The organism is Streptomyces sp. NPDC104307, from assembly GCF_055584045.1.
In genome coordinates, this window is record NZ_JBVJMU010000007.1 from 57,672 (window position 1) to 114,154 (window position 56,483).

Consider the following 56,483-nt stretch of genomic DNA (forward strand, 5'->3'; position numbering starts at 1 on the left):
CCGCACGTCGGGGCGACTACACCGTGGACGAACTCGTCGACTTCCCTGGTGCGAGCTACGAGGAGATCTCCGGAGAAGCGGAGGTCTGGCCAGGAGTGTGGATCATCCCCACCCCTGGCCACACCGACGGCCATCAGTCACTGGTGGTCCGGCAGGATGACGGCACCGTCATCCTCGCCGGACAGGCACACGATTTCGCGTCCCACTTCGCAGCCGACCAGCTGGCTCACCTCGCTGGGCTCCAGGGCCTGGAGCAGCCGCTTCCCAACTGCCGGCCGTGGCTGGGGCGGCTCCTGGAGTTCGACCCGCGACGCGTGCTGTTCGCGCACGACTGCTCGGTCTGGGAACCGCCCCGCTGAGCAGCCGGGGGTACGGGGCTCAATCGATGACGGCGGCGACGGCTTCGATCTCGACGAGCTGGTCCTTGTAGCCGAGCACGGTGACACCCATCAAGGTGCTGGGGACGTCATGGTCCGCGAACGAGTCGCGGACTACCTGCCACGCGGTCACCAGGTCCTCCTGGCGGGCCGACGCGACGAGCACCCGGGTGCTGATCACGTCCTGGAGTGACGCGCCCGCGGCGGCGAGAGCGGTCCGCATGTTCTCGATCGCTTTCGCCGCCTGGCCCGCGTAGTCCCCGATCGCCGCCGTGGAGCCGTCATCGTTCAGCGGACACGACCCGGCGAGGAAGATCAGGCGGGCCTCGGCGGGTGCCGTCGCCGCGTAGGCGTACTCGGCGACGTCGGAGAGGGAGTCGGAGCGGATCAGGGTGATGGCACGAGCCATGGTTGCGGGGTCCTTTCCCGGTCGGTGTGTCGGGGCGGGCGCCCCGTCTGCCGTGTCATGCCGCCGGCCGTCCCGCCGCCGTGGCCGGCTCCCCCAGCGGCAGGCATTCGGCGAGCAGGTCGAGGACGTCGCGCCAGGCTCGCCCCGCGTGCAGCGGATGGTGGCCGACGCCGGGGAGCACGGTGTGGGCGACCGTCGGATGGTGGAACGCGTGCAGGGCTCCGCCATAGACGACGAAGCGCCAGTCGGCGCCCGCCGCCTGCATCTCGGCGGTGAACGCGTCGCGTTGGGCAGACGACATGATGGGGTCCTCCGAACCGACGCCGGCCCATACCGGGCAGTGAATGCGTGCCGCCTCGCCCGGCCGGCCCGTGTTCAGTCCGTTGACCGTCCCGATCGCGCGGAGGTCGACTCCGTCGCGTCCGAGTTCCAGCGCGATGATGCCTCCGGTGCCGTAGCCGACGGCGGCGATCCGGTCGGGATCGGTCCGTGGTTCGGCGCGCAGCACATCCAGCGCCGCGTGCCCGATGTCCCGCATCCTGTCGGGGGCGGCGAGCAGTGGGGTCACGTGCGCCAGCATCTGCTGGGGGTCCTCGAAACAGCGCCCGCCGTTGATGTCGAAGGCCAGCGCCACGTAACCCAGCTCGGCCAGGGCGTCGGCCCGGCGGCGCTCGATGTCGGTCAGGCCGAGCCCCTCGGGCCCGAGCAGGACCGCGGGCGCGCGGTCGGTGCCGGTCGGGAGTGCGAGGTATCCGATCATCGTCAGTCCGTCGGCCGGGTACTCGACCGTGCGCGTGGTAACCGTCGTCATATGGCTGGACTGTAGTGATCCCCGGGCCCGGCCGGGCGGGACTTCACCCTCGGCGGAACACCGCCGGACGCCCTGTCGTAGAAGGCTCCAACGGCTGTCGGGGGCCCTCCGGGCCCGGGAATGCGGTGGCCCCGGGGCGGGCCGGGGCGGTAGTTGTTGACGATGACCACTCCTGCTGAACAGTTGCTCCCGGCTACGCAGCGCGCTCTGCTGCACCGCATCGCCACCGCCCAGTCCGACGGGCGTTCACCTTCCGTCGTCGCCGCTGTCCGGCGGCAGGGGCAGACCGTCTGGAACGGCGCCCGCACCTGTGTCGACGGCCATGCCCCCGATGACGACACGCAGTTCAGAATCGGATCCCTCACCAAGACGTTCACCGCGGTGCTGGTCCTGCGGCTGCGTGACGAGGGGCTGGTGGACCTGGCCGATCCGCTGGAGAAGTACCTGCCCGGAACGGGGGTGGGCGAGGTCACCATTCACCAGCTGCTGGGTCACAGCGCGGGGCTCGGCGCGGAGGCGCCCGCTCCGTGGTGGGAACGGACGCCGGGCAGTCTGCGGCCCGAACTCGCGGATGTGCTCGGTGAGCAGACCCGGATGCACACACCCGGTCGTCGTCACCACTACTCCAACCCCGGATACACCTTGCTCGGAGCGCTGATCGAGGCCGTACGCGGGGCGTCCTGGGCGCAGGTCCTGAAGCGTGAGCTGCTGGAGCCGCTGGGTATGCGCCGTACGAGTCCCGGGCCGGAGGCACCCCATGCCGGTGGCTGGGCCGTCCACCCGTGGGCGGACGCGATGCTGCCCGAGCCGGCCGAGGATCTCGGGCTGATGGCACCGGCCGGGCAGCTCTGGTCCACCACCGCCGATCTTCTCCGGTTCGCCGCCTTCCTTGCTGAGGGAGACGACCGGGTGCTCTGCGCCGCCTCCGTGGCGGAGATGAAGACGCCGTCCGCACCCCCCGAGCCGGGGGACTGGGAAGGGGGTTACGGTCTGGGGCTCCAGTTGATCCGCAGCAAGGGCCGCACGCTCGTCGGGCACACCGGCTCGCTCCCCGGGTTCCTGGCCACCCTGTGGTTCTGCGCAGAGGAGGACGTGGCGGCGGTGGTGTTCGCCAACGCCACCTCCGGGCCGCTGGTCGGTGAGGTGGCCGCTGACCTCGTGAACATCGTCGCGGAGGCCGAGCCCCGCATCCCGGAGCCCTGGCGCCCGCTGCCCGAGGCGGACGTGGACGCGGAGCTGCTCGCGCTGACCGGTCCCTGGTACTGGGGTACGCGTACCAACATCCTGCGCTTGAACGCCGATCGCGGACTGGAACTCCGAGGCCTGCGCGGCGACGGCCGCGGCGCCCGGTTCACCGCCCGGCCGGACGGCACCTGGATCGGGCTGGACGGCTATTACGCGGGGGAGACGCTGCGGATCGTCCGGAACGACGACGGCAGCGTGAACCACCTGGACCTGGGCTCGTTCGTCTTCACTCGCGAACCGTACGATCCCACAGCGTCCGTTCCGGGCGGAGTCGACGAGAACGGGTGGCGTGGCCTGGGAAGTTGAGCGTCCTGTTTCACGTGAAACATGGCAGCGGGCGGACGGCTCAGGCGGTCAACTCCCGCTCCAGCGGGGTGCGGAAGCGCGGTGTGATCCGCGCTTCCCCCACCCAGCCCGCCAGCCGGGATGCCTCTTCCTCGATCGCCGAGGCGGCATCCCGGCCGGTGTCGGTCAGGAGCCGCCACACGGGTTCGCCATCGGCGCGCTGTGCCCAGCCTCCGACGATGCGGCCGTCCCACCACACCGTGGGGCCGATGTTGCCGGAGCGGTCGAAGAGGGCTGCCCGGTGTTCGGCGTGGAGATGGAAGCCGCGGTCGGCCCAGCCCATCGCGCTCGGGTCGAGCGCGGGAAGCAGCGCCGCCCAGGGCTCCGGCGCCGGTTCGGGCGCGGTGTCTCCGGGCGCGACCCAGGCGGCTGAGCCGTCGTCGAGCCGCACCTCCTCGGCTCCGACGGCTGCCAGCGCCTTGCGGACCTGGCCGAGTCCCCAGCCCGTCCACCACTTGAGGTCGGCCTCGGAAGCGGGTCCGTAGGAGCGGAGCCAGTGCAGGGCCAGCTCCGCCTGCGCCTCTGCGGGCGCCGGAACCGGTCGCGGCTCGGCCGCCGTCCAGCGGAACTGGCTGGACGTCCAGGACCCGCGGGGCCGGTCCCGGCGGATCCGGCCTTCGGCGGCCATGATGCGGATGACCCGGGTCGTCACGCCCTGCACCGCTTCGTATTTCTTGCCGGGGAAGACCGTGATCTTCGTGCGCAGGGCAGGTACGGCTGCGGAGAGTTCGCTGCCCGTGGCTGTCCCGCGGGCGGTCAGGGCCGCCAGGGTGGCCTGCTCCGTGGCGTCGAGCCAGCGCTCGTCCAGGCCCTGGCCGTCCTCCGCCAGGTGCTTCAGGAGGGTCCGGCGCTCCTTGGCCGCGACCGCGCGGGCGTTCGTCGCCTCGATCCGCGGGGCCAGCGCTTCCGGCACGACGAAGAGCGTGTTGCGCATGGAGAGGAGCCGGACCAGCGAGACGTCCTCGTACAGGGCTTTTTCCACCGCGGCGACGTCCGGAGTGCGGAGCCGGGCGCACACGGACAGGAAGACGGTGGCCGCGTCGGTGGCGTGCAGCGCCACCAGGGCGTCGGCCACGGCCACCGGGGAACCGGTCCGCGTGGCGGGTGCCAGGAGATGGCGCCCGGCCAGCCTGATGCGGCGTTGTTCGTCGCTGATGTGGTGCATCGTCGGCCCCCTCGGCTGCCGGGTGCGGTCAGAGAGCGAGCTTGAAGCCCACATGGCTGGCGACGAAGCCGAGCCGTTCGTAGAAGCGGTGCGCGTCGGTCCGGCTCGCATCCGATGTCAGCTGGACCAGCCGGCACCCCTGGCGCCGGGATTCGTCCACCGCCCACCGCATCAGCAGGGTGCCGAGTCCGCTGCCGCGTTCGTCCTTGTGGACGCGGACGCCCTCGACGACGGAGCGCGTGGAGCCGCGCCGGGACAGGCCGGGGATCACCGTCAGCTGGAGTGTGCCGACGATCCGGTCCGCGCGCACGGCGACCATCAGGTGCTGGTTCGGGTCCCCGGCCAGCTGCCGGAAGGCCGTCAGGTAAGGCGTGAGGTCGTCCGGCGACTCGCGTTCGGCGCCCAGCGGATCGTCGGCCAGCATGGCGACGATCTCGGAGAGGTCGTCGATGGCCGCCGCACGTATGTCCAGATCGCTCATGATCAGCAGCCTACGCAGTGGCCTCGGGCCGTGCGGCGGCATCGGCCTACACGGGGACCTTCAGCTCCTCGACCGCCCGCACGAGCGGCACCAGCTCGGGGTCCTTGGCGGCCTCGTCGAGTGCGGCGCGCAGGGCGGTGTCATTGGTCGGCCTCGCCTCGGCGAGCAGGGTGAGACCGGCCTCGGTCACATCGGTGTAGATGCCCCTGCGGTCGGTGTCGCAGAGGTACCGGGTCAGCAGACCGCGGTCCTCCAGGCGGGTGACCAGGCGAGTGGTGGCGCTCTGGCTCAGCACGACGGCGTCGGCCACCTGCTTCATCTGCAGATGCCCGCCCGGACCGCTGTGCTGCCGGCTCAACACGTCCAGCAGCGAGTACTCCCGCACGCTGAGGTCGTGCCGGCTCTGCAGAGCACGCTCGATATGGGCCTCGATCTTCCCGTGGAGCAGGGAGAGCGCGCACCAGCCCTGGGAGAGGGCGGTCAGTGCCGGGTCCGTCGCGGTCATGGGTGTCTCTCCTCCGGTGCTGGAGCTGCTTACCTACAGGATAGGCGACCCACGCAATAGCCCGCGCTTGCAATTAATCAGCGCCTGCAATTATTGTGAACGCTCGTAAGGCGCATACGCAATCTCCAGGGAAGGGGTCACCCATGCCGCTCGCGCTCCTCGCTCTCGCCATCGGGGCATTCGGTATCGGAACCACCGAGTTCGTGATCATGGGGCTGCTCCCCGAGGTGGCTGCGGACTTCCAGGTCTCCATCCCGACCGCCGGATACCTCGTCTCGGGCTACGCGCTGGGGGTCGTCCTCGGCGCCCCGCTGATGTCCGTGCTCGGTACCCGGGTCACCCGCAAACGCATGCTGATGCTCCTCATGGGGCTGTTCGTCATCGGCAACGTGGTCTCCGCGACCGCTCCCGTCTTCGGTGTCATGCTCGCCGGCCGCGTGATCGCCTCGCTCGCCCACGGAGCTTTCTTCGGCATCGGATCGGTCGTGGCGGCCGATCTGGTCGCCCCGCACAAGAAGGCCGGTGCCATCGCCATGATGTTCACCGGACTCACCGTCGCCAACGTTGTCGGCGTCCCGCTGGGCACCTACATCGGGCAGAGCGCCGGCTGGCGCACCACGTTCTTCCTCGTCGCTGCCCTCGGAGTCATCGGCCTGCTCGGCGTCGCCAAGCTCGTTCCCGAGCAGCCCAGAACCGAAGGCGTCCGGCTGCGCCACGAGCTCGCCGCCTTCCGCAACGTGCAGGTACTCCTCGCCATGGCGATGACGGTGCTGGGCTTCGGCGGCGTCTTCGCCGCGATCACCTACATCACGCCGATGATGACCGACATTGCCGGCTACTCGGCCTCGTCCGTCACCTGGCTGCTGGTCCTGTTCGGCCTCGGCATGGTCGGCGGCAACCTGCTCGGCGGCAAATTCGCCGACCGCCACCTGATGCCCCTGCTGTACGTGTCGCTGAGCGCTCTCACCGTGGTCCTGGCCCTGTTCACCCTGACCGCCCACAACAAGATCGCGGCAGCCGTCACCCTCGTCCTGATCGGCGGCCTCGGTTTCGCGACCGTGCCCCCGCTCCAGAAGAGGGTGCTCGACCAGGCGGCCGGTGCTCCCACCCTCGCCTCCGCCGTGAACATCGGTGCCTTCAACCTCGGCAACGCGTTGTCGTCGTGGATCGGCGGCATCGTCATCGCCGCCGGTCTCGGCTACACCGCGCCCAACTGGGTCGGCGCGGTCCTGGCCGCCTCCGCGCTGGTCCTGGCCTTCGTCTCCAGCACCTTGGAGCGCCGTACGGCGACCCGGGGCCGGACCGTCACCGCCCACCTCCCGGAACCGGCCGCTGCACCCGCGGCCCGGCGCTGACCTCGCCCCCCGCGTCATGCAAGTCCTCATCTGCCCTGAGGGCCACCGTAATTCAGTGGTGCCGGCTCCCCTGCGTCCGGAGAATCTCCGCACATGGGAGCTGACATTCACGGGTTCATCGAGTGCCGGTCCCGGTGGTCGGATCCGGAAGACGTGTGGTCCGGGGCCGTCGATCTCGACCTGCTGTACCTGGGCCGGGACTACGACGCGTTCGGCTGCCTGTTCGGGGTGCGCAACCACGCGGGCTTCGCTCCGCTCGCGGCGGAACGCGGACTGCCGGAGCTGGTGTCAGAGGCGGTACGCACGGAATTCGACGCGTGGGGCGACACGGCGCACAGCCCCAGCTGGATCGGCTGGGACGAGCTGAAGTCCGTCGACTGGGCCGAACCGGCCGAGACGACGGACCGCCGTATCCACGAGTACGAAGAGGTGGACGGTGCCTGGGTGCTCGTCTCCAAGGCGGCCTGGAGCCCACGGTTCGCCGCGGTGGCCGGGCTGCCGGTCGATCCCGCGGTGGGTGCGGCGGGCGGCTACGGCGGCGCGGAGTGGCCGCAGGGCACGGAGTGGCGGGACGGCGAACGCCGCTACCGGGTGGAGCGGATGCTCCGGCGTGACGCGGTGCCGGCGGAGGGCGAGTGGAAGCCGGTGTGGTCCGTGATGGAAGCCCTCGCCGCCGTGCACGGCGGCGAGAACGTCCGGCTCACCGTCTGGTTCGACAACTGACTCGCTGCGAATGCTGCCCCGGCGTCAGCCGGTCGCCACGCTCAGCGGTGCGAAGCACTGCGTCCAGTCCCCCGGCTGCCGGTCCCCGAGGCTCATCACCGTGGTCTCGGAACCAGGCTGAAGGCCGCGTTCGCCGAGCCAGCCCAGGAGCTCCTGGTGACGGGCGTCGATGTCGGCACGGAGCGGCCGCTCGGTCGCCCCCGCCAGCGAGGCCACGAGCAGCTTCGCCGCCGCTGTGTCCCGTGCGACCAGCGGGCCGACGACATGGCTGCCCGCGCTCGGCCAGAGCGCCGCGTAGCCGATCAGCTCACCGTCGTCCTCGGCCACCCGCAGATGGTCGGCGAAGGCGGGGAGGCGGGTCAGGAGGTGTGTCCGGTCGAGCCCGAAGGCGTCCGCGTCCAGCCTGAGCATGGACTGGAGATCCCCGGCCGAGGCGGGACGGACCGTTCGCCCCGGCCGAGCCGTCGCGTCCGGGCCGCCGGAGCCGGCAGCCGGCCGGAAATGCCCGCTCACGCGCTGAGCGCTGCCCACCGCGGTGAATCCGAGCTTCTCGTAGAGCGGCCGGCCCGCAGCCGTCGCGTAGAGGCTGAGCGGGACGCCGCCGGTCGTCCCGATCGTCTCGTGCATGAGGTGCCGGGCGACCCCCTGCCCGGCGTACCGTTCGGCGACCAGCATCATGCCGATGGCGGCCATGCGGGGACCGTAGGAGGTCACCACACAGGTGGCCATCAGGCCCTTGCCGTCCGGATCGTCGATACCGAGTGCGGTTCCCGCCGCCAGGAGCAGCCCCCAGCGGTGTTCGTCACGCGGCCAGCCGCGGTCCTCGCTGAGGTCGGCGCAGGGGACCAGATCGTCCCGGGTGAGGCGCCGGACGGGCAGACCGGCGAGCGGGCGGGGCAGTGAGCTGGGCATGAGGGTCAGGCTGTCCGACGCGATGATCGCGCGTCCACCGCTTTAACGGAACTGGCCGAGATCCGCAGCCTCCGGCCGCGCCGGGTCGGGCCCCACGGCTTCAGTACCGAGACGGCCGTGATGAAGAGATAGGTCGCCGTGGCCACCGACGGGGCGACGACCAGGTTGATATCGGCTCTGCCGAGCTCCGCTGCCTCGTTGATGGCGGGGCGCAAGGACAGGACGGAAAGCGCCGTCGTCATCAGGGTGAGCCAGAACTTCGTCCAGACCCAGCGGTGCCGCGCCAGCCCCCATGGGGTGCGGAGCGACAGGACCAGGCCGCTGATGAGGGAGAGCAGCGCGACCGGTACGACGAGCCAGTCGCTGAAGATCTTCATGGCGCGGGTGGCGGCCTGAGCGGTGGCCGGGTCCCCGGTCGAGAATGCGGCGACGGCCAGCGTCAGCAGACCAACGGTGAGTCCGAGCCAGCTGACGGAGACCGCGACGTGTGCGACAAGGAGGCTTCTGCGGGGGCGGCGCTTGAGTGGTTTCACGTGAAACACGGTGCCGGGGGCCCCCGGCCGGTCATCTGCCCAGGGGAGTATCCGTCCGTACCCGCCTCGGCGTAGCCGGCCGCTTGGGGCCCCGATCAGCCCAGGTCAGTCGCGTGCATCGCCCGGACGCCCTCGATGTTGCCGTCCAGGTAATGCCGCAGCGACAGGGGTACGAGGTGTACGGCGGCGATGCCGACCCGGCTGAACGGCACCCGGACGACGTCGTACTCCCCGCAGGGGGCGTCGATCTCGGGTCCGTGACGCAGGGAGAGGTCCATCGAGTCGAGCCGGCAGACGAAGAAGTGCTGGACCTTGACGCCCTTCACCCCGCTGCCCTCGATGTGTTCCACGGTGTCGACGAAACAGGGGACCACATCGGTGATCTTGGCGCCGAGCTCCTCGTCCACCTCGCGGTGCAGGGCGTCTACTACGGTCGCGTCCTCGGGCTCGACCCCGCCGCCCGGCGTGACCCAGTAGGGGTCGACCCCCGGCTTGGTGCGCTTGATCAGGATGAGGTCGTTGCCGTCGAGCAGGATGGCGCGTGCGGTGCGCTTGACCACGGGGCGTTCGGTCATGGCAAGAGAGTGGCCCGCTGGACCCCTTCTGAAACACCTGAGGGCTGCCGGACCGCTCTGCGGTCACCAGTCGGCTGCGGCGCGCAGCAGCCACTCGTGCGCGCGAGCGAGATGCGGCAGCGCGAGCGTGCCGGTCCGGGCGGCGAGGAAGTAGGTGCGCAGCGGCGGTACCGGAGGGTCGAGGAGTGCCACCACCTCGCCCCGTTCCAGCGCGCCCTCGCAGAGATAGCGGGGCAGGACGGCCAGCCCGGCGCCCGCTGCCGTGCATTCCAGGACGGCGCGGAGATCCGGGACGATGACGGCCCCGGCGGCTGCGGGCCGGGTGTCGAAGACCGCGGCCCAGTAGCGGGAGACGAGCGGCAGGCTCTCGTGCACCTCCACGACCGGCAGCTGTTCCAGGACCACCGGGCCGTTTCGCCGCAAGGTCCCCGGACCGAGCCGCCCGGCCCAGCGGGGCGCGGCGATCAGCACGTGCTCCTCGTCGCAGAGCGGGGTCGCGGTGAGCAGTCCGCCGCGCGGGCGGGCCGTCACGATGGCCAGGTCGTGGTGTCCGGCGGCCAGGCCCTCCAGCGTCTCGTCGGTGTCTGCGGAGAACGAGCTGCGCAGGGCGAGGCCCTGGGTGATCAGCGGGGTGAGCGCGGGCAGCGCCCGTAGTGAGGTGAACTCCGGCGGACCCGCCAGATGAAGCGTCCGGACCCCCGACTCCTCGCCCAGCTCCGTCTCGGCGATCTCCACCAGCGCGTCCAGATGGGGAGCGGCCCGGTGCGCGAGCTCGTCCCCGATGGTGGTGGGGGTCACGCCGCGGGCCCGGCGCAGGAAGAGAGGGCGGCCCAACTGCCGCTCCAGCGTGCGTATCTGCGAGGTCACCGCGGGCTGGGAGAGGCCGAGCAGAGCGGCGGCCCGGGTGAACGAACCGGCCCGGTGCACGGTGACGAACGTGCGCAGCAGGGCCAGGTCCATGTCCTGTCCCCTCCCACCGCTGCGACGTGTCGGGCTCCGACAACCATAAATATGTCGATAGGCCGCTGCGGCTACTGTGATTGGACACTGACTCAGAGTCAACTAGCCTTGTCGTGACGGTGCTTCGCGTGGGAACGCGGAGGGCCGGGACGGTCCGAGCCACGAGGGGGGAGGCTCGGGCCGTCCGTACCGCACAGGCTGCCGCCGGTGCGGTCGCTCAGTTTCCGTCGACCGCCTCGGCCAGCGCCCGTTCCACGTCGGCCAGCAGGTCCGCCGGGTTCTCGACGCCCACCGAGAAGCGGATGAAGCCCTCCGGCACCGCGTCACCGCCCCAGCGGGCCCGCCGCTCGGCGGTGGAGCGCACCCCGCCGAAGCTGGTCGCGTCATCAACCAGCCGGAGCGCGGAGAGGAAGCGTTCGGCGGTCTCCCGGTCGGCCAGCACGAACGAGACCACGGAGCCGAAGCGCCGCATCTGCCGCGCGGCCTTCTGGTGCGAGGGGTCGGTGGGCAGTCCGGGGTAGCGCAGCCCGGTCACTTCCGGGTGCTCGGTGAGCGCCTCGGCCAGCGCGAGGGCGTTCGCGCACTGGCGCTCGATCCGCAGTTCCAGGGTGGCCAGCGAGCGGTGTGCGAGCCAGGCCTCCATCGGCCCCGGGATCGCGCCGGCCACCTTGCGCCAGCGCCGCACCCCGGCCGCCAGCTCGGGATCGAGGCAGGCCACGTGGCCGAACAGGATGTCGCCATGCCCGGTCAGGCCCTTGGTGTCGCTGGCAACAGAGAAGTCCGCGCCCAGCTCCAGCGGCCGCTGGCCGAGCGGGGTGGCGAGCGTGTTGTCCACGGCCACCAGCGTCCCGCCCGCGTGGGCGGCCTCCACGAGCCGCCGCACGTCACAGACGTCGAGCCCGGGGTTGGACGGGGTCTCGACCCACAGGAGCCTGGCGCCCTCCAGGGCGGCCAGCTGGGCATCGCCGCCGGTCGGAGCGGTCCGCACCTCGACCCCGTACGCCTCCAGCTGCGCCCGTGCCAGGGGGAGTGCCTGGTAACCGTCGTCGGGCAGCACGATCACGTCACCGCTGCGCGCCTGGGACAGCAGTACGGCCGAGATCGCCGCCATTCCGGAGGCGAAGACCGTGGTCTCGACGCTCTCCCCCGGCGCTTCGAGCTCACCTATGGCCCGTTCCAGATGGGTCCAGGTCGGGTTGGTGTCCCGGCCGTAGGTGTACGGGCCGGTCGGCTCGCCGGAGAGGTGGAAGTGCGCGGCGAAGACCGGACCGGGGAGAGCTGGTTCGTACTGCTGCGGTTCCGGCAGTCCTGCCCGTACCGCGCGGGTTCCGTCGCCCATGGTGCTCATGCTGCGTCCTCGTTTCTCTCCCCGGTCCGTCACCGGTACTGCCTGCACTGTTCCAGGTGTACGTGAATCAGTCCTCGTCGGGCAGGACCACGTTCAGCGCCCAGGACACGATCGAGATGATCAGTCCGCCGAGGACGGCGGTCCAGAAGCCGTGGACGTGGAAGCTCAGATCGAGCTGGCCGGCCAGCCAGGAGGTGAGCATCAGCATCAGTGCGTTCACCACCAGGGTGAACAGCCCCAGCGTGAGGAGGAAGAGCGGCAGGGTGAGCAGCTTCAGGACCGGCTTTACACAGAAGTTGACCAGGCCGAAGATCAGAGCGACCAAGATCAGGGTCAGGACCTTGCGGCCGGTGCTTCCGCCGGTCAGCGTGATGTCCTGGAGCAGCCAGATGGCCACTGCCAGCGCACCCGCGTTGGCGATCGTCTTGACTACGAAATTCTTCATGTGTCTGATCGTGGCAGACATGATCGGTGGCGGACACCGGCTGGGCAGAGGCAAGGGACGGGCAGGCCATGAAGGCATTCAGACTGGACGAACTGGAGGCGGAGCGGGCCGCCAACGACGGCGCGTATCTGCAGTTCGTCCGTGAACGGAACATGTCTGTCGGCCTGTACGCGCTGAACGCCGGTGAGCTCGATCCGCAGCAGCCGCACAAGCAGGACGAGGTCTACCTGGTCGTCAGCGGGCGCGCGTCGATCACCGTGGGCATGGAAACCACGCAGGTGGGCAGAGGAAGTGTCGTGTATGTACCTGCCGGCACGGCTCACAAGTTCCACCACATCACCGAGGACCTGCGGGTGATGGTGGTCTTCTCGCCGCCCGAGGGCTGAGGAGTCCGGGAGACGGAGCGGTCTCTCGGGGATCCCTAAGGGTTCGATCAGGGGAGTTCAAGGGATGCGAGGCCCCCGCCGGCCACCCCCGCCCCTCTAGCATCGGAGCAGGAACTCACAGAGACGAGGTAGGACAGATGGCCGTGCGGGAGATATTCGCGGGAATGCCCTGGTGGGTGAAGTGGATCGCGGTGCCCGTCATCGCGATCGTCGTGTTCGGTGGTCTGATCGCCAGCGTGGTCGGCTTCGTCGTCTGGCTGCTCTTCAAGATCCTGATCTTCGTGGTGCTGGTCGGCGGGATCGTCTTCCTCGTGCGGAAGTTCATGTCGTCCTCGTCCTCGCGCGGCGACTGGTAGGCGACCGGCGGACGACCGGTGGCCGCACCACCGGTCGCACGGTTAGCCCAGGTGAGCTAAGCGGAAGACGAAACCGCAACCCTTCCGGACGCTGCGGATACAGTGGAAATTCGCTGCCGCCGCCTGGGAGAGCACTGTCAGTCACCACCTGACCAGTGGTGGACAGGCATCCGGCCTCCGGACCCGAACCTGCGGCAGACATGTGGGGGCGGCCTCCACAGGCGGGCTGACTGCCCGTCACCATGCCTGGGGGTGACCGTTGACCACGGCATCGAGTACCGCTGTGCCGACGTTGATCGGATCGGTGCAGCGGGCGCTGAGACTGCTGGAGGCCGTGGGCGCCCATCGCGACGGGGCGCCGGCCAAACAGCTTGCGCGTGAGGCGGGACTCCCGCTGCCCACCGCCTACCACCTGCTGCGCACCCTCACCCACGAGGGATATCTGCGCCGGGAGAACGGCGTTTTCCTCTTCGGCGCGGCCGCCGAGCGGCTGGTGGGCGACGGCGCTCTGCAGAACCGGCGCAGCCGGATGACCCAGTCCCTGGACCGCTGGCGGGACATCATCGGGGCCCCGGTGTACTGCGCCGTCTACCGCGACGGCGAGATCGAGCTCGTCGCGGTCGCCGACACCCCGGCCACGCCCGCGGTCGACGAATGGGCAGCCTTCCAGGAGACCGGGCACGCCCACGCGATCGGCCAGTGCCTGCTGAGCCAGCTCGACGAGAAGGCCCGCGAGGACCACCTGGACCGGCATCCGGTGCGTCCGCTGACCCGGTACTCCGTACGCGACCGCGCGGCACTTCTTGAACGGCTGCGATCCCTGGAGCGAACGGAACCCGTCATCGAGCGGCAGGAATACGCCCTCGGGACGGTCTGCGCCGCCATCCCGATCGCGGCCGGTTTCACGGCTGCGGCGATGGCCATTTCGGTACCCCTCGACCAGGAAGATCGGTTGCTCCCCGCAGTCGAACGACTACGTGGCGAAGTGGCCAGCCTCTTGCGTTCGTTCGTGTTCTCTATCAGTATCTGAAAAATCACTCCTTGTGATCTGCTATCGCGTGCACCACGATGGCGTCAATAGGGCCATGGGGGATCATTCCTGGCCAGATTCATCTACTGCGGGGTTGAACGATGCGCGAGTCGGTTCAAGCTGAGGTCATGATGAGCTTCCTCGTCTCCGAGGAGCTCTCATTCCGTATCCCGGTGGAGCTCCGGTACGAAGTGTGCGATCCGTACGCGATCCGGATGACCTTCCATCTCCCCGGCGATGCCCCGGTCACCTGGGCTTTTGGCCGCGAGCTGCTGCTCGACGGCCTCAACAGCCCCAGTGGCGACGGGGACGTACACATCGGGCCGACCGAGCCCGAAGGACTGTGCGACGTCCACATCCGGCTCCAGGTGGGGGCGGACCGCGCTCTCTTCAGGGCGGGTACGGCACCCCTTGTGGCGTTTCTCGACCGGACGGACAAGCTCGTCCCGCTCGGCCAGGAGTGCACGCTGGGTGACTTCGAGGGCAATCTGGAAGAGGCATTGGGGCGAATTCTGGCCGAGGAACAGAACGCCGGCTGACGGGAGCCGCCTTATCGGGGCCAGGGTGCCGGTCGAACACCACACCTGCCGAACGGGTGAATCACTCTCCGTGTGTGACCGTTCAGGCCTTCGCCCGTCGCCGTCGTCCTCTGCCACTCCGTACGGGTGCCGAAGCCCCGGCTTCCGCGCCGACCCCCGTACGGTCCGCGGAGACGACCAGCGCCGCGAGCGCGGTGGTCACCGGCACCGAGGCGACCAGCCCGATCGAGCCGACCAGCGTCCGCACGATCTCCTCCGCCACCAGCTCGCTGTTGGCCACCGTGCCCACGCCGCTCTGGGCGATCGAGAACAGCAGCAGCAACGGCAGCGCCGCGCCCGCATAGGCGAGCACCAGGGTGTTGACCACTGAGGCGATGTGATCCCTTCCGATTCTGATACCTGCCCGGTAAAGCTGCTTCGCACTCATCACCGGGTCCGCCTGGTGCAGTTCCCAGACGGCCGACGTCTGGGTGACCGTCACATCGTCGAGCACCCCCAGGGAGCCGATGATGACGCCGGCCAGAAGCAGACCGCTCATGTCGATGTGCGGATACAGGCCGTGGATGAGGCCGGTGCTGTCGTCGGTGTTCCCGCTCAGGCTCGCCCAGCCGATGAAGAGCGAGCCGAGCAGCCCGATCAGCAGGAGCGAGACCAGGGTGCCGACGACGGCGACGGAGGTGCGGGCGGTCAGCCCGTGGCAGATGTAGAGGGCGATCAGCATGATGGCGCTGGCCCCGACCACCGCCACGAGCAGCGGATTCGAGCCCTGCAGGATGGCCGGAAGGATGAACAGGGTCAGCACGGCGAACGACAGGGCGAGCGCCACCAATGCCATGACCCCGCGCAGTCTCCCCACGACGACCACCGCGACGGCGAAGATCCCGGCCAGCAGCGCCATGGGGAACTTCCGGTTCACGTCCGTCACGGAGTACTGGAGGTCATGGGGCGCGTCGGGGGCGTACGCGACCACCACTTCCTGCCCCTCCCGCAGCTGTCGCGGTGCGCCGGGCTGCACCACCTCGATGAAGGTGCGCCCCTTGTCCTTGCCGCTCGTGACCTCGACCGTGGCTTTCTCACAGGGCACGGTCCCGCCGCCACCGGTCGCCGGGTCCTTCACCGGCGGGGTCTCGCCATCGACCGGCAGCTGGGCCGCGTTCACGTCCTTGCAGTCGACCTTGTCGACGTTCACCACCTTCGCCTGCTGGGTCTGCCGGTCGAAACCGACACCGGTTCGTTCGTGCGCCGGCGCACCACCGGGCCAGAGCACCACGAGCCCGACGGCGACCGCGGCCGCGAACGGGATCAGTACGGCGGCGATCACCTTGCGCAGGTGCTTGGACACGGGTGCGGCAGGGCCGTGCGCGTGGCTGTGGGTGTGCTGAGGGGACGGCTGCTCGGGAACGATATGGGGGGACGTCACCGGCCGATCATCGCAAGACGAGCGGGGCCCACTGTTCAGCACACCCGTGAGGGCGTTAGCGTGGTGGGACCTTTGCACACGCGGGAGCTCGGAGCACCGGGCTGAGAGGGCGCTGATCTCCGTACATCCGTACGGGACAAGCTGCGCCGACCGCCGAACCTGTTACCGGGTAATGCCGGCGTAGGGAGTAGGTCTCATGACCACAGCGGATGCACGCATGCCTGCCTCCAGTCAGAACGACGAAGGCGGTCGGAGCGACGGGGCCGGTCGGAGCGACAAGGCCGGTCCGAGCGACAAGGCCGGGAAGTCCATCGGCTGGCACAAGGGGTACGTCCAGGGCTCGCGCCCGGACCTCCGGGTGCCGGTCCGTCAGGTGCACCTCACCAACGGCAAGGACGTGACGCTGTACGACACGTCGGGGCCGTACACCGATCCCGCCATCGACACCGATGTCCGCCGCGGACTCGCGCCGCTGCGGGAGAACTGGATCATCGCCCGCGGTGACACCGAGGAGTACGCCGGCCGCGCCGCGCGTCCCGAGGACGACGGGCTCAAGCACACCTCGCCGCGCGGCGGGCTGCGCAATCTGGACGCGGTTTTCCCAGGCCGCCCGCGCCAGCCGAGGCGCAGCCGGGACGGGCGCCCGGTGACCCAGCTCGGGTACGCCCGGCGCGGCGAGATCACCCCGGAGATGGAGTACGTGGCGATCCGGGAGAACGTCACGCCCGAGGTGGTGCGCGAGGAGATCGCCGCGGGCCGGGCCGTGCTGCCGGCCAACGTCAACCACCCGGAGATCGAGCCGATGATCATCGGTAAGCGGTTCCTGGTGAAGGTGAACGCCAACATCGGCAACTCCGCGGTGACGTCCTCCATCGAGGAGGAGGTGGACAAGATGACCTGGGCGACCAAGTGGGGCGCCGACACGGTCATGGACCTTTCCACCGGCCGCAACATCCACACCACCCGTGAGTGGGTACTTCGCAACTCCCCGGTGCCGATCGGCACCGTGCCCCTCTACCAGGCGCTCGAAAAGGTCGACGGCAGGGCGGAGGAGCTGACCTGGGAGATCTACAAGGACACCGTCATCGAGCAGGCCGAGCAGGGCGTCGACTACATGACGGTCCACGCCGGCGTACGCCTCCCATACGTGCCGCTGACGGCCCGTCGGAAGACCGGCATCGTCTCCCGGGGCGGCTCGATCATGGCCGCCTGGTGCCTCGCGCACCACAAGGAGTCGTTCCTGTACGAGCACTTCGAGGAGCTCTGCGCGATTCTCGCCTCCTACGACGTGACGTACTCCCTGGGCGACGGGCTGCGCCCCGGATCGATCGCGGACGCCAACGACGAGGCGCAGTTCGCCGAACTGCGCACGCTCGGCGAACTGAACACCGTTGCCAAGCGGTTCGGCGTCCAGACGATGATCGAGGGTCCGGGGCACGTCCCGATGCACAAGATCAAGGAGAACATCGACCTCCAGCAGGAGATCTGCGAGGAGGCGCCGTTCTACACCCTCGGCCCGCTGACCACCGATGTCGCTCCGGCGTACGACCACATCACCTCGGGCATCGGCGCCGCGATGATCGCCTGGTGGGGGACGGCGATGCTCTGCTACGTCACGCCCAAGGAGCACCTGGGCCTGCCCAACCGGGACGACGTGAAGACCGGTGTGATCACGTACCGGATCGCGGCGCATGCGGCGGACCTCGCCAAGGGGCACCCGGGGGCGCAGGAGTGGGACGACGCGCTGTCGGACGCCCGCTTCGAGTTCCGGTGGGAGGACCAGTTCAATCTGGCGCTCGACCCGGACACGGCACGGGAGTTCCACGACGAGACGCTGCCGGCCGAGCCGGCGAAGACGGCGCACTTCTGCTCGATGTGCGGGCCGAAGTTCTGCTCGATGAAGATCTCGCACGACATCCGGCGTGAGCACGGCGGTTCGCAGGCGGAGATCGAGGCGGGCATGGCGGAGAAGTCCAAGGAGTTCGCGGCTGCGGGCAACCGGGTCTACCTGCCGATCGCGGACTGAGGGCGGCGCGCGTCGTACCGGCAGGCTCGCACCGACCGGTACGACGCGCCCGCGCTCCCCTCCCCCTGGCCCCGGTCAGTCCATCTCGTGTTCCGGACCGCCGAAGTCGGGGCTGGTGAAGTCCGGGCTGGTGAAGGTCGGCCGGGGCGCGGCCGCCGGGCCGTCGTCCGGGCTGGAGAAGTCCGGCCTGCTGTAGCCGATCTTCGGGATGCGGTTGGCCGAGGGATAGGGGGTACGGGCCGCGGGAGCGGCGCCCGGGTCGGCCAGCGCGTCCCGCAGGAACGGCAGGATGCCCCGTTCCAGCAGCGCGTGCCGCCACGCCTCTCTGGCCCGCGCCACGTCCTCGGGCAGTTCCTCGCCGGGATCTTCTGCGGCCAGCGAGGTGGAGCCGTTGCGCAGCGCGGCGATGAGGAGGCCGGCGGCGGCGATCAGGATGGCGGCCGCGGTGAGCGCCACGAAGACCCAGCCGACGCTCACCATGGTCCCCGCGAAGGACGGCGGCGAGCTGAGCATCTTCAGGATGTAGCCGACCAGCAGGAAGATCACCGCGGCCGTGCCCGCCAGCACCGGGGCCAGCACGGTGACGACAGCTCCCAGTCCGGCCCCAGAGCCGCCTGGACCGTCGGCGCCGATGAGTCCGGCGGCGTCCTGGTCGGCGCCGGCCGTGGCGGCCCGCAGTTCCTCGCGGGCCTTCACGTAGTGCTCGTACTCGGTAGCGGCCGTGGCGGTTATCAGGGCGGTGGCGGCCATCGCCATGGTGCGCAGCTGGACCGGGTTGAGCCGTTCGCCGACTGCGGCCAGATCTGGTCGTTCATGGGCGTGACGCAGCGCGTCGTCGAGGATCCGCTCGTACTCGGGGCGGTCCTCGGTCAGCAGGTGCGGAGCGCTGTTCATGTGCATCCCCCGATGCTCCGTAGGGCCTGTGTGCCCGATTCAACCGGGCAGTCGGGCGGAAACGGAGGAGAGCCTGCTACTGGTACGCCGATGGTAGAGCGCCCACGGCACAGGGTGACAGGGGGTTTCCGGAAATAGGCCCAGTGGTCGGCACGGTCAGGTCGTTGATGCGTCTTCCCCGAAGAGCGTCAGTCATGCAGGGGGAGTTGGACGACCAGTAGCTTTCCGGCCATGGTCACTCCGCCGTCCATGGCGATGGCGAGCCCGTCCGCGTACACGTGCGGGCCGTCCACCAGCGGTCCGGCACTGTCCTCGCCGTCCTCGGAACCGACCTCGCCGAGCAGATACGGAATGGGGCTGTGGCCATGGACGACGCGTCGGCCGCCGTAGGCCGCCATCAGCTGCTGCACGGCCTGCGGTCCCGATTCGTCGCGGAAGGCGAAGCGCTTGGTGAGCTTGCGGAAGAGGTCCCAGCACTCGTCGGCGTCGTTCCGCGTCAGGATGGCGTGCACCGTGTCGTTGACGTCCTCGATGGTGGAGCCGTAGTCGAGGTAGGCCGTGGTGTCCGAGTGCATCAGCAGATGCCCGTCCTCCTCGACGACCGCGTCGAGCCGGGACATCCACTGGAGGTGGACGTCCTGGAGCCGCTCCATGTCGCTCTTCTGGCCGCCGTTGAGCAGCCAGGCGGCCTGGAAGGTGGCGGTGCCCGCGCCCGAGTTCACCGGGGTGTCGGCGAACCGCTTGGCGCCGAGGAGCAGCAGCTCGTGGTTGCCCATCAGGGCCTTGCAGTAGCCGCCGGCGGCCGCTGCCTCCGCGGACAGCCGCATCACGAGGTCGATGACGCCGATGCCGTCGGGCCCCCGGTCGGTGAAGTCACCGAGGAACCAGAGCCGTGCGTTGCCCGCGGACCAGTTGCCGTCACCGTCGATCAGGCCCTGTTCGGTGAGGGCGGCGTGCAGCTCGTCCAGATAGCCGTGGACGTCACCGACCACGTACAGCGGGCCGAGCTCCGGATCCTGGGCGGGCCGCGGTTCGGGAACGGCCCGCACCTGGACGGTGGCCTCGCGGGTGATCACCGGAAGGTCACGCGCGGTGGGGGTGTACCCCTCCGGCGCCTCGCCCTCCGGGAAGGCGTTGCCCGGGTGCGGAGACGCCGGCGGTGCCGGGGACTGCGCATAGGGCGGTACGCGGAAGTCGCGCAACGTCGCCGTCCGCACCGCGGGTTCCTGACCGGCCCCCTGTGTCATCGACCCCTCCACCACCGTCGCGCCGCCGTACACCTGACGGGCCCTGCTGGTCGGGGCAGTCCGCGGTGTCGTCCGCCCATCATAGGAATGCGAATCGTGCTCTGTGACGCACCAGGGGTGGTGAATCCGAACGCACGCCGGGTTCGTCGGTCGATTGATCCCAATTGGTCTGATCAATCCCCTGCCGGAGAGCGCGGCGCGCTGACCGTGGTGCGGGGCGGACGGCGTTGGGAGGAGGTCCGGACGATGAGTTCCGTCGGTATCACCTGCTCCACCGGGCCGTCGTGCTCGACGCCTTCGATGGCGTCGATGAGCAACTGCACGACCGCCGTACCGATCCTGCGCGGTTTGAGCGAGAGGGTGGTGATGGGTGGTTCGGTCGTCGCGTAGACGGTGGACTCGCTGCAGCAGACCAGCAGCAGGTCCTCAGGGACGCGCAGACCGTACCGGCGGGCCGCCGCGAGCAGATCGGTGCCGTTGGGGTCGAAGAGCCCGTAGACGGCGTCAGGGCGGTCCGGACGGGCCAGCAGTCGGTCGGCGGCCACCGCGCCCGCGCACGGGTCGTGGGCGGGGTAGGACTCGTACACCGGGTCCTGGCCGACCCGCTCGCACCAGTGGAGGTACGCGGTGGTGGACAGCCGGGTGTACGTGTCCGTGGTGGTGCCGGTGAGCAGCCCGATCCGGCGGGCTCCGGCGGCGGCGAGATGGTCGAGGAGGTCGAGCACGGCGGCCCTGTGGTCGTTGTCCACCCAGGCGGTGACCGGGAGGGTCCCGGCCGGTCTGCCGTCGGAGACGACGGGCAGCCCCTGGCGGACGAGTTCGGTGACGACCGGGTCCTGGTCGGAGGGGTCGATGACGACGGTGCCGTCGAGGGCTACGTTCGACCAGACGTCGTGGCGTGAGGTGGCGGGCAGGATGACGAGGGCGTAGCCGCGGGCCAGCGCGGCGGAGGTGGCCGCTCTGGCCATCTCCGCGAAGTACGCGAATTCGGTGAAGGTGAAGGGTTCGTCCCCGTAGGTCGTCACGGTCAGGCCGATCAGGCCGGACTTGCCGGTACGGAGGGTTCGGGCCGCGGCGGAAGGGCGGTAGCCCAGGCGCTCAGCGACCTCGCGGACATGGCGGCGGGTGGCGTCCGGGAGCCTGCCCTTGCCGTTGAGCGCGTCGGAGACGGTCGTGATGGAGACTCCGGCGGCGGCGGCCACATCCCGGATTCCTGCTCGGCCCCGCCTGCCGCCGCGCCGGGGGGTCTCCGTCCGGCTCACCTGGTGCTTCCCTGCTGCTGTCATGGCGAGCCGATAGTAGGGCTCGCACGGGCAGTTGGTCCGATCGCATATGCACGCGTTGACAGGCACGTTTCTGCATGATCATTTAATGCCAATGCCCTTGTTAATAAAGGGGGTTGTGGGCCGGGACCATCATGTGTCGGGTGTCGGACCGGATGGGCCTGTCGTAGGTGCGATGTCTCGAAGAGGTCTCAACTCACCTCTTCGGGGGACGCGCGCCACGGAGTGAGCCACCGGCGCGCGCCAGGGGGCGGAGCGCTCCCCCTCATTCCGGGGCCCACCGGACGAATCCCCGGTCCCGCCATTCGCAGCGGCGCCCAATCCTCATAAGGTGAGCAGTATTGATGTGTACGGACGGTCGAGGAGGACCCGCGGTGAGCGAGACGAGCCCCAAGTTGCGTGCCGAGCTGGACGGCGTTCCCGCCTATGTGCCGGGCAAGCCGGCCGCGGCGGACGGACCGGCCGCGTTCAAGCTGTCCTCCAACGAGAACCCGTATCCGCCGCTGCCGGGGGTGATGGAGTCCGCGATGGCCGCGGCCGCGCACCTCAACCGCTACCCGGACCTGGCCTGCACCGGCCTGATGAACGAGCTGTCCGACCGTTTCGGTGTGCCGGTCTCGCACCTGGCCACCGGCACCGGCTCGGTCGGTGTGGCGCAGCAGCTGCTCCAGGCGACCTCGGGGCCGGGTGACGAGGTCATCTACGCCTGGCGCTCCTTCGAGGCGTACCCGATCATCACCCAGGTCAGCGGCGCGACGTCGGTGAAGGTGCCGCTGACCAGCGGCGAGGTGCACGATCTGGACGCAATGGCGGACGCGATCACGGACCGGACCCGGATGATCCTCGTCTGCAATCCGAACAACCCGACCGGCACCGTGGTGCGCAGGGCAGAGCTGGAGCGCTTCCTGGACCGGGTGCCGGGCGATGTGCTCGTGGTGCTGGACGAGGCGTACAAGGAGTTCATCCGCGACGCGGACGTGCCGGACGGCATCGAGATCTACCGGGACCGGCCCAATGTGGCGGTGCTGCGGACGTTCTCCAAGGCCTACGGGCTGGCGGGGCTGCGGGTCGGCTTCGCGGTGGCCCACGAGCCGGTGGCGGCCGCGCTGCGCAAGACGGCGGTGCCGTTCGGCGTGAGCCAGCTCGCCCAGGACGCGGCGGTGGCCTCGCTGCGTGCCGAGGACGAACTCCTGGGCCGGGTGGGGTCTTTGGTGTGCGAGCGGGAGCGGGTGCACAAGGCGCTGGTGGGGCAGGGGTGGACGGTGCCGGAGTCCCAGGCGAACTTCGTCTGGCTGCGGCTGGGGGACCGCACCGTCGACTTCGCCGCGGTCTGCGAGAAGGCCGGTGTGGTGGTCCGGCCGTTCGCGGGCGAGGGCGTGCGGGTCACGATCGGTGAGGACGAGGCGAACGACCTGTTCCTGAGGGTCGCGGAGTCGTACCGCAAGGAGCTGTAGCCCCGGGAAGCCCAGCCCCGGAAACGAGCCCGTCGGGCCCCGTATCTCGCGCGATCCCGTGCGCGAGGTGCGGGGCCCGTTCGCGTCTCCCTGCCGGACGCCGCTTTGCCGGCCTGGCGCGGACGTGTCCGTTTCGAGGGAAATGGCCGCTGCCTCCCGAAGGGGGTACCCCGCCGAAGATCCCGAAAGTCTGTGCGCCATAATTGCTTGTGAATGTGAACGCGTTCACAAGCGTGTCCTGGTTTCTCCCATGATCAGTCGGATTCAAGGGACAAAATGCCGGTGACACCACGGCGACGTAAGGAGAAGACGACGTGGAGCTAGCTCTGGCGCCGGAGACCCTGGCGCGATGGCAGTTCGGAACGACCACCGTCTACCACTTCCTCTTCGTTCCCCTGACGATCTCGCTCGCCGCGCTCACCGCGGGCCTGCAGACCGCCTGGGTGCGGACGAACAACGAGAAGTACCTCAGGGCCACGAAGTTCTGGGGGAAGCTCTTCCTGATCAACATCGCCATGGGCGTCGTCACCGGCATCGTCCAGGAGTTCCAGTTCGGGATGAACTGGTCGGACTACTCGCGGTTCGTCGGGGACATCTTCGGAGCCCCGCTGGCGTTCGAGGCGCTGATCGCGTTCTTCTTCGAGTCGACCTTCATCGGTCTGTGGATCTTCGGCTGGGACAAGCTGCCGAAGAAGATCCACCTCGCCTGCATCTGGATGGTCTCGATCGGCACCATCCTCTCCGCGTACTTCATCCTGGCGGCCAACTCCTGGATGCAGCACCCGGTCGGCTACCGCATCAACAAGGAACGCGGACGGGCCGAGCTCACCGACTTCTGGCACGTGCTCACGCAGAACACCGCGCTCGCCCAGTTCTTCCACACCATCACGGCGGCCTTCCTGGTCGGCGGCGCGTTCATGGTCGGCATCGCCGCCTTCCACCTGGCCCGCAAGAAGCACATCCCGGTGATGCGGACCTCGTTGCGGCTGGGGCTGATCACCGTGGTGATCGCCGGCCTGCTCACCGCCGTCAGCGGTGACCAACTGGGCAAGGTGATGTTCAAGCAGCAGCCGATGAAGATGGCGGCAGCCGAGGCACTGTGGGACGGCCAGAACTCCGCGCCCTTCTCGATCTTCGCGTACGGAGATGTCAGCAAGGGCCACAACTCCGTCGAGATCTCGATCCCCGGAATACTGTCCTTCCTCGCCGACGACAACTTCAACTCCTACGTCCCCGGCATCAACGACATCAACAAGGCGGAGCAGGAGAAGTACGGGCCCGGCGACTACCGGCCCAACATCCCGGTCGCCTTCTGGAGCTTCCGCTGGATGATCGGCTTCGGGATGGCGTCCTTCGCCCTCGGCATCCTGGGACTGTGGCTGACCCGGAAGAAGTTCATGCTGCCACCGGGGATGCGGACCGGTGAGGACGAAGTGCCGCATCTGGTCCTGTTCAGGAACAAGGCGCTGAGCCCCAAGCTCGCCAAGTGCTACTGGATCGTCGCCCTGTGGACCCTGCTCTTCCCGCTGATCGCCAACTCCTGGGGCTGGATCTTCACCGAGATGGGCCGTCAGCCCTGGGTCGTCTACGGCGTGTTCCAGACCCGCAACGCGGTTTCCCCCGGAGTCTCGCAGGGCGAGGTGCTCACCTCGATGATCCTCTTCACCCTGCTCTACGCGGCACTCGCCGTGGTCGAGGTCAAGCTGCTCGTGAAGTACATCAAGGCCGGGCCCCCGGAGCTCACGGACGACGACCTCAACCCACCCACCAGGATCGGCGGCGACCATGACGACGCCGACCGGCCCATGGCCTTCTCCTACTGAGAGCGCAGGAGCCGAGAGATGGAACTCCACGACGTCTGGTTCGTGCTCATCGCCGTCCTCTGGACCGGCTACTTCTTCCTGGAGGGATTCGACTTCGGGATCGGTGTGCTCACCAAGCTGCTGGCCCGCGACCGCAAGGAACGACGGGTCCTGATCAACACGATCGGGCCCGTCTGGGACGGCAATGAGGTCTGGCTGCTCAGTGCGGGCGGAGCGACCTTCGCCGCGTTCCCCGAGTGGTACGCCACGCTGTTCTCCGGGTTCTACCTGCCGCTGCTGATCATCCTGCTCTGCCTGATCGTGCGCGGTGTCGCCTTCGAGTACCGGGCGAAGCGGCCCGAGGAGAAGTGGCAGAACAACTGGGAGAACGCGATCTTCTGGACCTCGCTGATCCCCGCCCTGCTCTGGGGTGTGGCCTTCGGGAACATCGTGCGCGGCGTGAAGGTCGACGCGGACATGGAGTACGTGGGCAACTTCTGGGACCTGCTCAATCCGTACTCGATCCTCGGCGGGCTGGTCACGCTCTCCCTCTTCACCTTCCACGGGACGGTGTTCGCGGGGCTCAAGACGGTCGGCGACATCCGGGTCAGGGCTCGCTCGCTGGCCCTGAAACTGGGTGCGGTCACCGCGGTGCTGGCTCTGGGCTTCCTGATCTGGACCCAGGCCGACAACGGCGACGGCTGGAGCCTGATCGCGATGATCATCGCCGTGGTCTCCCTGGTCGGGGCGATCGGCGCCGTCGCGGCGGGCCGCGAGGGGTGGTCCTTCGCCCTCTCCGGTGTGACCGTCACGGCCGCGGTCGCGATGCTCTTCCTGACGCTCTTCCCGAACGTCATGCCGTCCTCGCTGAACGATGCCTGGAGCCTCACGGTCACCAATGCCTCGTCCACCCCGTACACGCTGAAGATCATGACCTGGTGCGCGGGGATCGCCACTCCTGTGGTGCTGCTGTACCAGGGGTGGACCTACTGGGTGTTCCGCAAGCGGATCGGTACGCACCACATCGCTGACGCGCACTGAACGCACCACATCGCTGTGCGCGTTGAGCGTGGTGCATGCGACGCGGTGAATGCCTTCCTGACCGAGCCGAGTTCCATGGGGTGTTTCACGTGAAACCGATCGACCCGCGTCTGCTCCGCCACGCTCGTGCCACCCGCCTCTTCCTGGTGGCTGTGGTGGTACTCGGACTGGCCGGAGCGGCGCTGGTCATCGCCCAGGCCATGCTCGTCGCCGAAGTGGTGGTGGGCGGTTTCGAGGACGGGCTCACCGGGTCCGGACTGCGTACACCGCTCCTGCTGCTCGCGGCGGTCGCGCTCGGCCGGGCCCTGGTCGCCTGGCTCACCGAACTGGCCGCCCACCGGGCCGGAGCGGCCGTCAAGTCGGAGCTGCGCGGCCGGCTGCTCGACCGGGCGGCCGCGCTGGGCCCGGAATGGCTGAGCGGCCAGCGCACCGGCTCACTGGTGACGCTCGCCACCCGGGGCATCGATGCGCTGGACGACTACTTCGCCCGGTATCTGCCGCAGCTCGGGCTCGCCGTGGTGGTGCCGGTTGCGGTGCTCGCCAGGGTGGTCACGGAGGACTGGATCTCGGCGGCGATCATCGTCGTCACCCTGCCTCTCATCCCGCTCTTCATGATCCTGATCGGCTGGGCGACCCAGTCGCGGATGGACCGCCAGTGGCGGCTGCTCTCGCGGCTCTCCGGCCACTTCCTCGACGTGGTCGCCGGGCTGCCGACGCTGAAGGTCTTCGGCCGGGCCAAGGCGCAGGCCGAGTCCATCCGCACCATCACCTCGCAGTACCGGCTGGCGACCGTGCGCACGCTGCGGATCGCCTTCCTGTCGTCCTTCGCGCTGGAGCTGCTGGCGACGCTCTCGGTGGCCCTCGTCGCCGTCACCATCGGCATGCGGCTGGTCCACGGCGAACTCGACCTCTACACCGGCCTGGTGGTGCTGATCCTCGCGCCGGAGGCCTATCTGCCGCTCCGGCAGGTCGGGGCGCAGTACCACGCCGCCGCCGAGGGCCTCTCGGCCGCGGAGGAGATCTTCTCGGTCCTGGAGACCGAGCCGCGTGCGGGCGGTACGCGGGAGGTCCCGAAGTCGCTGCGGCTGGAGCTGGACGGGGTGACCGTCCGGCACGGGGGGCGTACCGAGCCCTCGCTCGCCGGGGCCTCGCTGGTGGTGGAGGAGGGGGAGACCGTCGCCCTGGTCGGCCCGAGCGGCGTGGGCAAGTCCACCTTGCTGAACGTGGTCCTGGGATTCGCCGCACCCGACGAGGGGCGGGTGCGGGTCGGCGGAACCGACCTGGCGGACCTCTCCCCCGAACGCTGGCGGGAGCGGATCGCCTGGGTCCCGCAGCGCCCGCACCTCTTCGCCGGCACGATCGCGGAGAACGTACGGCTGGCCCGGCCGGAGGCGGACGACAGCGCGGTGACGGACGCGCTGCGCGACGCCGGGGCGTACGACTTCGTGGCGGCCCTGCCGGACGGCGCCGCGACCCTCCTCGGTGAGGACGGCGCGGGCCTCTCCGCAGGACAGCGGCAGCGTCTCGCGCTCGCCCGCGCGTTCCTCGCCGACCGGCCGGTGCTGCTGCTCGACGAGCCGACCGCGAGCCTGGACGGGGAGACGGAGGCGGGCATCGTCGAGGCGGTACGCCGACTGGCGGCCGGCCGGACCGTGCTGCTGGTGGTGCACCGGCCGGCGCTCCTCTCGGTCGCCGACCGGGTGGTGACGCTGGAGCCGGGCGCGACGGCCGGACCGGCCGGGTCCGCTGTCGCCGCCGTGGTGCCGCGTCCGGCCGGTGCCCCTGACGACCTCATCGGCGGCGAGGCGGCGCGGGAGCCCGAGGTGTTGCGGGACACCGCGGCCCGGACCGGACATGTGCTGGCCCGGGTCAGGGAGGCCGCCGGTGCACAGCACGGCCGGCTCGCGCTCGCCCTGCTGCTGGGCAGTCTCGCGCTGGGCTCCGCGGTCGGCCTCATGGCCGTCTCCGGCTGGCTGATCTCCCGCGCCTCGGAACAGCCCCCGGTGCTCTACCTGATGGTCGCGGTGACGGCGACCCGCGCCTTCGGCATCGGACGGGCGGTCTTCCGCTACGCCGAACGCCTCGTCTCGCACGACGCGGTGCTCAGGATGCTCGCCGCGCTGCGCGTCGATGTCTACCGGGGTCTGGAGCGCATCGCGCCCGCAGGACTGCGCCGGACCCGGCGCGGGGATCTGCTTTCCCGGCTCGTCGCCGACGTGGACGCCCTTCAGGACTACTGGCTGCGCTGGCTGCTGCCCGCCGGAACCGCGCTCCTCGTCGGCGCGGCAGCCGCCGGGTTCACCGGCTGGCTGCTGCCGGAGGCGGGCGTCGTGCTCGCCGCCGGACTGCTGCTCGCCGGGGTCGGGGTCCCGCTCGTCAGCGGCGCCTGCGCCCGGCGCACCGAGCGCAGGCTGGCGCCCGCCCGCGCCGATCTGGCGACCCGGATCACCGACCTGCTCGGCGGGCCGGCCGAACTGACCGTCGCGGGTGCGCTGCCCGGCCGCTCGGCCAGGACCCGGGAGGCCGACGGCGTCCTCACCCGGATCGCTTCCCGGGCGGCGACCGCCACCGCGCTCGGCGGCGGGCTCACCGCGCTGATCGGCGGCCTCACCGTGGTCGCCGCCGCACTCGTCGCCCTCCCCGCCGTGGCCGACGGGCGGCTGGCCGGGGTGGAGCTCGCCGTCGTCGTCCTCACCCCGCTGGCCGCCTTCGAGGCCGTCACCGGTCTCCCGCTCGCCGTCCAGTACCGGCAACGGGTCAAGCGCAGCGCGGAGCGGGTGTACGAGGTGCTCGACGCCCCGGTGCCGGTACGCGAACCCGCCGCACCCGCCGAGGCGCCCGCGTCGCCCTTCCCGCTGGAGGTACGGGGGCTCTCTGCCCGGTACGCGGGAGCGGAGCACGACGCCCTGGACCGCGTGGACCTCACGCTGGAGGCCGGCAAGCGCATCGCGGTCGTGGGTCCCTCGGGTTCCGGGAAGACCACGCTCGCCCAGGTCCTGCTCCGCTTCCTGGACGCGCGGGCGGGGGCGTACCGGATCGGCGGTGTGGAGGCGTCCGCGCTGGACGGGGACACGGTGAGGCGTTTCGTCGGGCTGTGCGCGCAGGACGCTCACATCTTCGACAGCTCCATCCGGGAGAACCTGCGTCTCGCCCGTACCGGAGCGACCGACGCGGAGCTGCGCGACGCCCTCGCACGGGCCCGGCTGCTCGACTGGGCCGAGGCGCTGCCGGACGGGCTGGACACCCTGGTCGGTGAGCACGGCGCCCGCCTCTCCGGAGGCCAGCGCCAGCGGCTCGCGCTGGCCCGAGCGCTGCTGGCGGACTTCCCCGTGCTCGTTCTGGACGAGCCCGCGGAGCACCTCGACCTGCCGACCGCCGACGCCCTGACGGCCGACCTGCTGGCGGCCACCCGGGGACGCACGACGGTGCTGATCACCCACCGGCTCGAAGGCTTGGACGCCGTCGACGAGGTGGTGGTCCTGGACGCGGGAGCGGTGGTGCAGCGTGGCCCGTACGCGGCTCTCGTGGCGGTGGACGGTCCGCTGAGCCGGATGCTGGCGCGCGAGCGCGCGACCGTACGGGACGTACGGGAGCCGGCGGGGGCGTCGCCGGGCGTGCGGGTCTGAGGGGTCCCCGCCGGGCTTCGACTTTCCCCAACAAAAGGGACTAACTACGCTCTGGGTATGTCAGAGCAGGGTCCGAGGGACTCGAAGGATTCGAAGCACCGGGAGTGCCGGGAGCACGGGGAGCACCGGGAGCACGGGGAGCACCAGGGGCAGCGGGAGTACCCCGAGGACACTGTGCGCCCGGAGGGGCCGCTCGAAGCCGCGACGGAGGCGACCCGCAGTCTGCGGGGTCTGTCCACCGAACTCACCGCCCGCGTACCGCAGCTGCTGGAAGCCATGCGTTCCGTCGGCACAGGGCTCGAACTGCACACCACCCTCGACCGGATCTGCGAGACGGCGGCCGAACTGGCCCACGCCCGCTACGCGGCCATCGGCGTCGTGGACGAAGAGGGCAGGGGCCTCTCGGACTTCGTCACCTATGGAGTCCCGGAGCCGGTGGCGCGCGAGATCGGACACCGGCCGGACGGACACCGGGGCCTGCTCGGCGCACTGATCCACGACCCCCGGCCCGTGCGGCTCGCGGATCTGACGGCCGATCCGCGGTTCGCCGGATTCCCGCCGGGCCACCCCCCGATGCGGACGTTCCTCGGCGTACCGATCCGGGTGCAGGGCGAGATCTTCGGCAATCTCTATCTGGCCGGGAAGGACGGCGGGGGCGAGTTCACCGACTACGACCTGCACATGGTGCGGGTGCTGGCCACCGAGGCGGGCATCGCCATCGGCAACGCCCGGCTGTACGAGGCCGCCCGGCAGCGGGAGCGGTGGATCGACGGCTCGGTGGCCGTGACCACCGCCCTGCTCTCCGGCGGGGACGCCGACGACGCGCTCGCGGTCGTGGCCGAACAGGCCCGCCACCTCGCCGCCTCCGCCGCCGGGATCGTGCTGCTGCCCGCGGAGGACGGCGGACTGGAGATCGTCGCGGTGTCCGAGACGGAGCCGACCGGGGCGCTCGGGGTGATCATCCCGGCGCAGAGTCCGGTGGTGGGAATGCTGCTGGGCGGCGAGGCCGTCTTCGTGGACGACTCGGCCACCGACCCCCGCATGATCACCACGCTGGCGGACCGGTTCGGGCCGAGCATGCTGCTCCCGTTGCACAGCGGCGGCCGGGTGCTCGGCGCGCTCGCCACCCCGCGGGCCAGGGGCGGCCGGCCGTTCACGGAGACGGAGCGGACCCTCGCCGCCCAGTTCGCCTCGCAGGCGGCGCTGGCGCTGATGATGGCGGAGGCGCAGCGGGACCGGGAGCGGCTCGCGGTCTACGAGGACCGCGACCGGATCGCCCGCGATCTGCACGACCTGGTCATTCAGCGGCTGTTCGCCACCGGGATGATGCTGGAGAGCGCTCAGCGCCGGTCGGACGTGCCGGAGGTAGAGACCGGCGTCGGCCGGGCGGTCGACGAGCTGGACGTGACCATCCAGGAGATCCGTACCGCCATCTTCGCGCTGCAGCAGGAACCGGCCGAGGCGCCGTCGGGGCTGCGCACCCGGGTGCTGCGCGAGATCAACATGGCGGCGGTCCCCCTGGGCTTCAAGCCGTCGCACCACTTCGTCGGTGCGGTCGACGCGGCGGTCGGCGAGCTGGCCGGGAAAAACCTGATCGCGGCGTTGCGGGAGGCCCTCTCCAACGCCTTCCGGCATGCCGTGGCGTCCCGGATCGACGTGGTCGTGGACGCGACCGCCACGCTTCCCGACGGACGGGACGCGGTGCGGCTCACGGTCGCGGACGACGGCGTGGGCATCCCGCCGGGCGGCCGGCGCAGCGGACTGCGGAATCTGGCCCGCCGGGCGGAGTCGCTGGGCGGGGCCAGCTGCTTCGGACCCGGCATGGGGGAGGACGGCGGCGGCACGGCGGTGGTGTGGCAGGCACCCCTGTGACGGCCCGGTGCGAACCGGGGTGCGGGCGGTCCGCGTTCGTTCGGTGGTACCCGCGGTGCGGGCGGGTTCGCTGCGGTGAAGGGGGTTCGCGTTCGGTCAGCGGTCACTGCGGGACAGCGCCCGCTCGGCGATGATCCGCTCGATGACGACCGCGACGCCGTCCTCGTTGTTGGTGACCGTACGGCCGGTGGCCGCCGCCAGCGCGGCCGGGTGGGCGTTGCCCATCGCGTAGGAGGTGCCGGCCCAGCTCAGCATCTCCACGTCGTTGGGCATGTCCCCGAACGCGACGACCTCGGCGGGCGAGACGCCACGCTCGGCGCAGCACAGCTCCAGCGTGCTGGCCTTGGAGACGCCGGGTCCGCTGACCTCCAGGAGGGCGCTCGGACTGGACCGGGTGAACGAGGCCCGGTCGCCCGCAGCGGTACGGGCCAGGGCCAGGAAGTCGTCCGGGGCCAGTTCGCCGTGGTGGGCGAGGAGCTTCAGCACGGGGGCTCCGGTGCCGGGCAGCTCCTCGCGGAGCAGCTTCTCCGCGAGGGCTACGGTGGCGCCGGGGTCGAGGTGGAAGGCCGGGTAGGCCGGCTCGTAGTGGATACCGGTGGTCAGCTCGACGGCGAAGGAGGTACCGGGGGCGGCCGCGCGCAGCGTGTGCACGACGTCGAGGGCGGCCTCTCGCTCCAGCGCGCGGACCTTCACCAGCCGGCCGTCGTCGTGCAGGTCCGCGACTGCGGCGCCGTTGGCGCAGATCGCCAGTCCGTGGCCGTGGACGTGGTCGCTGACGACACCCATCCAGCGGGCCGGCCGGCCGGTGACGAAGAAGACCTCGATCCCGGCCTCCTCGGCGGCGGCGAGCGCCGCGACCGTACGGTCAGAGACGGTCTTGTCATCGCGCAGGAGGGTGCCGTCCAGATCGGTGGCGATCAGCCGGGGAGCGGCGGGGAGAGGGTGATCGGTAGCTGAGGTCACCGTTCCATTCTCGCGTACCAGGGCGCACGGGCGTGCGCAGGGGCGCACATCTGAGTGGGTGCGCCCCTGAACAGGTGGTATCCCTCTGGCATATGCCAAGGGTTCCGCCTTGCGTCGCGACAGCCGGACTGGACATCCTGCCGGGACGATCCGAGTGCCTGCTTCCGAGGACCTGATGGGGAGAGTTAAGAATGCGACTGTCTTTGAGCGAGCTGCAGTCCAGGGGCGCCGCGTTCCGGGAACTGCACAACGGGCCCGAACCCTTCGTGATCCCCAACCCGTGGAACGCGGGCACCGCCCGGATTCTGGCCGGGCTCGGCTTCTCGGCGCTCGCGACGACCAGTGCCGGTCTCGCCGTCGCTCTCGGTCTGCCGGACGGCGCGAATCTGCTGGACCGCGACATGGTGCTCGCGAACGCCGCGGAGATCGCAGCCGCGACGCCGCTGCCGGTCTCCGCCGACCTGGAGAGCGGTTTCGCGCAGACCCCGGAGGGCGTTGCCGAGACCATTCGCGCGGCGGCGGAGGCGGGGCTGGTGGGCGGCTCGGTCGAGGATGCCACCGGGCTTCACGATGACCCGGTCCGTCCGCTCGCGGCGGCGGTGGACCGGGTGACGGCGGCGGTGGAGGCGGCGCGCGCCCTGCCCTTCCCGTTCACCGTCACCGCACGCGCCGAGAACTTCCTCTACGGGCGCCCCGACCTCGACGACACGGTCCGCCGACTGCAGGCGTACGAGGAGGCGGGTGCCGACGTCCTGTACGCGCCCGGCCTGCCGTCGGCCGAGGCGGTGCGCACCGTGTGCGCCTCGGTCGGCCGGCCGGTCAACGTCCTCGCGGGGAGCCAGCAGCCCGCACTGGACGTGGCCGCGCTCGCCGACTGCGGGGTGCGCCGGATCAGCCTCGGTTCGACCCTGTCCCGGGCTGCGCTGGGCGGATTCGTCCGGGCAGCCCGTGAGGTGCTCGACCAGGGGACCTTCGACTTCGCGGCACAGGCCCCGCCGTACGGAGACGTGAACCGGTGGATGACAGGTCCGCGTGATGTCTAGCCGCGCCTAGCGACGTCCGGCGCGCGACTTCGCAGGGGGAGGGCGTTCACCCGATCTGGGCGGCGGCCTCGACGGCGATCTTCTCGAAGACGGACTGGTCGGCGGCGAAGTCCGAGTCGGGGATGGGCCAGTGAATCACGATCTCGGTGATCCCCAGGGCCGCATAACGGCCGGCGAAGTCGACGAACGCGTCGACGGACTCAAGCGGACTCCTGCGGTCCGGGGTGAAGCCGGTGAGCATGATCTTGTCGAGCTCGTCCACATCGCGGCCGATACCGGCGCACGCGTCCGCGAGCCGGTCGATCTGTCCGCGCACGGCCTGCACCGACTGCTCGGGCGTGCCGCTCTCGTAGAGCTTCGGATCCCCCGTGGTCACCCAGGCCTGCCCGTGCCGTGCGGCGAGGCGCATCCCGCGCGGACCGGTGGCGGCCACGGCGAACGGCAGCCGGGGCCGCTGGACGCAGCCCGGGATGGTGCGGGCCTCGTGCGCCGTGTAGTGGTCGCCTTCCCAGGAGACGGAGTCCTCGGTCAGCAGCCGGTCGAGCAGAGGCACGAACTCCCCGAAGCGGTCGGCCCTCTCACGCGGCGTCCACGGCTCCTGGCCGAGCGCCGTCGCGTCGAATCCGGTGCCGCCGGCGCCGATTCCCAGGGTGATCCGCCCGCCCGAGACGTCATCGAGGGCGATCAGTTCCTTGGCGAGCGTCACCGGGTGACGGAAATTCGGCGATGTCACGAGGGTGCCCAGGCGCAAACGCTCGGTGGCGGTCGCCGCCGCGGTCAGAGTGGGCAGCGCTCCGAACCACGGTCCGTCCCGGAAGGTGCGCCAGGACAGGTGGTCGTAGGTGTAGGCGGCGTGGAACCCGAGCTCCTCAGCCGCCCGCCACTTCGCGCGCCCTCCCTCGTGCCACCGGTCGATGGGCAGGATGACGGTGCTGAGGCGAAGGTCCATGGCACGGAGCCTACGGTGCTTCGGATTCGGTTTCAGGCTCGGCGCCGCGTCACCGATTCCTCCAGGTTCACCGAATGGGGGGAATGAAGACCCCATCCATGGTCTCAGCGAGATCCCATCGACTACTCTCCGTTACATCTGGTCGGGATGCTGCCGCTGGAGGTGGCGTGCGAAGGAGGTAACGACCGGCCCGGTCTGCGTGGCGAGGCCGGACCCTGCCGGGCCTCGTCACTGTCTCAGGGGCACGGGGCCGTCGAGTTACAGAGAGGTACCGCTCACCATGGACGCCATCCTTCGTGCGACGGGTGTGGAGCTGCTCTACGGCTCACAAAGGGCCGTGAGCGGAGTGGACTTCGCACTGAGCCCCGGAGAGGTCTGCGCGATCATGGGCAGCAGTGGGTCGGGAAAGTCGTCGCTGCTCTACTGCCTGGCCGGGGTCGTGGCGCCGACTCGCGGTCAAGTCTCCTTCGAGGGAGTGCCGTTCCACGGGCTCGGTGACGATGAGCTGAGTACGGTTCGCAGAGAGCGGTTCGGGTTCGTTTTTCAGTACGGAGAGCTGCTACCGGAGTTGACCGTGGAGGAGAATGCGGCGCTGCCGCTGCGCCTGGCCGGTCGGTGCAAGGCGCAGGCGCATGAGGCGGCCGGCGAGATTCTCGGTCGACTGGGTCTTGACGGGTTGCGGCAGCGCAGGACGTCGCAGATCTCCGGGGGCCAGAGTCAGCGAGTCGCGGTGGCAAGGGCTCTCGTCCACCGGCCCGCCGTGGTCTTCGCGGACGAACCGACGGGTGCCCTCGACAGCGCCAACGCCGACGCTGTGCTGCAGGAGTTCCTGGCCCTCGCGCGGTCCCAGGGCACTGCCGTGATCATGGTGACGCATGATGGCTCAGTGGCTGCCCGTGCGGACAGCCGTTACACGATGGCCGACGGGGCGCTGGCCAGGCGGGCAGTGGCGTGACCGCAAGCTCCGTGACCACGTTCCTGATCGGGCTGCGGCTTCTGCGCGGTACCGGCCGCGCGGGGCAGGCCCGTTTCCTCCTGATGTCCCTCGGCTGCGCGATGGGCGTCGCCTGCCTCGCCGCAGTGCTGACCATCCCCGCGATCCTGTCGGCGCACGACAGCCGGGCCGCGGCCCGCGAACCGCAGCCGGTGACCGGCGTTCTGCATGCCCGGTCCGCTGAGGACACCGTCTTCCTGACCCGCCAGGACCCCTACGGATCGCAACCGTTCACCCGGGTCTTTCTCAGTCATCCGGCGGGCGGCAACACCTCCCGCCCGCCCGGCGTCGAGCATCTGCCGAAGGCCGGCGAGGTGCTCGTCTCCCCGCGGCTGCGCGAGACCCTGGCGCAACAGCCCGGCCTCGCCGGTCTCCTCCCCGGCCGGGTCACCGGCACCATCGGGCCCGAAGGCCTCACCGGCCCCGACGAGCTGTACGCCTACATCGGCCGCTCCCCCGGCCAACTGCCTCCCTCCGCACGTCCGCTGGAGAGCTTCGGCTCCGCCTGGGCCCCGACTCCCGCCGTGGACTCCTCTACCCTCGACATCCTCCGCTTCGCCCTGGGCTGCCTGGTGTTGCTGCCCCTGGCCGTCTTCCTGTCCGTGTGCGCCAGGCTTTCCGCCGAGGCCAGAGCACGCCGGCTCGCCGCGCTGCGTCTGCTCGGGCTGAGCGTGAAAGGAACCCTGCGGGTCAACGCCGTGGAGACGGTGGCCGCCGCCCTTCTCGGCGCACTCCTCGGCGTTGGTGTGTACGCACTGGCCAACGAGCTTCTCGCGCAGGTCGGCCTGCCGGGACTTCAGTGGTACCCGCCCGACGGACGGCCCTCCACCACCGTCCTTGCCATCTGTCTGCTCGTCTGCCCCGGCCTGGCCTGGTTCGTCGGACGTCATCGTGCCCGCGAGGCCGCGCTCCGCCCGCTGCAGGTGCGCCGAGGTTCCCAGCCCCGCGCCCCGAGGAAGTACGGGATGCTACTGCTCCTGCCGGGGCTCGGCGTCATCTGTGGCTACTGCGCCCTCGGAGCCCTCGGCCGGGACACCTCCGACGGGCCGGCCAACTCGGTGCTCGTACCCGCCGCCGTCCTGCTGACGGGGGCCGGGCTCGTTCTCGCACTCGCGCCGGTCACCGCCTGGCTCGCCCGTCGGCTCGCGGGCACCACTCAGTCGCTCCCCCTGGCACTCGCCATGCGCCGCAACGAAGTCGAACCCGGCAGCTCACTGCGTGTGGTCACCGGCCTCGTCCTCCTTGTCTACGCCGGGTCTCTCGCCCAGGGCGTCCTTGTCGAACTCGCCCACATCAGCCGGCCCACCTCTCCCACCCAGGAATACGTTCTCCCCTTCAGCGATCTGAGTGACGGGCAGCGCACCCGCATGCGCCAGGTCGAGGGCGTCCGGTCACAGGCTCTCGCGATGGACTCATGGATCGCGGAGGCAAGCTCCACCACTCCCCGCGTCACTGCCGTGGTCGCCGACTGCGACCAGCTCGCGGCCTTCACCGCGGCGCCGCCCCGAGGCTGCGTGGACGGCAGGGTCCAGCGCCTGACCGACTCCGACATGGCCGAAGACCTCGATGCCCGGCCCGGTAGTACCTATCCGTTCCTCCTGCGCACGGACAGTGGGCAAGGGGCGAAGACGGAGCTGTTCCGCGTCACCCTGCCACGCGACAGCCTCGCCATCAGGGCGCGTCAGCCCTCGGCCTTCGCCGGCGCGGACGTCCTCATCCCACCCTCCTTGCTCCCGGCAGGACAGCAGCCCGCGACAGGACAGTTCCTCCTGATGTCGAGTTCCACACCGGACACCGTGCGGACGGCACTGGACGGTCTCGGCGCCGTCGCTCCCACCGCGGAGATCGAGGCAGTGGGCGTCAACATCGAGTCACTGCAGCAGATCACCGTCGTCAAGAGTCTCCTCGCAGCCGGCATGGTCCTCGGCCTCGCCATCGGCGTCGCCGCCTTCGCCGTGTCCGCAGCGGACCGCGCCATGGAACGTCGCGGCCGGCTCGCCACGCTCAATCTTCTCGGTGCCCGCCCCCTGACGGTCCGCGCGGCCCAGTGCATCCAGGTTCTGCTCCCGCTCACCGTCGGCCTCGTCGGAGCCGTGGTCTCCGGCCGCCTCGCCGAATCCAGCTACCTGATCACCGGAGGCGGAACCGTCCACTGGGACGGCGACGGCCTGCCCCTCCTCGTGGGCTCCACCATCGGAATCCTGCTCATCGCCGCCCTGGCCTCGCTTCCCCTCACCCACCGGCACGTCGAACTCGAACACATCCGACGCGACTGACCAGGCTCTGCGTCAGCCGGGCAGGCGCAGGAACTCCGGGGGCACCGCGTCGGTGAGCCAGACCCCGTTGGCGCTGACGCGGAAAATGTGGCCGGCCAGGTGCATCGCGCCGGTGTCCACGGACAGCACGACGGGCCGGCCGCGCCGGGCTCCGACGCGGGTGGCCGTCTCACGGTCCGGCGAGAGGTGTACGTGGGTGCGGTTCATCGGCCGCAGCCCCTCGCTCCGGATCGCGTCCAGGAACCGGCCGACCGTGCCGTGGTAGAGGTACGCGGGCGGCTCGGCCGGCGGCAGGTCCAGGTCCACATCGACGGTGTGCCCCTGGCTCGCCCGGATGCGGCCGCCCTCGACGGCGAATCGCTGCTTGTCGTTCGAGGCGACCACCTGGTCGAGCTCGGCCCGGGTGAGCGGGAAGCGGTGGCGGGCCGTGGCCCGTAGCAGGTCGTCGATGGCCACCCAGCCGTGTGCGTCGAGCTGGAGTCCGATCCGTTCCGGCTGATGCCGCAGATGCTTCGAGAGGTACTTCGACACCTTCACGGTGCGTCTTTCGTCCATCCGTTCAGGGTGCCCGCGGGGCCTTCTCCGGCGCATCCGGATTTCGTTCCGGATCCACAGCGGCAATTCTTGTGCACAGGTTTGATCCACAGCCAACTCAGGTTATCCACAGGTAATTTGGCGTTTCTGTGGACAAGTGGCGTACTTTTTAATTTACTTGGCCAATTTTCTCTGTTTTTGCGTGAGATGAGGCAAGTGTATCCAATGTCCTTGTCTGTACCTCGCGTTCGGTGGCTGCGGTGATGAAGGCGGCGGCCTGTTGCCGACCAACGAGGCGCTCCACGGCCGTGATTGTCTCGGGTGGCAGAGCCACCGGCACTGGCGGATGCGCGCAGGCCCCCGAGGCGAAGGGCTCCTCGGTGGTGAGGTGGTGCTCCAGGTGGCGGGTGGCGAACGTCCGCATTGCCCGCGCGAGTTCGGCGTCCACCGTCTGCTGGGCCAGCGGGCGGAGCCTGCGCACCAGTGACGCGGCCTCGGCGGCGTCCGCGTCGGTCGGCGGCCGATGACCGAGATAGCGGGCGAAGACATGCTCCGTCGTGAACTCCAGGAAGCGGGAGGCTATCTGTTCGACCTGGCCCCGAAGCTCCCTCAGATGGCCGGAGATCGCGCTGAGCGGAACGCCCGCCGCATGCAACTCCACCGCTACCGCCAGCTCCTGGGGGCTCGGCACCAGGAACTCGTCGTCGCGGCCGGGGATCCGTTCCAGCACCCCGAGGTCCACCGCCTCCGCGACGGCCTGTTCGTCCTGGGCGCCGCCGAACTTCACATCCAGCTCGGCCCGCGTGATCCGGTCCGCCCGCTCATCGGTCCACGGCCCGTGGACCTCCGCGACGAGCCCGAGCACTCCTCCGAGACCCCGCCCGGTGTCCCACGCCTCCAGCAGCTCCTTGATGCTGGCCAGGGTGTAGCCGCGGTCGAGCAGGCCGGCGATCTGCCGGAGCCGGGCGAGATGGGTGTCCCGGTACACATTGGCCCGGCCCCGCCGTTCCGGAGTCGGCAGCAGCCCTCGGTCCTGATAGGCACGGATCGTGCGGACCGTGGCACCGCTGGCATGCGCCAGGTCCTCGATCCGGTACTCCGCGGCCGCCCGTCCGGCCGACGGTCCTGGGCCGCTCACAGCGGCGGCTTCAGCCGGGCGATGCCGCGCAGGGCGCCGGGGCTGAGCCGGGACAGGAACCGGGCCGCGTGCGACTCCGGCGTCACCGGTACGACGGCCTGGTTGCGGACGACCGCCCGCAGGACCGCCTCTGCGACCTTCTCCGGCGGGTAGTTGCGGGCTCCGTACAGCTTGCTCGTCCGCTTCCGCAGCCGCTGCTCCTCCGCCGCGTCGGCCCCGGCGAAATGGGTGGTCGCGGTGATGTTCGTGTTCACGATGCCGGGGCAGACCGCGCTCACCCCGATCGACTTCTCGGCGAGCTCTGCGCGCAGGCATTCGCTGAGCATCAGAACGGCGGCCTTCGACGTGCTGTACGCCGGGAGCGCGCGTGACGGCTGATATGCGGCCGCGGAGGCCGTGTTGACGATATGGCCCCCCTGTCCGCGCTCGGCCATCTGTTTGCCGAAGAGCCGGCAGCCGTGGATGACACCCCAGAGGTTGACGTCCAGGACCTGCTTCCAGTCCTCGACGGTCGTGTCCAGGAACGAGCCGGACAGCCCGATCCCGGCGTTGTTGACCAGCACGTCGACGATCCCGTACTCGGTGGCGACCTTCTCTGCCAGCTTCTCCATGGCCGCCTCGTCACTGACGTCGACGGTTTCCGCCCAGGCGGCCGGGGCGCCGATCAGCCTGGCCAGTTCTGCGGTACGGGCCGCCCCGTCCGCGTCCCGGTCCACGGCAACCACCCGGGCCCCGGCTTCCGCGAAGGCGAACGCGGTGGCCCGCCCGATCCCGCCGGCCGCGCCCGTCACCAGGACGAGCTGCCCGCCGAACCGTTCCGCGTGCGCACCCTTCGGGGCGGTGTCCCGCACCGGGATGCCGCCCTGCGAGGCGGACTCGTTGGCGGCGGCGAACTCGTTGATCCAGGAGGCCAGCTGGTCCGGCCTGGTGCGCGGCACCCAGTGCTTGGCCGGCAGCGACCGGCGGGTCAACTGCGGTACCCATGCGTCGAGTCCGTCGTAGAGCTGCTCCGAGAGGAAGATGTCACCCGTCGGGGTGATCAGCTGGACCGGCACGTGCGCGTAGGCGTCGGCGCGGGGCCTGCGCAGCCGGGCCCGGACGTTGTCGCGGTAGAGCCAGGCCCCGTGCGCCGCGTCGTCGGGCAGGGAGGCCGTCGGGTAGTCGCCCGGCGGCACCTTCTCCAGCCGCTCCAGGATGCCGGGCCACCGTTTGCCGAGCGGCCCGCGCCAGGCGAGCTCCGGCAGGACCGGGGTGTGCAGCATGTACACGTACCAGGACTTGGCGCCCTGGCCCAGCAACTGGCCGACCCGGCGGGGAGTGGGCCGGGCCATCCGCTGCTTGATCCAGTGCCCGAAGTGGTCCAGGGAGGGTCCTGACATCGAGGTGAAGGACGCGATCCGGCCCTCGGTACGGCTGACCGTCGCGAACTCCCAGGACTGGACCGAACCCCAGTCGTGCCCGACCACGTGCACCGGCCGGTCCGGGCTCACCGCGTCGGCGACGGCCAGGAAATCGTCGGTCAGCTTCTCCAGGGTGAAGCCGCCGCGCAGCGGAACGGGCGCCGTCGAGCTGCCGTGGCCGCGCACGTCGTACAGCACGACGTGCCACCGCTCGGCCAGTTGCCGCGCGACCTGCGTCCAGACCTCCTTGCTGTCCGGGTAGCCGTGCACGAGCACGATCGTCGGACGCGTCGCCTCGCCCAGCTCGACGACGCACAGCTCGATACCGCCCGTGGCCACCCGGCGCTCGCGCGCCCCCGGCAGATCCAGCAGACTCATGCCGCCACCCTCTCCTCGGCCCAGCGCCGCACATGCGGCAGATCGTCGTCCAGCCAGAAGGCGCTCTGCTCGGGGTCCCGTGAGTCCGTGACGACCAGGATCTCCTCGAACTTCGCGCCGGTACCCCGGAATCCGAGATGGGGCTCGACCGCCCACAGTCCCGGCTGCGGCGGATGGCCGGAGAAACGGTACGGACTCCAGAGCGGCGACCAGCCTTCCCGGTGCCCGTGGACCGCGTCACTCAGCAGCCCCTTGAGGGACTGGCTGCCGAATCCGAACACCCGTGGTGACCAGCGTCGTTCGGTGACCCGGTCGACCTTGTGGGCGATCACGCCGAACGGATACGCGCGGTGCCGGTTGGCATAACCCTGCCTGATCATCAGGCGGTCGACGTCCTCGTATATCTCGCGCAGCGGGCGGTGCTCGCGCACCTCGCGCAGGATCAGCTCGCGGTGCGTCTCCAGATCGGCGAGCAGCCTGTCGTGCAGTGGGTTCAGCCCCAGGCAGCCCGAGTAGCCGACGTCAGCGGTGAATCCTCTGTACACAGGCGCCATGTCGAGTATGAACGGCATCCCCGGCTCCAGCCGCCGGTCGGTCGGGAAGAACTGCAGCGGCACCTTGAAGCCGGTGAACGCCGTGCGGTCCCCGAACCAGGCGAAGGGGAGATGGAACCAGTCCCGCACCCCGCGCCGGCTCAGCCACTCGCGCTGCATCCGGGCCGCCTCCCGCTCGGTCACCCCCGGCCGCAGGCGGGCGGCGACCGCTTCCGCGCAGGCGTACGCGAGGCGTTGTACGTCTCTGAACCCCTGGAGCTCCGGGGCCTGTTGGCCGATCACTCGCGAAGCCATGCCACCGTCCGTTCCCTGCCGTGTGCGGTACGTGCCCGTAACGTGACACTGATGAATGTGACAATGTCCGGCGGCTACGTCAAGAGGTCCGCCGGACCTGTGGACAAGTCCACGAATCCGCCGGGCCGTGGACAACTCCAGAGATCCGCCGGACCTGTGGACTCCTCCTTCCTGGGGTCCCCCTACGGGTCCGTACATCTGGAGTCTGACGAGAATCCAGCCGCCAGGTCTGACGACCGGTGTGGCCCGCGCCACTAACGTCATTGATGTGACAGTCATTGCGACCGAAAGCCTGAGCAAGCGGTTCCCACGGGTGACCGCTCTTGACCGGCTCTCCTTGGACATCGGCCCCGGTGTGACCGGGCTGGTGGGCGCCAACGGAGCCGGCAAGTCCACGTTGATCAAGATCCTGCTGGGTCTGTCTCCCGCCACCGAGGGCCGGGCCGCGGTGCTCGGGCTCGATGTCTCGACCAGCGGCGCCGCCATCCGGGAACGGGTCGGGTACATGCCCGAGCACGACTGCCTGCCGCCCGACGTCTCGGCCACCGAGTTCGTCGTCCACATGGCACGGATGTCCGGGCTGCCGCCCACCGCGGCGCGCGAACGCACCGCGGACACCCTGCGCCACGTCGGTCTGTACGAGGAGCGCTACCGGCCCATCGGCGGCTACTCGACCGGTATGAAGCAACGGGTGAAGCTGGCCCAGGCGCTGGTCCACGACCCACAGCTGGTCCTCCTCGACGAGCCGACCAACGGGCTGGACCCGGTCGGCCGCGACGAGATGCTCGGCCTGATCCGGCGGGTGCACACGGACTTCGGCATCTCGGTCCTGGTCACCTCGCACCTCCTGGGCGAACTGGAACGCACCTGCGACCACGTCGTCGTCATCGACGGCGGAGCACTCCTGCGCTCCAGCTCCACCAGCGACTTCACCCAGACCACCACGACCCTCGCGGTCGAGGTCACCGACAGCGACACCCACCCCGACGGCACCGACGCCCTGCGCCGGGCCCTCACGGACACGGGGATCAAACTGGTGGGCCTCGACGGGCTGGACGCGGAGGGGCTGCCGGGTGCTGGCCACATCCTGCTGATCGAGGCGACCGGCGAGGAGACGTACGACACCGTCCGCGACAGCGTCGCCGCCCTCGGCCTCGGCCTCGTCCGGATGGAACAGCGCCGCCACCACATCGCCGAGGTCTTCCGTACCGAAGAGGCTTCGGCGGCGCAGGCCTTGGCGCAGCACGCGTCCGTGGCCGCCGGAGCCGTACAGCAGAAGGGGAGCGGTAGCGATGAGCACTGAGACCGGCGCCGCGATCGGGAGCGAGACCTCCCGGATCCACAACATCGGCTACCGCGCCTACGACGGCCCCCGCCTCGGCCGGGCCTACGCGCGCCGCTCCCTCTACTCGCAGTCCCTGCGCGGTTCCTTCGGGCTCGGCCGGTCGGCCAAGTCCAAGGTGCTGCCCATGCTGCTGTTCGGCGTGATGTGCCTGGTTGCCGCGATCATCGTGGCGGTGGCCATCAACATCCCCGACTCGACGAAGCTGCCGGTCAAGTACACCTCCTACGCGATCTTCCTGCAGGCGGTCATCGGGCTGTTCCTGGCCTCGCAGGCACCGCAGTCGGTCTCCAGGGACCTTCGCTTCAAGAGCGTGCCGCTGTACTTCTCCCGGCCGATCGAACGGGGCGACTACGTCATCGCGAAGTTCGCCGCCATGGCTTCCGCGCTCTTCGTCCTCACCGGAGCGCCGCTCGTGATCCTCTACGCGGGTGCTCTGCTGGGGAAGTTCGACTTCGGCGACCAGACCAAGTGGTTCGCCCAGGGGATGGTCTCGGTGGCGCTGCTCTCCGTGCTCTTCGCCGGTCTCGGCCTCGTGATGGCCGCGCTCACCCCGCGCCGGGGTTTCGGCGTCGCCGCGGTGATCGCCGTACTCACCATCTCCTACGGTGCGGTCTCCACCGTCCAGGGCATCGCCTGGTCGACGGGGTCCACCGGAGCCGTCCCGTGGCTGGGGCTGTTCTCGCCGATCACGCTGATCGACGGGGTACAGACAGCCTTCCTCGGAGCCGACTCCGCCTTCCCCGGAGGGGAAGGCCCGGGGGCCGGTGCCGGAATGGTCTATCTGATCGTTGTTCTCGCGCTCGTCGCCGGCTCGTACGCCGTACTGATGCGCCGCTACCGGAAGGTCGGGCTGTGACCACCATCGAGATCGACCACACCTCCCGCTGGTTCGGCAACGTGGTCGCCGTCAACGACGTGAGCATGACCGTGGGGCCGGGGGTCACCGGTCTGCTGGGTCCCAACGGCGCCGGCAAGTCCACGCTGATCAACATGATGGCCGGATTCCTCGCCCCGTCCACGGGCACCGTCACGCTCGACGGAAAGGCGATCTGGCGCAACGAGGCCGTCTACCGGGACATCGGCATCGTGCCCGAGCGGGAGGGCATGTACGACTTCCTGACCGGCCGCGAGTTCGTGGTGGCCAATGCCGAACTGCACGGTCTGGGCGACGCGGAGGCGGCCGCCTCGCTGGCCACGGTCCAGATGGAGTACGCGCAGGACCGCAAGATCTCGACGTACAGCAAGGGCATGCGCCAGCGCGTGAAGATGGCCTCCGCGCTGGTTCACGACCCGTCCGTGCTGCTGCTCGACGAGCCGTTCAACGGGATGGACCCGCGCCAGCGGATGCAGCTGATGGAACTGCTGCGACGGATGGGGGCGGAGGGCCGTACGGTCCTCTTCTCCTCCCACATCCTCGAAGAGGTCGAGCAACTCGCTTCGCACATCGAGGTGATCGTGGCCGGCCGGCACGCCGCGTCCGGTGACTTCCGGAAGATCCGCCGGCTGATGACGGACCGCCCGCACCGCTATCTCGTTCGGTCCAGCGACGACCGCGCGCTCGCCGCCGCGCTCATCGCGGATCCGTCGACAGCGGGCATCGAGGTGGACCTGGGCGAGAACGCCCTGCGCATCCAGGCGGTCGACTTCGGACGTTTCACCACGCTGCTGCCGAAGGTCGCACGTGATCAGGGCATTCGCCTTTTGACCGTTTCGCCGTCCGACGAGTCCCTCGAATCGGTCTTTTCCTATCTCGTAGCGGCCTGAGTAGTGGCCTGAAAGGAGCTGTGACGTCATGTACGACCCCACAGTCGCCCGGCTCACCTACCGGGCCCTGCTCGGCCGGCGCCGGGCCGCCATCCTCTTCATCCTGCCCGCACTGCTGGTGGTCATCGCGGTGGCGGTCCGGATGTTCGCGGGGGCCGATGACCAGGTCGCCTCGGATGTGCTGGGCGGCTTCGCCATCGCCACCATGGTGCCGCTGATCGGCGTGATCGCCGGAACCGGAGCCATCGGGCCGGAGATCGACGACGGCTCGATCGTCTACCTGCTGGCCAAGCCGGTGACCCGGCCGACGATCATCTTCACCAAGCTGATCGTGGCGATCGCCGTGACGATGGTCTTCTCGGCGGTGCCCACCATGATCGCCGGTCTGATCCTCAACGGCAACGGCCAGCAGATCGCGGTGGCGTACACGATCGCCGCCCTGGTCGCCTCGATCGCCTACAGCGCGCTGTTCCTCCTGCTGGGCACGGTCAGCCGGCACGCGGTGGTCCTCGGACTCGTCTACGCCCTGGTCTGGGAAGCCCTCTTCGGTAGCCTGGTCCCCGGTGCACGCACGCTCAGCGTCCAGCAGTGGTCCCTCGCGCTGGCGGAGAAGGTCGGCGGGGGCGGCGCCATCTCCTCCGACGTCGGACTGCCGCTCGCGACCGTACTGCTGATCGCGGTCACCGTGGTGGCGACCTGGTACGCGGGCCAGAAGCTGCGCACCCTGAAGCTCGCCGGCGAGGAGTGAGCACGGACATCCTGTGATTGCGACAACCCCCGTCCGATGGACGGGGGTTGTCGCATGTCGGACAGTATTACGCGTAACTGTACGGATATCGGTTCGTTGTTCCGGGTGCGTGGAGGCAACTGGAATCTGAGACGTCGAGCTTTCGTGAATTCGGGGATTGCCGATGCCGGTGGGGCACGCCTGAGGGCGACACCCATCGGGTCGGCCGTAGAGCAGGTGGCAACCGTGAGCGTCCTCCGCCCCTGAAGCCCGGGGAGAGGGCTGTCCCCGTAGCTCTCACGATCGGAAGGCATGCTCATGCCCACGGAAATCGCCCTGCTCGAATCGCGCGCGCTGCGCGTCGAGCAGATGGGGCGGGTCGACGCTCTGGACAAGGTGAAGAGCCTTGTCATGCTCCCGGACGGAATTCACCTCCGCACCGAGGACGTGGCTCGGTACTTCGAAGTATCCACAAGTGTCGTCAGGAGGCTCACCGACCGGCATTCCGACGAGCTCGTACAGAACGGCATGCGAGTGCTGCGCGGCGCTGAGCTGCGCTCTTTCCATAGCGACATGCTGTCGCTATGGAGTGGTGAAGGGGTGGAAAGTTATCCACAGGCGGTGACCCAGCTCCGCCTCTACACCCGCAGGACCGTCCTCAACGTCGCGATGCTTCTTCGCGACAGCGACATCGCGCGCTGCGTCCGTACGTACCTCCTCGACGCCGAGCAGGACCTGCGGGCGGGATACGCCTCGCTCGAACACCGCGTCACCCGGGTCGAGAGCTGCCTGGCCGGTGTCGGCACCGCCCTCCAGGAGCTGGGACCGGTCCTCAACCGGATGTCGCTCCGGCTCGACAGCCTCGACCGGAGGCTTGAGGTCACCCAGCAGGTGATCGGTGCCCTGAGCGTGCGGCTGGGCGGAGTGTCGGAGGACATCGTCCGGCTGGACGGGCGGATGGACGAGCTCGCGCGGAACCTGAAGGATCTCAGCCGCCGCAACAGGAACCGCTGAGCAGCTCCGAGGGACTGCCTGAGTAGTTCCGAGGGACTGCGGAAGAACGCGAGAGGCTCCGAGGGGCTGTGAGGAAGCCCTGATGTCCGGTGTCACCGCCCGTAAATGAGTGGCACCGGACATCGGGTGCGCGGCACAGTAAGCGGTACGGCACCCGCCGGGAACGGCACCGCAGACCGGGAGAGGAGCGCGGCGATGACCGAGAGTGCGAGTCCGTCGAGCTCCCAGCGAGGCGTGCCCGAGCGGGCCGCGGAGTAGTCAGCGACTGCTCCGTACAGGCCGCTTCGAGCAGCACGCCGGGGCGGCCGTTCATGCGCATCGCGCGCGGCCGCCCTCCCCTGGAGGATTGGCCGAGTGGTAAGGCAGCGGCTTGCTAAGCCGTCGTCGGGGTGCGAACCCCGCGCGCGTTCGATCCGCGCATCCTCCGCGTCACACGGGTCCAGGACGAGCGGCCGGTCAGGCAGCCGGTCCCCTAAGGCTGCTGGAGCAGTCGCTCCAGCACCACGGCGATCCCGTCGTCCTGGTTCGACGTGGTGACCTCGTGGGCCACTGTCTTCAGGTCCTCGTGCGCGTTGGCCATCGCCACACCGTGCCGCGACCACGCGAACATCGGGATGTCGTTCGGCATGTCACCGAAGGCGATCGTGTCCGCCGCCTTCATACCCAGGCGGCGCGCGGCCAGTGAGAGGCCGGTGGCCTTGCTGAGCCCGAGCGGCAGGATCTCCACGACCCCCGGTCCTGCCATGACCACGTCGACCAGATTGCCGACCGCCGCCCGCGCTGCCTTCGCCAGCGCGTCGTCGTCCAGATCCGGGTGCTGTATGTAGACCTTGTTGAGCGGGGCCGCCCACATCTCGGCCGGGTCCCGGACGTAGTGGGCCGGCAGCGGGCCCTCCTGAACGCGGTAGCCCGGACCGACCAGCACCTCGCCGTCCAGCCCGTCGCGGCTGGCCGCCAGCGCCAGCGGACCGATCTCCGCTTCCACCTTGGACAGGGCGAGACCGGCGAGCTGCCGGTCCAGCGTCAGCGAGGTCAGCAGCTTGTGCTCGCCCGCGTGGTAGACCTGCGCGCCCTGACCGCAGACGGCCAGACCCTCGTAGCCCAGGTCGTCCAGGATGTGCCGGGTCCAGGGGACGGCGCGGCCGGTGACGATGATGTGCGCCGCACCGGCCGCGGTGACCGCGGCCAGTGCCTCGCGCGTGCGCCCGGAGACCGTGTCGTCGTCACGCAGCAGCGTGCCGTCGAGGTCGGTCGCGACGAGCTTGTAGGGAAAGGTCACTTGGCGACCGGCTCCAGGACCTCGCGCCCGCCCAGGTACGGGCGGAGCACCTCGGGAACCCGTACCGAACCGTCGGCCAGCTGGTGGTTCTCCAGGATCGCCACAATGGTCCGCGGGACGGCGCAGAGCGTGCCGTTCAGCGTGGACAGCGGCTGGAGCACCTTCTTGCCGTCGCGGTTGTCACGCATCCTGACGGACAGTCGGCGCGCCTGGAAACCGTCGCAGTTGGACGCGGAGGTCAGCTCGCGGTACTTGCCCTGGGTCGGGATCCACGCCTCGCAGTCGAACTTCCTGGAGGCCGAGGAGCCCAGGTCGCCGGTGGCGACATCGATCACCTGGAAGGGCAGCCCGAGAGCGGTGAGCCACTGCTTCTCCCAGTCCAGCAGCCGCTGGTGCTCGGCCTGGGCCTCCGCCGGGTCGACGTACGAGAACATCTCGACCTTGTCGAACTGGTGGACCCGGAAGATGCCCCGGGTGTCCTTGCCGTACGTACCGGCCTCGCGGCGGAAGCACGGCGAGAAGCCCGCGTAGCGCAGCGGCAGCTTGTCCGCGTCGATGATCTCGTCCATGTGGTACGCCGCGAGCGGTACCTCGGAGGTGCCGACCAGGTAGTAGTCGTCCTTCTCCAGGTGGTACACGTTCTCCGCGGCCTGGCCGAGGAAGCCGGTGCCCTCCATGGCGCGCGGGCGGACCAGCGCCGGCGTGAGCATCGGGATGAAGCCGGCCTCGGTGGCCTGGGCGATCGCCGCGTTGACGAGAGCGAGCTCCAGCAGCGCGCCGACGCCCGTCAGGTAGTAGAAGCGCGAGCCGGACACCTTGGCGCCGCGCTCCATGTCGATCGCGCCGAGCGCCTCGCCCAGCTCCAGGTGGTCCTTGGGCTCGAAGCCCTCCGCACCGAAGTCGCGGATGGTGCCGTGCGTCTCCAGGACGACGAAGTCCTCCTCGCCGCCGACCGGCACGTCCTCGTGGACGATGTTGCCGAGCCGCAGCAGCAGGCTCTTGGTCTCCTCGTCGGCCTCGCCCTGCGCCGCGTCGGCCGCCTTGACGTCGACCTTGAGCTGTTCGGCCTTCTTCAGGAGCTCGGCGCGCTCCTCCGGAGAGGCCTTGGGGATGAGCTTGCCGAGCGATTTCTGCTCGGAACGGAGCTCGTCGAACCGAACCCCGGACGACCGGCGCCGCTCGTCGGCGGAGAGCAGGGCGTCGACGAGCGCGACGTCCTCTCCACGGGCGCGCTGGGAGGCGCGAACACGGTCGGGGTCCTCACGGAGCAGGCGAAGGTCAATCACCCCTCCAGGCTACCGGTGTCGGCTTCCGTAGCTCGAACCGATATTGACAAGCGTGTCACTTTGCCCGAATTGCCGGTATTGGTAATGCTGGAGAGGAATCCACCGCGCGTGCGTGAGTGACTGTGAGCGGCAGCGTCAATAAAAAGGCCCTATTCCCCTAAATGGGGCAGAAGGGTTCATGAGTCTTGACGTACCGGCCTTGCCTGGAAGGGGAGTTGACCCTCGCTTGTCCACAGGGATGGACAGCTCCAGAAAGTTATCCACAGGCTGTGAAGAAGATCTGTGGACGCGGGAGAGATCATTCCGAAAGTGGCGCGAGAGCTCGCGGAATCGCTCTTCAAACCCGCCCTGCACGCTCGTTCGGGTGGGAATTCCTCGCCTAAAGAGTTGATCAATGGAATTGAGGTGACACCGGCCGTCCTGCCGGTCTGTGGACGGGTCTGGGGCGACTGGGGAGATTTGTCGACCATGTCGCATTGCGGTGTCGACTTGTCCCCAGGTCGAGACGCGTGCCTGTGGATAACTTTTCCGATGATGACAATCCGCTGATCTCACCGGAACCGTGGGTGCGCGAAAGCGCCGACGCCCCGAGAACGACAGCTGCCGACGCCCCGAGAACGACAGCCGGAGGGCGCCGGTGAGCGGCGGGACCGTCAGGCCCGCCCGTCCAGGTTCCGGGCCAGCCAGTCCGAGGCCACCGTGAACTCCGCGTCCGACGTGCCCGCCCGCAACGGGCCCACGTCCGCAGGCGTCACACCCGCCCGCGGATACGAGCCGAGGAAGCGGACGTTCGGGCAGATCCGCTTCAGCCCCATCAACGCCTCGCCCACCCGGCGGTCGGAGATATGGCCCTCGGCGTCCACCGCGAAGCAGTAGTTGCCGATCCCCGCACCCGTCGGCCGGGACTGGATCAGCATCAGGTTCACCCCGCGCACCGCGAACTCCTGGAGCAGTTCGAGCAGCGCACCGGGATGGTCGTCGCCCAGCCAGATGACCACCGACGTCTTGTCCGCGCCGGTCGGCGCCGCCGGCCGGGCCGGGCGCCCCACCAGAACGAAACGGGTCTGGGCGTTCTCCGCGTCGTGGATCTCGGTCACCAGCGGTTCGAGCCCGTACGTCGCCGCGGCGAACTCGCCGGCGAACGCGGCGTCGTACCGGCCCTCCTGCACGAGCCGGGCGCCGTCCGCGTTGGATGCCGCCGACTCCCATACGGCCTGCGGAAGATGGGCGGCCATCCAGTTGCGGACCTGCGGCTGCGCGGCCGGGTGAGCGGTGACCGTCTTGACGTCGGACAGCTTGGTGCCGGGGCGCACGAGCAGCGCGAAGGTGATGGAGAGCAGCACCTCGCGGTAGATCATCAGCGGTTCACCGCTGGTGAGCTGGTCGAGGGTGGTGGTGATGCCGCCCTCGACGGAGTTCTCGATCGGTACGAGTGCCGCGGCGGCCGTGCCGTTGCGCACCGCGTCCAGGGCCGCCGGCACGGAGACCATCGGGACGAGTTCGCGGGTGGCGGCTTCCGGGAGCGTACGGAGGGCGACCTCGGTGAAGGTGCCTTCTGGGCCGAGATAGGCGTAGCGCGTGGCGGACATACCGTCACCCTAATGCGCCGTGACGGCTCAAAAGTCCAGGACTGTTGAGCCGTTCCGGCTCAGGACTCCAGCAGCCGCTGCCCCACGTACTCCCCGGCCGCCGCCCCGCCCGGCACCGCGAACAGCCCGCTCGCCTCGTGGCGCAGGAAGGGGGAGAGCGCGTCTCCCCGGTCGAGTTTGCGCTGTACCGGTACGAAGCCCCGCAGCGGATCCGCCTGCCAGCAGATGAACAGCAGCCCGGCGTCCGGGGTGCCGTCCGTGGCGATGCCGTCGTGGTACGAGAACGGGCGGCGGAGCATGGCCGCGCCACTGTTGCGCTCGGGGGAGGAGATCCGGGCGTGCGCGTTGTCGGGGATCAGGAGTTTCCCGTCGGGGCCCGCCTTGTCGAGATCCATGGCGGTGGTCTCGGTGCCGCCGCTCAGCGGGGCGCCGTCCGCCTTGCGCCTGCCGATGACGCGTTCCTGACGTTCCACCGGGAGCTTCTCCCAGTCGTCGAGCAGCATCCTGATCCGGCGGACGACCGCGTACGAGCCGCCGGCCAGCCATTCGTGCTTCGCGTCACCGCCGCCGGACGGGACGAAGACGCGCCGGTCGAAGTCGCTGTCGGCCGGTTTCGGGTTGCCGGTGCCGTCGATCTGGCCCATCAGATTGCGGGCGGTCATCGGCTTGGCGGTGGCGCCGGGTGTGCGGTTGAAGCCGTTCATCTGCCAGCGCACGGTGGCCGTCGAAGCGGCCTCCTTCTGTACGGCTCGCAGTGCGTGGAACGCGACGAGCGCGTCGTCGGCGCCGATCTGCACCCAGAGGTCGCCGTCGGAGCGGGCGCTGTCGAGGTGGTCGGCGGAGAACGGCGGCAGCGGGTCGAGTCCCGGCGGACGGCGGTCGGCCAGGCCCGTGCGTTCGAAGAAGGTGGCGCCGAAGCCGAAGGTGACGGTCAGCGAGGACGGCCCGGCATCCAGCGCGATGCCGGTGTCGTGCCCCGTGCCGTCTGCCGCTCCACCGGCGGTGGGCTCGCCAGCCATCAGCCGCTGTGCGGCGGCTGACCAGCGGCGCATCAGGGCGGCCGCCTCCTTCCGGCCGGCGCCGGGGGCCAGGTCGAAGGCGATGAGATGGCCGCTCGCCTGGAGCGGGGTGGTGATCCCCGGCTGATGTTTCCCGTGAAACATCACCTCGGAGGAGCCGACGGAGGTCAGCGCGGTCGGTGCGTCGTCCCGCGTCGCGGCGTAGCCGGTCGCACCTCCGGCCGCCCCGAGCACCAGCCCGGTGGCCCCGGCCGCTCCGGCGGTGCCGAGCAGCCGTCGCCGCGAGAGGGCGCCGGGCTGGTGTGGACCGGCGCCCCCGGATCCGCCGCTTCCCTTCTCCGTTCTAACTGCTTTGCCCGCATTACCTGCGTTGCCTGTGATGTTCGAACTTTTTGCGCTCACGGTCCTGCTCAGCCGATCTTCACGTTCTTGTCGACGGTCGTCTGGTCGATGTCCGACGTCCGCACAGTCGCCGCGACGGTCCAGTCGCCCGCCATCGGGATCTGCAGGCCGGTGGATGTCCAGTGCCCCTCGGTCAGCCGGACCGGAACCACGGGAAGGGGGCCGATGTCCTTGGACTTCAGGGTGAGGGCGAGTTTCACCTCGGGGACGTCCATGGCCTTCCCGTTGGCGTCCTCGATCCAGAGGTGGATCGCATTGGTGCCGGTACGGCCCGGGTCTATGTCCATCCGGACCGTGCCCTTGCCGTTCTTGCCGCCGGTGTCGAACGGCAGCGTGAGGTTGACGGGACCGCTCGCCGCGGGAGCGGCGGCCGCGTTCGACGCACGGGCCGCCTCCTCCTCGGTACGGCCGGGCTCGGTCGACGTCAGGATGGTGGTCACCGCCAGCAGGACCACCGCGACGCCGACTTCGGCCAGCACCGAGCGGCGGAGGCCGGAGCGGTCGGGGTCGGCGTCACGTACCCGCTTCTTCTCCGCGGTGGCCACGGCGGCCTTCTGCCGGGCGAGCTGGACGGCCCGCGCGGGGTCCTGCGCCGTCGAACGGCCCGAAGGCGAGGCCGGTGCGGTGTCGGCTTCCGCCCCGGCCACAGCTTCCGTCCCGGCCTCTGCGTCAGCTTCCGTCCCGGCCTCTGCGTCAGCCTCCGCCCCGGTTTCGGCAGCTCGGGTCTCCGTCTTCGCCACCGCGCCGCCGCCGGACGCCAGCCTCCCCGTCCACCGGCGGGAGAACGACGCGACCCCGACCAGCACCGCGACGAGCCCCACCTTCACGAGCAGCAGCTGCCCGTACCCCGTATCGGTCAGCGCGGACCAGGAGCCGAGCTGGCGCCAGGACTGGTAGATCCCGGTGGCGACGACCACGAGCACCCCGCAGAACGCGATCCGGGAGAAGCGGCGCACGGCGTCGGCGGTGACGTCGGGGGTGCGGTACAGCGCGACCAGCAGGGCCGCGAGCCCGCCGAGCCAGGTCGCCACGGCCAGCAGGTGGAGCACGTCGACCGGCATGGCGATCCCCGGCTGGATGCCGGTCGAGGCGTGCTCGGCGAGCGCCCACGTCCCGGCGATCCCGGCGGCGATGACCGTGCCCCCGGCGGCGAGGCCGAAGGTGAGGTCCTTCTTCTCGCGCTCGTCCTCGCGCTTCGCGTACGTTCCGAACAGCACCGCGATGAACAGCGCACTCGCACCGAGCAGCAGCAGCCGTGAGACGAGCGCGGCGCCGGGCTTGGTGTCGAGGACCGCCTGGAGCCCGTCGAGGTCGAAGGCGTCCGCGAGCTTCCCCGAGCCGGTGTAGGGGTTGCGCAGCAGCAGCATGACGAGGGTGGCAGCGGTGAGGGTCATCCAGCCGCGCACCACGAGGCGTTGCAGGGGGCGCGCGCCCGCCCCGCGCTGCCAGCAGGCCAGCACGAAGGCGGCGCCGCCCGCGAGCACGATGAATCCGGCGTACGCGGCGTAGCGCGCGATGTCGTAGAGCGTGCCGACGAGTCCGCCCCCGGCCTCGTTGTCCGGGAGGGCGACGGTCGTCTTGGAGGGCGCGCCGATGGAGAAGGTGAAGGCGCCGGAGACCGGATGGCTGTCGGCGGAGACGGCCTGCCAGGCGACGGTGTACGTGCCGTCGGGCAGGCCGGTGTGCAGGGCGACGCCGTATTTCACGGTGGAGCCGCTGTGCAGATCGAGCGGGGCGCCCTCGGTGTCGGCGCGCTTGCCGTTCGGGTCGAGGATCCGGATGGATCCCTTGCCCACGGCCACCTGCTCGGAGAAGGTCAGCGTGACCTGTTTGGGGGCGGTGGCGACCACCGCCCCGTCCTGTGGATCGCTCCCGGTGAGTGCGGCGTGGGCCGACGCGGGACCCGCGACCGCCAGCAGCAGACCGAAGACCACGCCGAGCAGAGCGGCGAGGAGTCCGGCCGCGGCGAGCGGCCTGCGTATGGCGGGTACGGACGGGGGCGGCCCGAAGGGCGGGGCGGTGGCTGTCATGGTCTGTCAGTCCCTCACTGCTTCTTCGGGTTGTGGGTGGTCTCCTTCACGGGAAGGTCGACCTTGATGGGGTCGGCCTTCTCGAAGTGCAGCTCCACGGACACCTTCTCGCCCTGCTTCGGCTGCTGCTTGAGCTTCATGAACATGATGTGGTTTCCACCGCGTTCCAGGTCCAGCTCACCGCCTGCGGGTACCGCGAAGGACGTCACCATGCGCATCGCCTGGTTCTTCGTCTCGTGGATCGTGACGTCGTCCGAGAGCGGGCTGGTGACGGAGGTGAGCCGGTCGGAACCGCCGCCGCTGTTGTGCACGACGAGGAAGGCGGCCGCCATGTCGTTGACGGGCTGCGGCATGAACGCGCCGGTGACCTTCAGTTCCGGCTTGCCGCCCGTGGCGGAACACCCCGCCAGCGCCAGCCCCGTCGAGAGGGCCAGGACGCCGGCGAGGGCGGTGCGGCGGTTCACGGAGTCTTCCCCTCGATGAGCTTGGGGAGGTCCTTGGTGTAGTCGTCGGGCGTGGTGTCCTCGCTGTACAGCACGTACCCCTTGTCGGTCTTCGGGGAGAACGCCATGACCTGCGAGCCGTGCATCGAGACGATCGTGCCGTCCTTCTCCTTCTTCGGCGCGTCGATGCCGATGCCGATCTGCCGGGCGCCCGCCTGGATGGTCGGGAAGTCGCCGGTGAGACCGATGAAGGACGGGTCCTGGGACTTGAGCCAGCTGCCCAGCGAGGACGGGGTGTCGCGTTCCGGGTCGGTGGTGACGAAGACGACCTGGAGCTTGTCCCGCTCGGCCTGTGGGAGGGACTTCTTGGCGATCGCGATGTTGCTCATGATGAGCGGGCAGACGTCGGGGCAGTTGGTGTAGCCGAAGTAGATGAGTGTCGGCTTGCCCTTGGTCTTCTCACGGAGGTCGTACTTCTTGCCGTGGGTGTCGGTCAGGACGAGGTTCGGCTTGGTGAACGGGTCGTCGAGCACCGTCGCGGCCTTGGCCTTCGCCTCCACAGAGACGTCGGCGATCGGCTTCTTGCTGTCGTTGTCACTGCCGCCGCAGGCGGACAGGGTGAGTGCGGCCGCGGCGACGAGCGCCGCGGCCAGCACAGACTTCTTAACCATGGAGCACTGATTCCTGATGGGTCGGTGTGGCGGGTGGGGCCAGGGCCTGTCGTCGCGCGGCAGACGGCAGTGTGACGACGGGCCCTGGGGCGTGTTTCGAGACACGCCCTGGTGGACGGTCAGGCGGTGCGCCGTCGGCCGGCCAGGACGCCGAAGGCGACACCTGCGACGCCGATGACGATGCCGACGATGCCGAGAACGCGGGCGGTGGTGTCACTGGAGGAGGAAGAGGACGCCGATGCCGTCGTCTTCTCGTCCTTCGACTGGTCCGCGGCGGCGTTCTTGTCGTCGGAGTCCGTAGCCGCCGCGCCGTGCGCCTCGTCGGCGGCGGCGGTCAGCTTGAGGACCGGAGCGGGGCTCTCGGGCTCCTCCGCCCCGTCCTTCTGCTCCTCGATCCAGCGGACGACTTCCTTGTTGTCGTACGTCTGGATGGCCTTGAACACCAGCTGGTCGGCGTCCTCCGGGAGCTGGCCGACGGAGAGCGGGAACTGCTGGAAACGGCCGGGCTCGATCTTGCCGCCGTCGGCGGTCCAGGTGACCTTGGAGACAGCCTCGTTGATCTTCTTGCCGTGCATGTCGAGCGGCTTGGCCAGCTTGCTCGTGGTCACCTTGATGTTCCAGCCGGGTACGGGCTGCGGCATGACGGAGGCCAGCGGGTGGTCGGTCGGGAAGTTGACCTCAAGCTTGGTGGTGGCGGCGTCGTCGCGCTCGTTGGGGACCTTGAAGTTGATGACGGCGTAACCGCCCTTGGCGGCCTCGCCCTCCGGCTGGACGCTGACGTGGGCGGAGGCCGTACCGGCGAGGATCAGCACGGTGGACGCGGCGACGCCGCCGGCGAGGGCGATGCGGGAAACGTTCATGTCAGGGATCACTCCACAAAGCACGAAGGAAAGGTGCTCCGCCGCGCGGGTGCGCGACGGCATCGCGACACCTCTTCCCCTCACGAGCGGTGTGTGTGCGCAGCCCCGCGTTCGCACCGGTGAGGTGTCTGCGAGGGTCGTGCGCGCGTCGTGTGGAGGGTGTCGCGTCAGGCTGCGAGAGCGAACGCGGGTGGCGGCCCGCGCCTGATCACCATGTGCTGAAGGGGGTCCCCGGTGGCCGGGGCCGGTGCGTCGGCCGCCGTACGGAGCGTGCGCGGCCCGGTCGCCGGACCGTCCGGAAGACCGGCCCGCAGGGCGGATACGAGGACGAGCGCCGCGCGCAGCGCCCGCAGCCGGGCTCCGGCC

Annotated in this window: 52 protein-coding genes and 1 tRNA gene (2 of these 53 cut by a window edge); 23 read left to right on the forward strand and 30 right to left on the reverse strand. The window is 70.0% G+C overall.

Features of this window, described 5'->3' with window-relative positions:
• Window positions 1–359 carry the 3' portion of an N-acyl homoserine lactonase family protein gene (locus tag ACZ601_RS19800; RefSeq protein WP_469539610.1) on the forward strand. Its footprint begins 343 nt before the window's first position, so only the last 359 of its 702 coding nucleotides appear in the window; its start codon lies beyond the left edge, outside the window; it ends in the stop codon at window positions 357–359.
• Between the two features lie 19 nt (window positions 360–378).
• On the opposite strand, the gene ACZ601_RS19805 is transcribed toward ACZ601_RS19800, so the two are convergent.
• Window positions 379–786, reverse strand: coding sequence for a RidA family protein (locus ACZ601_RS19805; protein ID WP_469539613.1), 408 nt, complete (start codon window positions 784–786; stop codon window positions 379–381).
• Window positions 787–841: 55 nt separating this feature from the next.
• Window positions 842–1,597 carry a dienelactone hydrolase family protein gene (locus ACZ601_RS19810; protein ID WP_440573537.1) on the reverse strand — a complete coding sequence of 252 codons (756 nt, stop codon included), beginning with the start codon at window positions 1,595–1,597 and terminating at the stop codon, window positions 842–844.
• A 162-nt stretch (window positions 1,598–1,759) separates the two neighbouring features.
• Here ACZ601_RS19810 and ACZ601_RS19815 point away from each other — a divergent pair, with 162 nt between their 5' ends.
• Entirely contained in the window at window positions 1,760–3,148 is a 1,389-nt protein-coding gene (locus ACZ601_RS19815) for a serine hydrolase domain-containing protein (RefSeq protein ID WP_469539615.1), read from the forward strand.
• Window positions 3,149–3,188: 40 nt separating this feature from the next.
• Here the strand turns inward: ACZ601_RS19815 and ACZ601_RS19820 are convergent, their stop codons facing one another.
• The 3 genes from ACZ601_RS19820 to ACZ601_RS19830 are packed head-to-tail and all read right to left on the reverse strand — an operon-like array spanning window position 3,189 to window position 5,338.
• Window positions 3,189–4,352, reverse strand: a complete 1,164-nt coding sequence (locus ACZ601_RS19820) for a winged helix DNA-binding domain-containing protein (protein WP_469539618.1) — start codon at window positions 4,350–4,352, stop codon at window positions 3,189–3,191.
• Window positions 4,353–4,380: 28 nt separating this feature from the next.
• Window positions 4,381–4,833: a GNAT family N-acetyltransferase gene (locus ACZ601_RS19825; RefSeq protein ID WP_440573540.1), complete on the reverse strand. Its 453-nt coding sequence runs from the start codon at window positions 4,831–4,833 to the stop codon at window positions 4,381–4,383.
• Between the two features lie 46 nt (window positions 4,834–4,879).
• Window positions 4,880–5,338, reverse strand: a complete 459-nt coding sequence (locus tag ACZ601_RS19830; protein WP_073733208.1) for a MarR family winged helix-turn-helix transcriptional regulator — start codon at window positions 5,336–5,338, stop codon at window positions 4,880–4,882.
• A 143-nt stretch (window positions 5,339–5,481) separates the two neighbouring features.
• Between ACZ601_RS19830 and ACZ601_RS19835 the strand changes: the two genes are divergently transcribed.
• Together ACZ601_RS19835 and ACZ601_RS19840 are read left to right on the forward strand one after the other, a co-directional pair.
• Window positions 5,482–6,693, forward strand: a complete 1,212-nt coding sequence (locus tag ACZ601_RS19835; protein WP_469539621.1) for an MFS transporter — start codon at window positions 5,482–5,484, stop codon at window positions 6,691–6,693.
• Window positions 6,694–6,786: 93 nt separating this feature from the next.
• Entirely contained in the window at window positions 6,787–7,416 is a 630-nt protein-coding gene (locus ACZ601_RS19840) for a hypothetical protein (RefSeq protein ID WP_469539624.1), read from the forward strand.
• 24 nt (window positions 7,417–7,440) lie between these two features.
• Here the strand turns inward: ACZ601_RS19840 and ACZ601_RS19845 are convergent, their stop codons facing one another.
• The 6 genes from ACZ601_RS19845 to ACZ601_RS19870 form a co-directional block, all read right to left on the reverse strand.
• Window positions 7,441–8,328 (reverse strand): GNAT family N-acetyltransferase, encoded by an 888-nt coding sequence (locus ACZ601_RS19845; protein WP_469539626.1) that lies wholly within the window; start codon window positions 8,326–8,328, stop codon window positions 7,441–7,443.
• Between the two features lie 5 nt (window positions 8,329–8,333).
• The gene (locus ACZ601_RS19850; RefSeq protein WP_469539627.1) at window positions 8,334–8,861 is read right to left on the reverse strand and encodes a DUF2269 family protein; all 528 of its coding nucleotides are present in this window, start codon (window positions 8,859–8,861) and stop codon (window positions 8,334–8,336) included.
• Between the two features lie 95 nt (window positions 8,862–8,956).
• Complete coding sequence (locus tag ACZ601_RS19855; RefSeq protein ID WP_073736334.1) at window positions 8,957–9,436, reverse strand: NUDIX domain-containing protein; 480 nt, start codon at window positions 9,434–9,436, stop codon at window positions 8,957–8,959.
• Window positions 9,437–9,499: 63 nt separating this feature from the next.
• On the reverse strand, window positions 9,500–10,396 hold the full coding sequence (locus tag ACZ601_RS19860; protein ID WP_469539630.1) for a LysR family transcriptional regulator: 897 nt from the start codon (window positions 10,394–10,396) through the stop codon (window positions 9,500–9,502).
• Window positions 10,397–10,613: 217 nt separating this feature from the next.
• The gene (locus ACZ601_RS19865) at window positions 10,614–11,744 is read right to left on the reverse strand and encodes a cystathionine gamma-lyase (RefSeq protein ID WP_469539632.1); all 1,131 of its coding nucleotides are present in this window, start codon (window positions 11,742–11,744) and stop codon (window positions 10,614–10,616) included.
• 67 nt (window positions 11,745–11,811) lie between these two features.
• Window positions 11,812–12,189 (reverse strand): phage holin family protein, encoded by a 378-nt coding sequence (locus tag ACZ601_RS19870; protein WP_440573547.1) that lies wholly within the window; start codon window positions 12,187–12,189, stop codon window positions 11,812–11,814.
• A gap of 68 nt (window positions 12,190–12,257) precedes the next feature.
• Between ACZ601_RS19870 and ACZ601_RS19875 the strand changes: the two genes are divergently transcribed.
• From ACZ601_RS19875 to ACZ601_RS19890, 4 genes are all read left to right on the forward strand, one after another.
• Window positions 12,258–12,575 (forward strand): cupin domain-containing protein, encoded by a 318-nt coding sequence (locus ACZ601_RS19875; RefSeq protein ID WP_073736338.1) that lies wholly within the window; start codon window positions 12,258–12,260, stop codon window positions 12,573–12,575.
• Window positions 12,576–12,718: 143 nt separating this feature from the next.
• On the forward strand, window positions 12,719–12,931 hold the full coding sequence (locus ACZ601_RS19880) for a DUF5326 family protein (RefSeq protein WP_311307768.1): 213 nt from the start codon (window positions 12,719–12,721) through the stop codon (window positions 12,929–12,931).
• A 259-nt stretch (window positions 12,932–13,190) separates the two neighbouring features.
• Window positions 13,191–13,961 (forward strand): IclR family transcriptional regulator, encoded by a 771-nt coding sequence (locus tag ACZ601_RS19885; RefSeq protein WP_469539636.1) that lies wholly within the window; start codon window positions 13,191–13,193, stop codon window positions 13,959–13,961.
• 101 nt (window positions 13,962–14,062) lie between these two features.
• Entirely contained in the window at window positions 14,063–14,500 is a 438-nt protein-coding gene (locus tag ACZ601_RS19890) for an SsgA family sporulation/cell division regulator (RefSeq protein ID WP_024489558.1), read from the forward strand.
• Window positions 14,501–14,582: 82 nt separating this feature from the next.
• Here ACZ601_RS19890 and ACZ601_RS19895 read toward each other — a convergent pair whose 3' ends face one another.
• Window positions 14,583–15,920 carry a YibE/F family protein gene (locus ACZ601_RS19895; protein ID WP_469539639.1) on the reverse strand — a complete coding sequence of 446 codons (1,338 nt, stop codon included), beginning with the start codon at window positions 15,918–15,920 and terminating at the stop codon, window positions 14,583–14,585.
• A gap of 196 nt (window positions 15,921–16,116) precedes the next feature.
• Here ACZ601_RS19895 and thiC point away from each other — a divergent pair, with 196 nt between their 5' ends.
• On the forward strand, window positions 16,117–17,946 hold the full coding sequence (gene thiC / locus ACZ601_RS19900; RefSeq protein ID WP_469539642.1) for a phosphomethylpyrimidine synthase ThiC: 1,830 nt from the start codon (window positions 16,117–16,119) through the stop codon (window positions 17,944–17,946).
• A gap of 75 nt (window positions 17,947–18,021) precedes the next feature.
• Here thiC and ACZ601_RS19905 read toward each other — a convergent pair whose 3' ends face one another.
• The 3 genes from ACZ601_RS19905 to ACZ601_RS19915 form a co-directional block, all read right to left on the reverse strand.
• Window positions 18,022–18,846 carry a hypothetical protein gene (locus ACZ601_RS19905; RefSeq protein WP_469539644.1) on the reverse strand — a complete coding sequence of 275 codons (825 nt, stop codon included), beginning with the start codon at window positions 18,844–18,846 and terminating at the stop codon, window positions 18,022–18,024.
• Between the two features lie 182 nt (window positions 18,847–19,028).
• Window positions 19,029–20,087 carry a metallophosphoesterase gene (locus ACZ601_RS19910; protein ID WP_440573552.1) on the reverse strand — a complete coding sequence of 353 codons (1,059 nt, stop codon included), beginning with the start codon at window positions 20,085–20,087 and terminating at the stop codon, window positions 19,029–19,031.
• 173 nt (window positions 20,088–20,260) lie between these two features.
• Entirely contained in the window at window positions 20,261–21,373 is a 1,113-nt protein-coding gene (locus tag ACZ601_RS19915) for a LacI family DNA-binding transcriptional regulator (protein ID WP_073736343.1), read from the reverse strand.
• Between the two features lie 371 nt (window positions 21,374–21,744).
• On the opposite strand from ACZ601_RS19915, the gene hisC reads away from it, so the two are divergent.
• From hisC to ACZ601_RS19940, 5 genes are all read left to right on the forward strand, one after another.
• A complete protein-coding gene (gene hisC, locus ACZ601_RS19920) occupies window positions 21,745–22,824 on the forward strand; it encodes a histidinol-phosphate transaminase (protein ID WP_440573553.1) in 1,080 nt (359 codons plus the stop codon).
• A 314-nt stretch (window positions 22,825–23,138) separates the two neighbouring features.
• Window positions 23,139–24,647 (forward strand): cytochrome ubiquinol oxidase subunit I, encoded by a 1,509-nt coding sequence (locus tag ACZ601_RS19925; RefSeq protein ID WP_440573554.1) that lies wholly within the window; start codon window positions 23,139–23,141, stop codon window positions 24,645–24,647.
• An 18-nt stretch (window positions 24,648–24,665) separates the two neighbouring features.
• Window positions 24,666–25,667 carry a cytochrome d ubiquinol oxidase subunit II gene (gene cydB, locus ACZ601_RS19930; protein WP_469539649.1) on the forward strand — a complete coding sequence of 334 codons (1,002 nt, stop codon included), beginning with the start codon at window positions 24,666–24,668 and terminating at the stop codon, window positions 25,665–25,667.
• Window positions 25,668–25,756: 89 nt separating this feature from the next.
• Complete coding sequence (gene cydD / locus ACZ601_RS19935; protein ID WP_469539652.1) at window positions 25,757–29,293, forward strand: thiol reductant ABC exporter subunit CydD; 3,537 nt, start codon at window positions 25,757–25,759, stop codon at window positions 29,291–29,293.
• Between the two features lie 57 nt (window positions 29,294–29,350).
• Complete coding sequence (locus ACZ601_RS19940) at window positions 29,351–31,165, forward strand: GAF domain-containing sensor histidine kinase (RefSeq protein ID WP_469539655.1); 1,815 nt, start codon at window positions 29,351–29,353, stop codon at window positions 31,163–31,165.
• A 96-nt stretch (window positions 31,166–31,261) separates the two neighbouring features.
• Here ACZ601_RS19940 and ACZ601_RS19945 read toward each other — a convergent pair whose 3' ends face one another.
• Window positions 31,262–32,128: a Cof-type HAD-IIB family hydrolase gene (locus ACZ601_RS19945; RefSeq protein ID WP_469539657.1), complete on the reverse strand. Its 867-nt coding sequence runs from the start codon at window positions 32,126–32,128 to the stop codon at window positions 31,262–31,264.
• A gap of 191 nt (window positions 32,129–32,319) precedes the next feature.
• On the opposite strand from ACZ601_RS19945, the gene ACZ601_RS19950 reads away from it, so the two are divergent.
• A complete protein-coding gene (locus tag ACZ601_RS19950; RefSeq protein ID WP_469539659.1) occupies window positions 32,320–33,171 on the forward strand; it encodes an isocitrate lyase/PEP mutase family protein in 852 nt (283 codons plus the stop codon).
• 46 nt (window positions 33,172–33,217) lie between these two features.
• On the opposite strand, the gene ACZ601_RS19955 is transcribed toward ACZ601_RS19950, so the two are convergent.
• Window positions 33,218–34,120: an LLM class flavin-dependent oxidoreductase gene (locus ACZ601_RS19955; RefSeq protein WP_469539661.1), complete on the reverse strand. Its 903-nt coding sequence runs from the start codon at window positions 34,118–34,120 to the stop codon at window positions 33,218–33,220.
• Between the two features lie 280 nt (window positions 34,121–34,400).
• Between ACZ601_RS19955 and ACZ601_RS19960 the strand changes: the two genes are divergently transcribed.
• Together ACZ601_RS19960 and ACZ601_RS19965 are read left to right on the forward strand one after the other, a co-directional pair.
• Window positions 34,401–35,075 carry an ABC transporter ATP-binding protein gene (locus ACZ601_RS19960; RefSeq protein ID WP_469539664.1) on the forward strand — a complete coding sequence of 225 codons (675 nt, stop codon included), beginning with the start codon at window positions 34,401–34,403 and terminating at the stop codon, window positions 35,073–35,075.
• A gap of 11 nt (window positions 35,076–35,086) precedes the next feature.
• On the forward strand, window positions 35,087–37,390 hold the full coding sequence (locus ACZ601_RS19965) for an ABC transporter permease family protein (RefSeq protein WP_469540067.1): 2,304 nt from the start codon (window positions 35,087–35,089) through the stop codon (window positions 37,388–37,390).
• Window positions 37,391–37,402: 12 nt separating this feature from the next.
• Here the strand turns inward: ACZ601_RS19965 and ACZ601_RS19970 are convergent, their stop codons facing one another.
• From ACZ601_RS19970 to ACZ601_RS19985, 4 genes are all read right to left on the reverse strand, one after another.
• Window positions 37,403–37,945, reverse strand: coding sequence for an RNA 2'-phosphotransferase (locus tag ACZ601_RS19970; protein WP_469539667.1), 543 nt, complete (start codon window positions 37,943–37,945; stop codon window positions 37,403–37,405).
• Between the two features lie 148 nt (window positions 37,946–38,093).
• On the reverse strand, window positions 38,094–39,062 hold the full coding sequence (locus tag ACZ601_RS19975; protein WP_469539668.1) for a MerR family transcriptional regulator: 969 nt from the start codon (window positions 39,060–39,062) through the stop codon (window positions 38,094–38,096).
• Window positions 39,059–40,840, reverse strand: a complete 1,782-nt coding sequence (locus ACZ601_RS19980; protein WP_469539671.1) for an SDR family oxidoreductase — start codon at window positions 40,838–40,840, stop codon at window positions 39,059–39,061. Before ACZ601_RS19980 ends, ACZ601_RS19975 begins: the two co-directional genes overlap by 4 nt.
• On the reverse strand, window positions 40,837–41,688 hold the full coding sequence (locus ACZ601_RS19985) for a M24 family metallopeptidase (protein WP_469539674.1): 852 nt from the start codon (window positions 41,686–41,688) through the stop codon (window positions 40,837–40,839). Before ACZ601_RS19985 ends, ACZ601_RS19980 begins: the two co-directional genes overlap by 4 nt.
• Before the next feature lie 268 nt (window positions 41,689–41,956).
• Between ACZ601_RS19985 and ACZ601_RS19990 the strand changes: the two genes are divergently transcribed.
• From ACZ601_RS19990 to ACZ601_RS20015, 6 genes are all read left to right on the forward strand, one after another.
• Entirely contained in the window at window positions 41,957–42,991 is a 1,035-nt protein-coding gene (locus ACZ601_RS19990; RefSeq protein WP_469539676.1) for an ABC transporter ATP-binding protein, read from the forward strand.
• On the forward strand, window positions 42,981–43,889 hold the full coding sequence (locus ACZ601_RS19995) for an ABC transporter permease (RefSeq protein WP_469539679.1): 909 nt from the start codon (window positions 42,981–42,983) through the stop codon (window positions 43,887–43,889). The genes ACZ601_RS19990 and ACZ601_RS19995 overlap by 11 nt, the downstream gene beginning before the upstream one ends.
• A complete protein-coding gene (locus ACZ601_RS20000) occupies window positions 43,886–44,797 on the forward strand; it encodes an ABC transporter ATP-binding protein (protein WP_469539681.1) in 912 nt (303 codons plus the stop codon). The genes ACZ601_RS19995 and ACZ601_RS20000 overlap by 4 nt, the downstream gene beginning before the upstream one ends.
• Before the next feature lie 28 nt (window positions 44,798–44,825).
• A complete protein-coding gene (locus ACZ601_RS20005; protein WP_440574302.1) occupies window positions 44,826–45,545 on the forward strand; it encodes an ABC transporter permease in 720 nt (239 codons plus the stop codon).
• Window positions 45,546–45,842: 297 nt separating this feature from the next.
• Complete coding sequence (locus ACZ601_RS20010) at window positions 45,843–46,538, forward strand: hypothetical protein (RefSeq protein ID WP_469540070.1); 696 nt, start codon at window positions 45,843–45,845, stop codon at window positions 46,536–46,538.
• A gap of 340 nt (window positions 46,539–46,878) precedes the next feature.
• A tRNA-Ser gene (locus tag ACZ601_RS20015) sits at window positions 46,879–46,965 on the forward strand.
• Between the two features lie 45 nt (window positions 46,966–47,010).
• Here ACZ601_RS20015 and ACZ601_RS20020 read toward each other — a convergent pair.
• The 9 genes from ACZ601_RS20020 to ACZ601_RS20060 all read right to left on the reverse strand — a co-directional run.
• On the reverse strand, window positions 47,011–47,817 hold the full coding sequence (locus ACZ601_RS20020; RefSeq protein WP_440574300.1) for an HAD family hydrolase: 807 nt from the start codon (window positions 47,815–47,817) through the stop codon (window positions 47,011–47,013).
• The gene (gene serS / locus ACZ601_RS20025) at window positions 47,814–49,103 is read right to left on the reverse strand and encodes a serine--tRNA ligase (RefSeq protein WP_440574299.1); all 1,290 of its coding nucleotides are present in this window, start codon (window positions 49,101–49,103) and stop codon (window positions 47,814–47,816) included. The genes ACZ601_RS20020 and serS overlap by 4 nt, the downstream gene beginning before the upstream one ends.
• 653 nt (window positions 49,104–49,756) lie before the next feature.
• Entirely contained in the window at window positions 49,757–50,692 is a 936-nt protein-coding gene (gene pheA / locus ACZ601_RS20030) for a prephenate dehydratase (RefSeq protein WP_024492880.1), read from the reverse strand.
• A 59-nt stretch (window positions 50,693–50,751) separates the two neighbouring features.
• Entirely contained in the window at window positions 50,752–52,092 is a 1,341-nt protein-coding gene (gene efeB, locus ACZ601_RS20035; RefSeq protein ID WP_469540072.1) for an iron uptake transporter deferrochelatase/peroxidase subunit, read from the reverse strand.
• A gap of 29 nt (window positions 52,093–52,121) precedes the next feature.
• Window positions 52,122–54,143 carry a copper resistance protein CopC gene (locus ACZ601_RS20040; protein ID WP_469539685.1) on the reverse strand — a complete coding sequence of 674 codons (2,022 nt, stop codon included), beginning with the start codon at window positions 54,141–54,143 and terminating at the stop codon, window positions 52,122–52,124.
• Window positions 54,144–54,157: 14 nt separating this feature from the next.
• Window positions 54,158–54,607: a copper chaperone PCu(A)C gene (locus ACZ601_RS20045; protein WP_469539687.1), complete on the reverse strand. Its 450-nt coding sequence runs from the start codon at window positions 54,605–54,607 to the stop codon at window positions 54,158–54,160.
• Window positions 54,604–55,257, reverse strand: coding sequence for an SCO family protein (locus tag ACZ601_RS20050; RefSeq protein WP_469539690.1), 654 nt, complete (start codon window positions 55,255–55,257; stop codon window positions 54,604–54,606). The genes ACZ601_RS20045 and ACZ601_RS20050 overlap by 4 nt, the downstream gene beginning before the upstream one ends.
• Window positions 55,258–55,376: 119 nt before the next feature.
• Window positions 55,377–56,117, reverse strand: a complete 741-nt coding sequence (locus ACZ601_RS20055) for a YcnI family copper-binding membrane protein (RefSeq protein ID WP_469539692.1) — start codon at window positions 56,115–56,117, stop codon at window positions 55,377–55,379.
• A 167-nt stretch (window positions 56,118–56,284) separates the two neighbouring features.
• On the reverse strand, window positions 56,285–56,483 hold the 3' end of the coding sequence (locus tag ACZ601_RS20060; RefSeq protein WP_469539694.1) for a hypothetical protein. 620 nt of this gene lie beyond the right edge of the window; the window shows 199 of its 819 coding nt (coding positions 621–819); its start codon lies beyond the right edge, outside the window; the stop codon is at window positions 56,285–56,287.

What these genes read in the sequence shown, in the direction of transcription:
- ACZ601_RS19805 (WP_469539613.1), bottom strand. Translation starts at nt 786, where the DNA reads ATGGCTCGTGCCATCACCCTGATCCGCTCCGACTCCCTCTCCGACGTC.
- ACZ601_RS19810 (WP_440573537.1), bottom strand. Translation starts at nt 1,597, where the DNA reads ATGACGACGGTTACCACGCGCACGGTCGAGTACCCGGCCGACGGACTG.
- ACZ601_RS19815 (WP_469539615.1), top strand. Translation starts at nt 1,760, where the DNA reads ATGACCACTCCTGCTGAACAGTTGCTCCCGGCTACGCAGCGCGCTCTG.
- ACZ601_RS19820 (WP_469539618.1), bottom strand. Translation starts at nt 4,352, where the DNA reads ATGCACCACATCAGCGACGAACAACGCCGCATCAGGCTGGCCGGGCGC.
- ACZ601_RS19825 (WP_440573540.1), bottom strand. Translation starts at nt 4,833, where the DNA reads ATGAGCGATCTGGACATACGTGCGGCGGCCATCGACGACCTCTCCGAG.
- ACZ601_RS19830 (WP_073733208.1), bottom strand. Translation starts at nt 5,338, where the DNA reads ATGACCGCGACGGACCCGGCACTGACCGCCCTCTCCCAGGGCTGGTGC.
- ACZ601_RS19835 (WP_469539621.1), top strand. Translation starts at nt 5,482, where the DNA reads ATGCCGCTCGCGCTCCTCGCTCTCGCCATCGGGGCATTCGGTATCGGA.
- ACZ601_RS19840 (WP_469539624.1), top strand. Translation starts at nt 6,787, where the DNA reads ATGGGAGCTGACATTCACGGGTTCATCGAGTGCCGGTCCCGGTGGTCG.
- ACZ601_RS19845 (WP_469539626.1), bottom strand. Translation starts at nt 8,328, where the DNA reads ATGCCCAGCTCACTGCCCCGCCCGCTCGCCGGTCTGCCCGTCCGGCGC.
- ACZ601_RS19855 (WP_073736334.1), bottom strand. Translation starts at nt 9,436, where the DNA reads ATGACCGAACGCCCCGTGGTCAAGCGCACCGCACGCGCCATCCTGCTC.
- ACZ601_RS19860 (WP_469539630.1), bottom strand. Translation starts at nt 10,396, where the DNA reads ATGGACCTGGCCCTGCTGCGCACGTTCGTCACCGTGCACCGGGCCGGT.
- ACZ601_RS19865 (WP_469539632.1), bottom strand. Translation starts at nt 11,744, where the DNA reads ATGAGCACCATGGGCGACGGAACCCGCGCGGTACGGGCAGGACTGCCG.
- ACZ601_RS19870 (WP_440573547.1), bottom strand. Translation starts at nt 12,189, where the DNA reads ATGAAGAATTTCGTAGTCAAGACGATCGCCAACGCGGGTGCGCTGGCA.
- ACZ601_RS19875 (WP_073736338.1), top strand. Translation starts at nt 12,258, where the DNA reads ATGAAGGCATTCAGACTGGACGAACTGGAGGCGGAGCGGGCCGCCAAC.
- ACZ601_RS19890 (WP_024489558.1), top strand. Translation starts at nt 14,063, where the DNA reads ATGCGCGAGTCGGTTCAAGCTGAGGTCATGATGAGCTTCCTCGTCTCC.
- thiC (WP_469539642.1), top strand. Translation starts at nt 16,117, where the DNA reads ATGACCACAGCGGATGCACGCATGCCTGCCTCCAGTCAGAACGACGAA.
- ACZ601_RS19905 (WP_469539644.1), bottom strand. Translation starts at nt 18,846, where the DNA reads ATGCACATGAACAGCGCTCCGCACCTGCTGACCGAGGACCGCCCCGAG.
- ACZ601_RS19910 (WP_440573552.1), bottom strand. Translation starts at nt 20,087, where the DNA reads ATGACACAGGGGGCCGGTCAGGAACCCGCGGTGCGGACGGCGACGTTG.
- ACZ601_RS19915 (WP_073736343.1), bottom strand. Translation starts at nt 21,373, where the DNA reads ATGACAGCAGCAGGGAAGCACCAGGTGAGCCGGACGGAGACCCCCCGG.
- cydB (WP_469539649.1), top strand. Translation starts at nt 24,666, where the DNA reads ATGGAACTCCACGACGTCTGGTTCGTGCTCATCGCCGTCCTCTGGACC.
- ACZ601_RS19940 (WP_469539655.1), top strand. Translation starts at nt 29,351, where the DNA reads ATGTCAGAGCAGGGTCCGAGGGACTCGAAGGATTCGAAGCACCGGGAG.
- ACZ601_RS19950 (WP_469539659.1), top strand. Translation starts at nt 32,320, where the DNA reads ATGCGACTGTCTTTGAGCGAGCTGCAGTCCAGGGGCGCCGCGTTCCGG.
- ACZ601_RS19955 (WP_469539661.1), bottom strand. Translation starts at nt 34,120, where the DNA reads ATGGACCTTCGCCTCAGCACCGTCATCCTGCCCATCGACCGGTGGCAC.
- ACZ601_RS19960 (WP_469539664.1), top strand. Translation starts at nt 34,401, where the DNA reads ATGGACGCCATCCTTCGTGCGACGGGTGTGGAGCTGCTCTACGGCTCA.
- ACZ601_RS19970 (WP_469539667.1), bottom strand. Translation starts at nt 37,945, where the DNA reads ATGGACGAAAGACGCACCGTGAAGGTGTCGAAGTACCTCTCGAAGCAT.
- ACZ601_RS19980 (WP_469539671.1), bottom strand. Translation starts at nt 40,840, where the DNA reads ATGAGTCTGCTGGATCTGCCGGGGGCGCGCGAGCGCCGGGTGGCCACG.
- ACZ601_RS19985 (WP_469539674.1), bottom strand. Translation starts at nt 41,688, where the DNA reads ATGGCTTCGCGAGTGATCGGCCAACAGGCCCCGGAGCTCCAGGGGTTC.
- ACZ601_RS19995 (WP_469539679.1), top strand. Translation starts at nt 42,981, where the DNA reads ATGAGCACTGAGACCGGCGCCGCGATCGGGAGCGAGACCTCCCGGATC.
- ACZ601_RS20005 (WP_440574302.1), top strand. Translation starts at nt 44,826, where the DNA reads ATGTACGACCCCACAGTCGCCCGGCTCACCTACCGGGCCCTGCTCGGC.
- ACZ601_RS20010 (WP_469540070.1), top strand. Translation starts at nt 45,843, where the DNA reads ATGCCCACGGAAATCGCCCTGCTCGAATCGCGCGCGCTGCGCGTCGAG.
- pheA (WP_024492880.1), bottom strand. Translation starts at nt 50,692, where the DNA reads ATGTCCGCCACGCGCTACGCCTATCTCGGCCCAGAAGGCACCTTCACC.
- ACZ601_RS20040 (WP_469539685.1), bottom strand. Translation starts at nt 54,143, where the DNA reads ATGACAGCCACCGCCCCGCCCTTCGGGCCGCCCCCGTCCGTACCCGCC.
- ACZ601_RS20050 (WP_469539690.1), bottom strand. Translation starts at nt 55,257, where the DNA reads ATGGTTAAGAAGTCTGTGCTGGCCGCGGCGCTCGTCGCCGCGGCCGCA.
- ACZ601_RS20055 (WP_469539692.1), bottom strand. Translation starts at nt 56,117, where the DNA reads ATGAACGTTTCCCGCATCGCCCTCGCCGGCGGCGTCGCCGCGTCCACC.